Consider the following 56,436-nt stretch of genomic DNA (forward strand, 5'->3'; position numbering starts at 1 on the left):
ACGGCCTCGTGCATCGGCGTTGCGGGCCGGCCGATGAGGGTGCTGAGGTCACCGCTGGTGACAAGCAGATCGCCGCGGGCGATGCCGAGATCGCTGTCGGCCAGGATCTGGGCGTAGGGCTCCGGCAGCCCGGCTCCCACGAGCACCCGCGTGTATTCCTCAGCCGGCAGATCCCGGTAGACCACCGGCTGGCCCGTGGCGGCACTGACCTTCTCGGCCAGCTCGCCGAGGGTGAACGGCTGGTCGCCACCGAGCTCGTACACCTTCCCGGCCTGGCCCTCCTTGACCAGGACGGCTGCTGCGGCCTGGGCGTAGTCGGCACGGGTGGCGGCGCTGACCCGCCCGTCACCGGCGCTGCCGAATACGGCACCGTGCTGGAGGAAGGAGCCAAGCTGGTCGGTGTAGTTCTCCACGTACCAACTGTTGCGCAGCAGGACGAACGGCACACCGGACTCGCGCAGGGCCTCTTCCGTCGCCTGGTGTTCGGCGGCGAGTGCCATGCCGGTGTTGTCTGCGTTGGCGATACTGGTGTAGGCGATAAGCCCGACGTCGGCCTCCCTGGCGGCCTCGATAGCGTTCCGGTGCTGCTGGAGCCGCTGGCCGACCTCGCTGCCGGAGACCAGCAGCACCTTCTCGGCACCGGCAAACGCCTCGCGCAGGGAAGCGGGGTTGTTGTAGTCGATCGCGCGGAGCTGGACGCCGCGGCCGGCGAGGTCGCCGAGCTTGGCCAGATCCCGGCCACCGGCCACGATCTGCCCTGCAGAAACGTTGTTCTCGAGGAGTGCTTCGACGACAAGGCGGCCGAGCTGGCCGGTTGCGCCGGTGATGACGATGGTCATGATGGTTCCTTTCACCAAGGGAATTGCTGTCACCCGTGCCAACCGAACATCTTCCGGATTGCTTCCCAGAAGAGAGTACGCACTTTTAGGTAAGGTACGTACATGAAAGTAAGTACCCCGCCCAGCCAGCCGCTCGTCCCCATACTGGACGGGGTGTTTCCGGCCGGTTGTCCCAGCCGGACCGTGCTTGACCACGTCTCCAGCAAGTGGGGTGTGCTGATCCTGGTCGCCCTGGCAGAGGGCACGCAGCGCTGGAGCCAACTGCGCCGCCGGGCGGATGGCATCAGCGAGAAGATGCTGGCCCAAACCCTCAAAACGCTCGAAGGGGACGGGTTCATCCACCGCGATGCCCAGCCCGTCATTCCGCCCAGGGTCGACTACAGACTCACCAGCCGCGGCTGCGACCTTGTGGCACTACTGAAGCCAATGGTGGACTGGATAGCCGAGCACGCGGCCGAAATCCTCAATGACCAGCCTGCCGTGGATTCCCGGCCGGACACGCAAGGGGCTCCTGCCTAAGCCTTGATCCACCGATCCGCGGTTGGTCCTGTTGGATTTCGGGGTCGACCGCGGATTCTGGTTTTGGGCATGGCAGATCGCCGGCCTCGGTGCCGGTGGTGTTCCGCTGGATGTTCCTGGTCGGGCCGTTTCCGGCGGGCGGGCGGGGTTCTATGCCCCTTCCGGTGGGGCGTGGACGGTTGTGAAGAGCTCTTCCCAGGCGGTTTTCCAGGGCCACGCTTCCGGCAAGTGAAGGCGGATGCGTCGGGCGCTGGTGGCGATGCGGGCCGGGATCGTGCCGGTGCGGGCCTTGCCGAAGGGGCCCGCGGCGAGGATTCCGGCGGCCCGGGTGAGGTTATAGGCCATGACCGCGGCAGCGAGCCATGCCGAGTTCGCGGAAAAAACACCTGAGGGCATATGAGCCAGCGCACTGTCCTTCAGATCGGCATTCACCTGCTCAATCTGAGCGTGTTTGCGGTGGGTCTTGTCCGCGGCGACCGTGTCCAGGACGGCGGCGTCCACGGTGGTGAAAGCAGAACGAATAAGAGACCGCCGCCTGGCATTCGTGGCGCTTGGTGCAGGCGACTTGTGGTCAAAATGGCGGCTGATGCAGACGACTTCGGAAACTGACAATTTTTGGCTGCCGAAAAAGTGGTTGACGGGTGTTGCGGTGGGGGACCCTCAAAATAGACGATCGTCATCTGCAAACGAAGTTGATTCGCACCCGGGCGGCCTGCAGGGGGATCATCGGACAATTCGTCCGTTTGGCAAGTCTGGTCAGTGCGTTCACCACGGGAGGCCCCGATCTCGGGGCCAAGGTCGTGCGCCTAATTGGTTGAACTCCGCCCGGCCGAAAACCGTAAGTGCCATGCATTCGTTCGATTCCCCGCCGACCGGCAGGTGGCTAAGGAGTCACTCCGCATAGTGCAGACCAGCAGCCGTTCCATCTGCTCTTTGAGGTAGCGCTGACCTGCCAGGCTCGGGTGGTCCCCGTCGGGGCCGAGAAGCTGTTCGGTGTGCCCGGCAATCCAGTGTTCGGCGATGGGGTCGATGAAGGTGGCGCCCACTTTAAGGGCTGCGGCTTTTTCCACGTCCCTGACCTGGAGCAGGTCAGGTTCCGGGTCGTTGGTATAGGCGGGCGGCCCGATGACGATCAGGGACGCGTTCGGGGCTTTGTCGTGTGCCAGTGCGTAGGCGGCTGCCGCGGCCCGGTGAAGTTCGACCGGGTCGGATCCGACGTCGTTTTCGGATCCGAAGAAAACCACGGCTTGAGTGCCTTCCGCGACTCCGGCTGTCACCTGGGATGCGAAGACGCTGCCGTCTCCGCCCGGGCTGAGGTAGCCGGAGCCGTCGCGGGCAGCGTTGACCAAGTGGAGTGGCCGACTGTCAGTGGCGGAGGACTCATTGATCAGGTTCGGCCACGCGTCTGCGGGCGAGGTACCGTGACCTGTGCTGAGGGAATCGCCGACGACAAGAACCTGGGCCGGGGAATTCTGCACGGCGGGGCGCGGGGGCGCGGTCACCGACCAGGATACGCTCGCGGCCAGAGCGGTGACGGCAATGGCAGTCGCTGACAGAACATGCATGGTCCGCTGCGTGCGCCCCGTTCTTATCAGGGCCCTTTGGTGAGCGGCGGGGGAATCCTTCATGATCTTCTTTCGATATTCGCCGGGCTCCATGGTCACGTTCGGCCGGCACGGTTGATTGTGTCAACCTGACCGGAGCCCACCATGATGGCTCGAACGGCACCCACCTGCGTTGGGAAAACGGAAACTACGGGCGGCGGAAGGCAGACTCCCGCGGTCGCATATGACCTCACAGCCCGTTTCACTTCCGCCTTATCGGCCCCCATGTCATTTTCGGAGCCAAAAAACAGGACAACCTTCGTTCCAGCGGTGACGGACTCCCTGGCCTGGGATCCAAAGGTCTGCCCGTCGTCCCCTACGCTGACATACCCGCTCCCGTTTTTCGAAGCAGTTACGGTCTCCGGCGGACGATCGTCTGATTGAACGTCAATCCTGATGAGATTTGGCCATGCCTCCTCGGACGTGGTTCCATAGCCGGTGCTGAGAGAATCCCCGATAATGACTACACGTCCCATGGCAGCGGGGACTGCCTGTCCCGTGCGGGTTGCCGGCGGGAAGGACATCCCAAGGGAGCGAATTAGCCCCAAAAAGACAGCGGCCACGGAAAATACGCGCAGCGGCAATCTCGGTCTGCCCGTTCCTATCATTATTTCGCGAGTATCCTTCACTGCGAATCCGTTCCTTTGTGCCTGTACTAGGGCGTGTCTCCTAATCGTGTGCTCCAGATGACGACGGCGTGCAGAACGGCCGCTGAGCGGTAGGTGAGGGCCAATTTGTCGTAGCGAGTGGCCAGGGAGCGCCATTGCTTGAGGGTGTTGAAACTGCGTTCGACGACATTGCGCCGCTTGTACGCGTCCTTGTCGTAGGTGACGGGCCGTCCTCCGGAGGAGCCCCTGCGTTTCCGGTTGGCTTTCTGGTCGTCCTTTTCGGGGATGACGCATTCAATGCCACGCCCGCGCAGGTAGCTCCTGATCGCTTTGGATGAGTAGGCTTTGTCAGCCATGGCCCGGTCCGGGCGGCTGCGGGGCCGGCCGGGACCTTCCCGTTCGACCTTCAGGGCATCCATGAGGTTTTCAAACATGGGCGAGTCCCCGCCCTGCCCGGGCCCCAGGAGCAGGACCAAGGGGCGCATGTTGCCGTCAACCAGGGCATGGATCTTCGTGGTCAGGCCGCCGCGGGAGCGTCCGACGGCATGATCATCCGGCTCATCAAGCAGATTCCTGTAATTCGAGAGGTCCCCCTGTGTGGCGGGGAAGGTTCGTGCCGTGCTGGTGGGCACGGTTGACCGTGGAGTCCACCGACACCTCCCAGTTGATCAGCCCTTGTGCGTCGGCACGGGTCAACAGCGCAGCCAGCACCCTGTCCCAGGTCCCGCTGGCGCTGTTGCGGCGGTGGTGCTTCCACACGGTCTTCCACGACCCGAAATGGGAAGGGAGATCCCGCCACGGGATACCTGCCCGGTAGCGGTAGATGATGCCCTCTGTCATCAACCGGTGGTCATTGAACGGCCGCCCCGGTTTCCCCGACGAATCAGGCATCAACGGGGCAATGAACTCCCACTGGGCATCGGACAACAAGGCATAACGCGAACTCACCACTCAATTTTGCCAAAAAGCCACCCCCAGCATTAGGAGACACGCCCTAGCTGGGGGCGGGAGGGATTGCTTCGCGTCGACGAAGCTACACGCTGTTGACGTCCAGACGATCTCTTCCGGAATACGTCCATGAACGGTTCGATGTGGCTATTCGTGCACGCCGAGCCGCGGACCAAGATGCAGACCGGAGCGACTGGCAGTGGCGGGCCGCGTGGTGCAGATAATCTGCCACCCGCACAGCGCCCGGGAGCGGTCGGGCAACCCTACGACCTCGTCCGCCCGCCACCCCCGGGGAGGCGCAGCGGCAAGGAAGCGGGCAAGAGCTGTCATCCATGACCCACCCGGTCGGGCGAACGTTTGTAAAGTGTTCACGGCAAGGCCGAGCCAGTCAGGCATCGTTGCGACTTAAGTCATAGCGTGTCGTCTACCCTCCCTAACGCGTAGCTGCCCCAGAAGCAGAATCCACTCAGCAGGAAAACCCAGACCGCATTAATCTGAGGAGCGCCGCTCACCTCAATGTCGGTTCCCGCACTGAAGGTAACCACCGCCAGCAATGCATAGACCAAGCGTCCCGTTCTGATCGGCAGAGGGTTTTCTTCCTGCTCGTAATCCCTCACGAAACCCTCGATTCTTGTGCGCGAGTCCAGTTGATGTACGCAAAGGTACTCCCGGGAGCGTGCGTCTTACAACGCCATAAAACCTTATGGAAGATATAACTCGATCAGCGCCGTTCCGCCAGTACTCGGGCATTCTGGGCCAGATCGGGAACTGCCAGATCGGGGTGTCCGTGCACGCGGCCGCCGACGCGGCGTCCTGCCCGCTGAACTGGCGGCTCTTCGTCCCCGAGGCCCTGGGACGATACCTGCGCGGAGACGAACGGGACCGCCGCCTCCATCGAAGCCCGGCGGGAGCGGGCGGGGATCCGGACACGGTCCGGCACCGCACGAAATGGTCCCAGGCGTTGGAAATGATTGATGAGGCCGCCGTCTGGGGGCTGACCCCGCCGGTGGTCGTGGCCGATGCCGGGTATGGGGAAATCACCGCGTTCCGCCAGGGCCTGACCGGGCGCGGTTTCAGGTACGTGCTCGCGGTCAAGGCCTCCACCAGCGCCCACCGGCCCATGCGGTGCCCGGACCCGCACCCTACAGCGGACGGGGACCCCGCGGCGCGGACCGGTACCGGGACACCCCCTGACCGCAAATACCTGCACATCGTCCACGAAACGATCTACCAGGCCCTCTACATCCGGGGCCGGGGCGGGCTGTCCCGGGAGCTCGTCAAATGTCTGCGCACCGGCCGGGACCGGCGCAAACCCAACAGATCAATTGCCCGCAGATCCTCCAGATTCGCCGGTGAGGTGTTGATGATCAGTGACCGGCCGGAGGCGGCGGGCGACCGTTCCGTTCCCGGGGCCTGGGAAGGTGACCTGGTCGTGGGCACCCAGAACCGGACCGCGATCGCCACGTTGGTCGAGAGGAGCACCCGATACCTGCTCCTGGTGCACATGCCCGGGAACAACCGTGCCGAGGACCTGCGCGACGGACTCGTCAAGGCGCTGGCTCCGTTGCCGGCAGCCTTACGGACATCGCTGACCTGGGACCCAGGGCTCTGGACATGGGCGTGTAATCGTTGTGGTGGATCGTTGATTTTCCGGGGTTTTTGTTCAGTCACAATCCTGTTTTCATGCCCCCGATGTGAGATAATAAGGGTGTGATTATTTCGGGTGTTTGTGGGGTGGGAAGATGGGCATGATGACCGCTCAGCCCCCTCTGCCCCTGGTGCCCGAACCCGATGCCGTGGTCATTGGCGCCGCGGCCGTTTTGCTGGAAAACGAGACCGACGGCGGCAGGGTCTTCCTTAACGGCCAGCTTGTGTGGGGCTGGGACGCCGGCCAGGACGATCTGCGTCGCCTGGCGGCCGTGCAGTTGGTGCGGATAGAAGCGGCCCGGGTCAATGAGGTTGCTGCCGGGTTCGGTGTCACGGCGGAATCGTTGCGGCGGTGGCGCAAGGCGGTTGCCGGTGAAGGCGCGAGCGCGTTGGCCCCGGTGAAGAAGGGCCCAAAAGGTCCCAGCGTGCTGACCGGCGAGAAGATCATCGAAATCCGCCGCCGCCATGAGGGCGGCGCGAGTCTGCGGGCAACGGCGCAGGCCGCCGGGGTCTCCACCGACACGGTCAGGCGCGCCCTGGCCTCCCGGCCACCGACGCCGGCCCGGACCATGGCCCCTGGCGAAGGGCAACCATCCGGTGAGTCCATCACCGTGGCACAGCCGGGGCTGCCGGTCCTGCCGGCGGCGACCGATCGGTCCGTGGAACGGGCCGCGGCACGTGCCGGGCTCCTTGAGTGCGCGGCCCCGGTATTCACCCCGGCCGCCCGGGTTCCGCTGGCCGGGTTGTTTCTGGCGTTACCTGCCCTTGAAGCGACGGGGTTGCTGGCGTGTGCGAAGGCAACCTTCGGTGCGCTGCCGGACGGATTCTACGGTTTGGAGACCGTCCTTCTTGATGCTGTTTTCCGTGCCCTGGCCGGTGAACCCCGGGCCGAGGGCGCAACCCGGTTCGACCCTGCCGCGTTGGGGCGGGTGCTGGGGCTGGACCGGGCACCGGAAGTGAAAACGATCCGCCGCAAACTCGGCCTGCTGGCCGGCACGGGCAAAGCCGACGAGCTCCTGAGGGCCATGGCCATCAAACACCTCGGCACCAGTACCGGCAGTGGTGGTGAACCGGGTGAAGACCTGGCCGCCATCTTCTACGTTGACGGGCACGTGCGTGCCTACCAGGGCACGAAGAAGATCGGCAAGGTCCACTCAACCCGGTTGAAGTTCCCGGTCCCGGCCACGGAAGAGACCTGGGTCTCCGATACCACCGGCGCCCCCGTTCTGGTGGTCATGGCAGAACCCGGGGCCGCGTTGACCGGGGAACTCCGCCGGCTCCTGCCCTCCCTGCGCACCATCATTGGCGATGACCGGCGCGTGCTGGTCGGCTTTGACCGGGGCGGCTGGTCACCGGCCCTGTTCGCGCACATGACCGCCGCAGGCTTTGACGTGTTGACCTGGCGCAAAGGATCCACCGAAGACATCGCAGAGGACCACTTCACCAAGGTCACCCACACGGACGACCGCGGGGAACCACGGTCCTGGATCGCGGCCGACAGCCACGTTGACCTGCCCCTGGGTGCGACCGGGGAGGTGTTGCGGATGCGGCAGATCAGCCGGATCGTGCCCACCCGTGGCGGCCGGTCACGGCAGATCCACATCCTCACCACCACCTGGGAGATGCCGGCCGGGGAGGTCATTTACCGGATGGTGTTATGCGTCGCAGGGTTTGGCGGTGGGGGCGTCTTTGCCGGTGACGATGCAGGTTTTCCCCGGGGTGTCTTGATTTAGTGCCGTTGGCGGCGTCAGGCTGACGATGACCGGATAGGACGAACGGCCCGGCGTGAGGTTTCGAAGGTCCACGCCGGGCCGTTCTGACGCGTAAAGGGCGCGCTGATGCTCACGGTAAATCATGATGCTTTCTCTGTCGAGTCGGATCTTCTGACCGGACGTCTGGCCTGCCCGGGATGCCGGGGTGTGCTGCGCCCGTGGGGGTGGGCGCGGGAGCGCCGGATCCGCCATGGCACCGGCATGGGTCAGGACCTGCAAAACCACCGTCCGCGCCGCGGACGCTGCGCCGGGTGCTCGGGCACCCATGTGCTCCTGGGCGTGGAACTGGCGGCCCGAAGGGCCGATGAGGCGGCGGTGATCGCCGCCGCCGTCGAGGCCAAAACCGCCGCGGGCCACGGGCACCGGAGGATCGCGGCCCGGCTGGGCCGGCCCGCGTCCACGGTGCGCGGCTGGCTGCGCTCTTTCGCGGCCTCCGCCGGCCCGATCCTGCGCGCCTTCACCGCACTGGCCCACCGCGACGGGGCCGATCCTGCCGGGCTCTGGCCCGCCCCGGCCCGGACCCCGGCAGGGGCGGCGCTGGCCGCGGTCACCGCATACGCGTCGGTGCTCGCGGACCGGTTCGCCGTCGCCGCGCTGCCGTGGCAGAGCACCGGGCTCGCCGCGTCCGGCCCGTTCTTCTTCAGCACCGGACGGTGGCAACACGAATTGGCCCTTACCCCGGCCGCCGGGGACGGCAAGGGTGAAGGAAGCTCCGGCTGACCTGGCCGGGGCCATCGCATTCTGAGCCTTTTGAAAGGACAGCGTCCCCATGACAGACGCCAAACCGAAGCGCGGGCCCCTGGCCCGGAAGGACCGGGCGGAGAAGACCGCCCTGTTCCGCTACCAGCTGATCCGCGGCGCCGCGGACAAAACCCTGACCTGCCGCCAGCGCGGGCCCATGGTCCGGGCCCTGGCCGCCGCCGAGCATACCGGCCCGGACGGGCAGCCCGTGCGCTACTCGCGCGAAACCCTGGACCGGTGGATCGGTGCCTGGCAGCGTGAGGGGTTCGACGGGCTCAAGCCGCGGGAAAGGGCCGCCGGCCCGGTGACCCCGGCGACCGTGCTGTCCCTGGCCGCGACGCTGAAGCTTGAGCGTCCGCACCGCACCGCGGCCCAGGTCCGCCGGATCATGGCAGAGACCCTCGGGGACGCCCCGTCGGAGTCGACGCTGCTGCGCCATTTCCGCACCCTGGATATCCCCACCGGCACGCAGGCGCAGGCCACGGGCCGGTTCGAAGCGACGGCCCCGAATGAAATCTGGGTGGGTGACGGGCTGCACGGGCCCCGGATCTGCGGCCGGAAAACCTACCTCTTCGCGTTCCTGGATGATCATTCCCGGTTGGTCACCGCGGCCCGCTGGGCGTTCGCCGAAGACGCCGTGAGGCTCTCGGCGGCGCTGCGGCCGGCCCTGCAGACCCACGGAATCCCCGACGCGGTCTACGTGGACAATGGCAGTGCTTTTGTCGACGCGTCCCTGGCCAGGATCTGCGCGAGGCTGGGCATGAAACTGATCCATTCCAGGCCCTACCGGCCCCAGGGCAGGGGCAAGATCGAACGCCTGTTCAATACGGTGACCTCCCAGTTCCTCTCCGAGATCACCGTGATCGACGCCCGGTCCAGACGCCCGTTCCGGGCACCGGGGAAGATCCTGCCGGCAGCGCGGTCACCTCGCTGGAGGAGCTGAACGCCTTGTTCACCTCCTGGGTGCAGATGGTCTACCACCGCGCCGTGCACTCCACCACCGGTCAGACGCCGTTGGCCCGGTGGGACGCCGGCTGGGAAAACCGGCGCCCGGACCGCCGGGACCCGGACGTGATCGCCGAAGCGTTCCGCTGGTCCGCGACCCGCAAGGTCACCAAAACCGCGACGGTGTCCCTGCAGGGCAACACCTACCAGGTCGACCCGTCCCTGGCCGGTGCCCGCATCGAGCTGGTCTATGACCCGTTCGATCTCACCGGCCCGGTCGCCGTGACCGCCGCCGGCGGCGTCCCGGCAGGGGAAGCGGTCCTGCTCGAGATCCGCCGCCATGTCCACCCCAAGGCCGTCAACGCCACCAAAGACGCCGACACCGGCGCGAAGAACGCGGCCTCGGGCATCGATTACCTGCGCCTGGTCGAAACCCGCCACAAAACCGCGATGACAGGCGCCCCGATCAGCTTCGAGAAAATGGCTGCCACCGGCGCCCCGGCCATGGCCGCGGGAGGGACCCTGTGATCGAGAACCTGCAAACGCACTATGGTTTCACGGCCATGCCCTTCGGCCGCTCCATACCGGTGCAGGCGCTGCACCCGCACCCCGGGCACCGCGAGGCGGTCGCCCGGATCCAGTGGTGCGTGGACCAGCGCCAGACGGGGGTGATCACCGGGGAAGTCGGCGCCGGCAAGACCGTGGCCGTGCGCGCGGCCCTGGCCCAGCTTGAGGCGTCCCGGCACCAGGTGATCTACGTTGCGGACCCCACGGTCGGGATGCGCGGGATCCAGTCCCAGATCGTCACCGCCCTGGGCGGACAGCCCGCCTTTTATTCCGGGGTGCTGGCGCATCAGACCGCGTCCCTGCTCGCCGGGGAACTGGACGAACGCGCCCGCCTGCCCGTGGTCGTGATCGACGAGGCCCACCTGCTGGCGAACACCGACCTGGAAGCGCTGCGAATGCTCACGAACAGCGGACTAGATACCGGCTCCCACTTCGCGCTGCTGCTCATCGGCCAGCCCACGCTGCGCCGGCGGCTCAAACTCGCGGTCCTGGCCGCCCTGGACCAGCGGGTTTCCACCCGGTTCGCGATCACCGGAATGGATCTGACCGAGACCGCAGCCTACATCCGCCACCACCTCAAATACGCGGGCAGATCCGACACCCTGTTCTCCGATGACGCGGTCGCCGCGATCCACCAGGGCTCGCGCGGCTACCCCCGGGCAGTGAACAACCTCGCAGTGTCCGCCCTGATCGCGACCTACGCGGCGGGCAAGGCCATCGTGGACCTCTCCGCGGCCCAGTCCGCGATCACGGAGAACAGCGAGTAAAACACGCCGTCACCAATGACCACCGCCGCGTCAGCACGGCGATCAACGCCCCGCCGGTCACCATCCGGCGGGGCGCTTTCATGCCCGTCCGCCGCCACGGACCGTGACGGCCCCATCGTCAAATAACGCGACCGGTAACACCTATGGAGTCGGCCGTGTCCAGCAGGTTTTTTCGTTCGGGGCCTGAGTAATCCCCGGCGCCGATGGCGTGGCGCATGCGGCCCAGGTGGTCCTGGATCTCCGTCCGGTACTGGCCCTTCCGGTCGCACCATGCAAGTTCGTGAAGGAGCCCCAGGAGGCGGCGCGCGACGGCCGCGTCCGCGGCGCCGTATTGCCGGGGCTGGTTCATCGCCATGTCGAGCAGGTCCCGGAGCGTGGGAAGTGACAGCACCACCCTGACGCGCCCGTCCTCGTCGGTCACGTGCTCCGGGCCGGGGTTCCTTCCCGCCAGCCGGCACAGCAGGGCCGAGAGGTGCCCGATGACGTGCACTGCCGTGGTGGGGTCGTTGATGCCCGGCGAGAGTGCCCGCGCGGCGACATCAACCAGTTGCCGGAACCCGAACCCGACGTCCTGGACGTTGGTGCGTTCATACCCTGTTGCCGCAGCGGCATTGACATCTTTGGCCAGCTTCTCGCGGGCCTCGTGTCCTATTGTTCTTCCCGGTTCGGCCGGCCAGGCGGTAGCGAAGGGAACGCCCTCCACCAGGGAGCTGCCCGGTTCCCGGTCTATCCGTACCACGGCACCGGAATCTTCCGCGGCCTGCAGGAGTGCCCCTTTATCCAGCGAAGTCAGGAAGCCTGAGGAGCTGGATTCGACGAGGAAGGCGCCGGACGCCGGGACGGGCTCGGGCCCGCGTGCGGGCCGGTCCTCGGGAAAGACCCGGTCAATGGATTCCCGGGTTTCCCTGTTGACGTTGCGCATCATGGTTTCCACACGGATCTCCCGGGTGAGATGCGCCAGGAAAAGCACCAGCCCGACGACGCTGGCTATGGCAAGGGCGAACGCGAGGGTGACCGAAATTTCCGGTACGAAGGCGGTGTTTCCGTTGCTTTCGTCGCGGACGCTGCGCAGGACCGTCAGCGCGAAGGCGAAGGATGCCAGAAAGAGGGCCAGCGTTCCGTGCACGAACCGGTCGGAAGTGAAGGTCCGCAGCAGCCGCGGCGAGAATTGGCTGCTGGCCAGCTGCAGCGTGACCACGGTGAGCGAGAAGGTCAGGGACGTCACCGTAATCAGGGACCCCGAGATGGCTTGCAGGACCGACCTGGCCGCTTCAGGGCCTCCGCTGAAGAGAAATACACCGACATTCTCGGGCAACTGGCCGTCGACAACGGAATCCAGAGCAGGCAACGCCACACCCAGCACCACGGCGAGGGCAACCGCCAACGCCGGGAGAGGCCATAACTGGGTCCGCAGCGCGTCCAGCCAGTGCGCGGCCCGCTCGTTCTTCAGCAGCGGTCCGCCTGTAGTGAAGGCACTTCAGTCATAAGCTCCTGCTCTTCCTGCCCGAAGGCCAGCTTTCGACGGGCGATTCAGCTTCCCTGCCTACTGTCCTTTGGTTTGCAGCTAACCGAACCGGAAATACCCAGCGTACTGTCAGTGACGTTCCCCTGTCCCTGATATCGGCCGACTACCGTATCGAAGGAGCATGAAGCGTATGTGGTTCGATTCCTGGGCGGATATTCTCCGTGTCCTGATCATCGGTTCAGTTTCGTATGCTGCCCTGGTGGTGGTCCTGCGGGTTTCGGGCAAGAGGACGTTGGGGCAGCTCAACGCGTTCGATTTCATTGTGACGGTCGCCTTGGGATCCACGCTCGCGACGATCCTGCTCAGTTCTGACGTTGCCTTTTTTGAGGGTCTGACGGCGTTGGCGCTGCTCGCAGGCCTGCAGTTCGTCGTCGCGTGGGTGTCCTCGCATGTGCCCGGGGCCAGATCTGCAGTGACGTCCAAGCCCGTGGCACTCGTTGTTTTTGGAGAACTTCAGCATGCCCAACTGCGCAGAAACCGTCTCAGCGAATCTGAGGTGCTGCAAGCGGTGCGTGGCACCGGATCCGGCGACCTCGCCGACATTGCAGCGGTGGTGCTTGAAACCAACGGGACCATCAGCGTCATTCCCAAGAGCAAACTCGGCGATGGGCCTGCTCTCGATAGTGTCCACCATGCTCCGTGGTCCGGACGTTCATGACAGAACAAGGGCCCAGTGCCGAGGCCCCGGGCGCATCTGCGGGAAGCGGCCGGCTTCGCCGAGCTGACGCACTGAAAAGGGCTTGGATCTGGCGCGAACACCCCAAGGGGGCCTGAGGCGACGTAGCATCAAAGTACGTGTTAGCCGGGAGTGTGGCGAAATGTTTGAGCGATTTACCGACCGTGCCCGTCGGGTGGTTGTGCTTGCCCAGGAAGAGGCACGCATGCTGAACCACGGTTACATTGGTACCGAACACATCCTGCTGGGTCTTATCCGCGAGGGTGAGGGTGTTGCCGCCAAGGCCCTTGAATCCCTGGGCATCTCACTCGAGGGCGTCCGCGAGCAGGTGCAGGAGACCGTCGGCCCGGGCCAGCAGGCCCCGTCCGGCCACATCCCCTTTACTCCGCGCGCCAAGAAGGTGCTGGAACTGGCACTGCGCGAGGCCCTGCAGCTGGGACACAACTACATCGGCACGGAGCACATTCTGCTGGGACTGATCAGTGAGGGTGAAGGTGTTGCCACGCAGGTGCTGGTGAAGCTGGGTGCGGACCTGGACCAGGTCCGGCAGCAGGTCATCCAGCTGCTCGCGGGCAGCCAAGGCAAGGAGCCTTTGGCCGGCGGGGGCAGGCAGCTAGAGCGAATCCCGGCCGGCTCCGTGGTGCTGGACCAGTTCGGCCGGAACCTGACCCAGGCCGCGCGGGAGAACAAGCTGGACCCGGTGATCGGGCGCGAATCGGAAATGGAACGCGTGATGCAGGTCCTGTCCCGCCGTACCAAGAACAACCCGGTGCTGATCGGTGAGCCGGGCGTGGGCAAGAGCGCCGTCGTTGAGGGCCTGGCCCAGGCGATCGTCCGCGGTGACGTACCGGAGAACCTCAAAGACAAGCAGCTGTACACCCTGGACCTGGGCTCCGTGGTGGCAGGTTCCCGGTACCGTGGGGACTTCGAGGAGCGGCTGAAGAAGGTCCTGAAGGAGATCCGCACCCGCGGTGACATCATCCTGTTCATCGATGAGATCCACACCCTCGTCGGTGCCGGCGCCGCCGAGGGGGCGATCGATGCGGCGTCGATCCTGAAGCCGTTGCTGGCCCGCGGCGAGCTCCAGACCATCGGTGCGACCACGCTGGATGACTACCGCAAGCATGTTGAGAAGGACGCCGCGCTGGAGCGCCGCTTCCAGCCGATCCAGGTCAAGGAACCCTCCGTGGCGCAGACCATTGAGATCCTCAAGGGTCTGCGTGACCGCTACGAGGCGCACCACCGCGTCAGGATCACCGACGGCGCTTTGGTCGCCGCGGCGAACCTGTCGGAGCGTTATGTTTCGGACCGTTTCCTGCCGGACAAGGCGATCGACCTCATTGACGAGGCCGGTGCACGGCTGCGCATCCGCCGGATGACCGCCCCGCCCGAGCTGAAAGCCCTTGATGAGCGCATCGCCGCGATGAAGACGGCGAAGGACCTGGCGTTGGATGCGGAGGACTATGAGGGGGCCGCTTCGCTGCGCGACGAGGAGCAGAAGCTCATTGCCGAGCGTGCCGGGAAGGAGCGCCGTTGGAAGGCGGGCGGCATGGACGACATCTCCGAGGTCGATGAGGATTTGATCGCCGAGGTGCTGGCGAACTCCACCGGCATCCCGGTCTTCAAGCTCACCGAGGAAGAATCCAGCCGTCTGCTGAGGATGGAAGAGGAGCTGCACCAGCGTGTTGTGGGCCAGGAGGAGGCGATAAAGTCGGTCTCGCGGGCGATCCGGCGCACCCGTGCGGGCCTGAAGGACCCGAAGCGTCCGGGCGGGTCGTTCATCTTCGCCGGCCCCACCGGTGTGGGTAAGACGGAGCTGGCCAAGGCCCTCGCGGAGTTCCTGTTCGGCGAAGAAGACACCCTGATCACCCTGGACATGTCCGAGTACTCGGAGAAGCACACGGTGTCGCGGCTCTTCGGTGCCCCTCCGGGCTACGTGGGCTACGACGAGGGCGGGCAGCTGACCGAGAAGGTCCGCCGCCGTCCGTTCTCCGTGATTCTCTTCGACGAAGTCGAGAAGGCCCACGCGGACCTCTTCAACTCGCTGCTGCAGATTATGGAGGACGGCCGCCTGACGGACAGCCATGGCCGGGTGGTGGATTTCAAGAACACGGTGATCATCATGACCACCAACCTCGGAACCAGGGACATCTCCAAGAGCGTTGCCACCGGCTTCCAGTCCGGCACGGACACCCGGACCGGCTACAACCGGATGCGCGCCCGGGTCACGGAGGAGCTCAAGGCCCACTTCCGCCCGGAGTTCCTGAACCGTGTTGACGACGTCATCGTCTTTCCGCAGCTGACCCGGGACGAGATCATCCAGATCGTGGACATGTTCGTGGGACGGCTGGAGAAGCGCCTGGCGGACAAGGACATGGGCATCGAGCTCACGCCCGCGGCCAAGGTGCTCCTGGCCACCCGCGGCTACGATCCCGCGATGGGTGCCCGGCCGCTGCGCCGCACCATCCAGCGCGAGATCGAGGACCAGCTCTCCGAAAAGATCCTCTTCGGCGAGCTGCACGCAGGCGACATCGTGGTGGTGGACGTGGACGGCGAAGGCGACGACGCCAGGTTCACCTTCGCCGGCAACACCAAGCCCCGCATCCCGGACGCACTGCCCGCCGTGAGCTAAACGGCAAACCGCCGCTGGCCACCGCCGAGGCGGGCTGAAATCCGGTGTCTCACCTCATTGTCCTGCAGGCCGCACAGGATCGGCACGGGCAGACTCAGGCCCCTAGTACTACAGTCGCGGTTGGTAAATTTCGTCTCTTTCTCGACCCCATGCCGCCGTTGGAACCGCGGAATTTCCATGGTTTTCCGGGGAAAGACGATGCCCGGTGACACCCGAAAACATGAGGTCCCGCCAACCGCGACTGTAGTACTAGGATCACCTTCCAAGGCTTAGCGTGGTATTTTTTCCGTTTTCTGAAGCGCCCCGTTGGAGCCGTGGCGTCCCGTATCGCTCATGCCCCCGATCCGCCGGGATATTTCGATCGTCATCCCAGCCGGCTCCGATGACGAGATCCTAGGGGACCAGGTCCGGGCCGCACTTAGGGACCGGGCGGATGATCTTGAATCTGTCGAATTGCTGGCGATGACCGCCTACAGGGATCTTCCCGAGAAGGCGCGGACGCGTCTTCAGATAATGGAAGACCAAGCCAACGCGCTGATCAGAATTACGCTGCGGCCACTGGCCAAAACCCTGACTGCCGGGGAAGCAAACCGGATCCGAGACGATATTTACCGTGCATTGCACCAAGGGCCGGTAATGGAACTCGTAGCCCATTGATTCGGTGGGTTGTTGCCGGCCCCGGACCAGCGACAACCCACACGTGCCTCTGTCGATTGGGCCCGCAGAGGCCACCGGTTCGGTAACAGTCCATAATCCGTCGATATCGAGCTGGTCTGGCTTCAATTAGGCGTGAGTCACCGTCACTCAATCGGAAGGCACTCTCCGGAGGATCCAGCCCCGCCCTGAACCCATGAGCCGGCTTCCGAGGCGGCCCGTTATGCTCAACTCATGTCGCCCGATCGCTACCTTGCCGAGCTGGCCAGCAGCCTCGACTCTCTCAGCATGCTTGCACGTCAGTCGGACGAAACACTGACACGTTCTGTTCCGGCCTGTCCGGGATGGACACTCGATGCGCTTTTCGGCCACCTCGGTTCGATCGAACGGTGGGCAGCCGAAGTGGTTCGTGAGGGGAAGTTCGTCGAGGAGCCGACCCCGCCTGCCAAGGGCGCCGCAGCATGGTTCCTCGAGGGCGCAAACGCCTTCCTCGGGACAATGGCGGCGCTTGATCCCGAGGCGCAGTGCTGGAACTTTGGGCCTCCCCCGCGCACGGCGGGGTTCTGGCTTCGGCGCCAGGCACACGAACACGCCATCCACCTCGTCGACGCCTGCCAAGCATCCGATCTGGAGGGCCCGGCGTTCGGAGAGGACTTCATGCTCGACGGTATCGACGAGGCCCTGGCAATGTTCGCCCCACGTCAGCTTCGGCTGGAGCGAATGGCGGCCCCAGAAGAGGCCGTGACCTTCCGCGTACCCGATGGCACCACCTGGACACTGGGCAAAGGGCCCGTCGCGGCATCGATTTCCGCCCCATTGCACGGAATGTATCTCGGTCTCTGGGGCCGCTCCAGCCTTGCAGAGACCGCAATCATCGAAGGTGATGCTGACCTTGCACTCCGCGTCATCCAAGGCCCACTCACGCCCTGAACCGGCCCTCAGAGGTGGTTGTGAAAGAGCACTTTCATGACCAACCTCCGAGAGCCTCTCCGCTGTCCCGCATGCGGAACCTCCAGCGCCCGATTGACTCCCAGCGCGCGCAAAGGGGTCGATTTCGGCATAACCGACTGCCGCGCTTGAGGATGGGTGTGGGCGACAAGACCCACAACGCTGCCGAGAAACTCCACGGCAAGGGCAAGGAAGCCGCCGGCAATGCCACTGGACACGACCGGCTGAAGGCCGCAGGCAAGGGCCACGAAGTCAAAGCCGACCTGAAGCAGGCCGGCGAAAAGGTCTAGGACGCCTTCAAAAAACACTGAACCGGAAGACCGGGGCGCGGCCGTCACCGCACCGCGCCCCGGTGACGGCCTGCCTATCCCCCGGCAGCACGTAGGCGTTGGTCTCCGGGATGACGAATACTGCCGCGCCGCAACCGGCTTGACACTAGAAACGCCTGGCGAGATCCAGCGCGGCGGAGCCCGGCCCGTCCCTCCGGGGTGCTTCACCCAAATCCCATCGTGCCCAGCAGTCCCTGATTGCATGTCGCTGCGTTCGGTGAGGTGCCTGTAGATCGTGGGTCTGGTGACTCCGAATTCGTCGGCGATGTGCTGGACGGTGCGGGCGCGACTGCCGTCCGGGGTTTTCTCCTCGTACATCTCCCGGGCAAGTTTCACCTGGCGGGGTCCGAGCTTGAGTTTCTGGCCTCCGGTCCGGCCCCGGGCACGCGCGGCCGCGAGGCCGTCCCTGGTGCGCTCGGACATCAGGGCGTGTTCGAATTCGGCGATGGAACCCAGGATCTGAAAGAACATCCGTCCCAGCGCCGTTGAGGTATCGGTGCTCTGGTCCAGGACAATCAAATCCACCCCGCGGGACTGGAGGGTGTTGGAAAGGTCGATCAGGTGTTCCAGGGACCGCCCGAGACGGTCAAGTTTCGTGACCACCAGCTGGTCCCCCGCCCTGTTCGCGGACAGAAGCGCCTTGTCGAGCTCGGGCCGGCGGGCCAGCTTCCCCGATGCCGTGTCGAGGTAGATCTGCTCACAGCCGGCAGCCCGCAGTGCGTCGTGCTGGGCCTCCGGGTGCTGGTCCCGGGTCGAGACCCGGCCGTATCCGATTCTCATGCCAAAATGTAACAGAAACCTGGTGGTCCGTTACGTAGGCGCGTACACGGTAAGCTTTACAAGGACAGCCCCGGAACCGCGCGGACAATTCCACTCCCCGATTGTGTATCGCTAACGATCGTTACCGGACGCCGTGCAGGCGTTGCGTCGGGCAGTCGAGGAATTCACGAGCCCCCGTCACGGGTGGTTCTTGATGTGGGCGGGATCGACGGCTGCAGAGAGGGCTTCAGGTGAGCGTCGGAGGGAGCAGGGTGGCTTGACCGCCATCTTGCTCCCTCCCGCATGGGCGCTGTTCCCGCGCCCGGCTTTCGGGCTGCCTGTTGCGATGGAGTGCGGGATGGGCGCCCGCGCGTGCCGGCAAAGGGCCGGCAGACAGTGTTGATGGTCCGCTCGGGGACCGGTTTTTGAACCCGGAAACGTTGGGACGACGATCCTGGCGCGTCGTCAGGAGCCGGCTGTTCCTTGGGCGTGGCCGGATGCAACCAGCCAAGGTGGCCAACGGGCACATGAGTGGCGGGATCAACGGAGTGCATCCTGCGAGGCCGGCGTGTCTTGGTTCCAAAAGAAATGAAAGTCTCCGAAGGCGTTAGCACGGTTCTGTGACGGGACAGGCCGCGTTGAGATCAAATGGGTTGGGGGCCTTTATGGTTCGGAGCGGTTTTTTCGTGGATCGTTCCGCAGGGGACGGAAGGGTGTACCTCGAGGGTGTATTTGGCGGTGTCGTGTCGGGTGACGAGTATTCCATTCCTGTGCTCCAGGGCCGCGGGTATCAGTTGGTTGACGGCGTCGGCGAGCTGGTCATCTCTGTTTTGGCTCTCGCTGACGACGATGTCGAGGCGGAACGGGGCGGTTTCGTCCATGATGGTGTCCTTCTACTATCGGCGTTGAGGTGGCGTGAATGCCTTGGCCATCGCTTTCGAATGTCCGACGGGGGTGGGCGATGGACGTCTCCGCCGTTCATCTGACGGGGCCGGAGAGAGGTTCGATCGGCCTGCGTGGGGTACCACGCAGGCCGATCGGGGGTGTCACTGGTTGGTGGCGTTGTGACGCCCATACCTTTTATGTGGGATTAGATGAGGTCACCCGTCGGCGCCGGCAGGGGTGGTGGTGGGGGTGATGCCCAACAGTTTGTTGGCAACGTCTGCGTACTTGTTGGTGAACGTGTCGGAGATCTTGACCTTGGAAGTGTCGACGCCGATGGTCTTCTCCATGTCGAAGATCGTCTTGGGGCCGCCGGCGGGCATGATCCCGTCGGGCAGGAACTGACCCTTGTCCTTGTCCAGCGCGGAAACGTACTGGTCCTTGCTGATGGTGCTGTTCTGGACGTAAGAGGTGGGCAGCTTGTCGGCGATGTCTGCTGCCGAGTGGCTGCTGATCCAATGCATGGTCTCCACCAGTGCGTTGACGACCTTCTGCGCCGCGTCCTCGTGGGTCTTGACCCAGTCGGATTGCGCCAGGAGGCCGGCGGCCGGCGCCTCCCCGCCGAGGGCGGCCTTGGCTCCCTCAGCGGTGGCGAGGTCGATCGTCGAAACGGCGAGGTTCTTGGTCTCGAGGGCACCCACGGTCGGCTGTGTGGTCATGACGCAGTCGGCGGTGCCGCGCTGGATGGCCGCGATCGCGGTTGCTCCGGAGCCGACGGCGAGCGTGTGGTAGTCCTTCGTCGAGAGACCCGCCTTCGAGGCGAGGAACTGGGTCAGCTCATCTGTTCCGGACCCGAGGTCGGTGACCCCGATGGTCTTGCCTTTGAAGTCGGCTGCGGATTTGACGTTGGCATTGGGGCTGCACATCACCCGTTCCCCTGGGGCGCCTGAGAGCTGAACGAGGTTGATCACGTTTTTGCCCTTGGCTTGGAAGTCGATCGTGTGGATGTACCAGGCACCGGTCATGTCGACCTGGCCCGAGGCCATCGCGTCCTCGGCTCCGACGCCGCCGTGCTGCTCGGTCGAGAGTTCGACGTTGACTCCGTATTTCTTGTAGTAGCCCAACTGTTCGGCGAGCTGGTAGGGCAGGTAGATCTGCTTGTCGATGCCGCCAACCATGAGCTTCACGGTGGGCATCGAGCTGGTGTCGGCGGCAGCGCTGCCGCTTCCAGTGCTGCTGCCGCAGGCCGCGAGGCTCAGTGCGATCACTCCGGCAGCGCCGACGGCGTAGATCTTGTTCTTCATCATGGATGTACGTTTCCTTTTTTTATGTTGAGGATTCGGGTGATGGGTAAGTGGAATGGATGGCGGCGAACGTCAGATCGCCTGTGCTTCGGAGCGGCTCGGCGGCCGCCATTTGAGCAGCGAGTCCTCCAGCAGGGAGATAAGGTATTCCGCGCCGAGGGTGACCACGGCGATGATCACCATGCAGGCGAAGACCGTGTCGGGATCGAAGGTCCCCTGCGCCTGACTGATGATCAGCCCGATTCCGTGCTGGGCGCCGAGCACTTCGGCGACGAGCGCGCCGATGATCGCGAAGCCGAACGCGCTGTGCAGGCTCGCGATGATCCACGTCATCGCCGACGGGATGGTCACGTGCGCTGCGACCTGAAGCGGCGATGCACCCAGCACGCGCACGTTCCCGACCAGGTTCTGGTCCACCTCACGGACGCCCTGGAAGGCGTTGAAGAAGACGATGAAGAAGACCAGCACCGCCGCGAGCAGCACCTTCGGGAAGGTTCCGAGGCCGAACGCCACGATGAAGATCGATCCGAGCACGATCCTGGGGATTGAATTCACGATCCGGATGTACGGGCCGACGACGGCTGAGAGGTACTTGTTCGAGCCCAGGAGGATTCCGAGCACGACCCCGACGAACGTGCCGAGCAGGAAGCCCATGAAGGCCTCCTGCACCGTAATCCAGAGGTTCTCCCAGATGGTGCCAAATGCCGTGCCCTCAGTGAAGAGCAGGACCAGGCTGTTCCAGATTCCGGACGGCTGGCCGAAGAAGAACTTGTCGACCCACCCGACGGCCGTGAACCACTGCCAGCCCCCGATCACGATCACCGCCAGGACGATCCGCCCGATCCAGATCCACATCGTGCGCCGTTTCATGGCGCGCCGGGCGGAGTCCTGTTGCTCTGTCGGCTGCTCGCGTGTGAGTGCGCCGCGGTGGGTTGTCGTTGTCATGCTGCTGCACCTGCCGTTTGCTTGTAGGCCCGGGTGACCTCATCTTTCAGGGATTCCCAGATCCGGCCCTGCAGTTCCAGGAAGCGCCCCTCGTGGCGGATCTGCTGCACATCACCGCGCGGTCTGGGAAGATCGATGTCAAAGACATCCTTGATCGTGCCGGGGCTGCTGGTCATGATGACCACCTTGTCGGCCAGGGCCACCGCCTCGTCGAGGTCGTGGGTGATGAACAGGACCGAGGGGCGCAGTTCTTCCCAGAGCTGCAGCAGTTCGTTCTGCATGATCGCCTTGGTCTGCACGTCAAGGGCGCCGAAGGGCTCATCCATCAACAGGATCCGAGGGTTGTTGATCAGCGCCGCGGCCATGGCGACGCGCTTGCGCATGCCGCCGGACAACTGGTGCGGATAGCGGTCCTCGAAGCCGGCCAGGCCAACCCGGCGCAGCCAGTCCATGGCCAGCACGGTGGCTTCGCGCTTGGGCGTGCCGAGCAGGACCGGGCCGATCAGCACGTTGCCCAGGACGGTCTTCCAAGGGAAGAGCGCGTCCGCCTGGAACATGTAGCTGACGCCCTTCGTGATGCCGTCCACGATCTGATCGTGGACGCTCACCGAGCCCGCGCTTGGCTGCTCCAGGCCGGAGACCTGCGCCAGTGTCGTGGACTTGCCGCAGCCTGTCGGTCCGACGATCGCGCAGAACTGGCCAGGTTCGACTTTAAGGTTCACGTCATGGATGGCAGTGAATATTTCGCCCTTGGGCGTGAGGTAACGCTTCGTCAACCCGACGATGTCGATACCTGCCGCGTCCTCGGCTCTCTCGGGGGCCGCGGGCGGGCGGTGGTGATGGTTAGCATCCATGTGCTAAGACCTCTCTGTCTTTCGGTTCATGTGAGCACTCGCTAACAGACGCGCCGCGCAGGTGCGTCAGGGAATCGAGACGGTCCGGTGTTTCTTACGGTTCAACGGCATCGTGAAACTACGGTTTTGGTGGTGAATACGGTTTTGGTGGTGAAGTTGCCGCACGTTGCCAACGGAAGGCCCGCTCCATGCCGGCCCTCCGGAGTCGGGGGCGACTTGCAGCAGCCCGGGGCCGGACCGCCGGCCTGCGGGCTGCTTTTTTCTCGTTCTGACACCGTCGTCACTCGGATCCCTTCCTTGGGAGTCGCTTCCCTGCGTGATGTGGATCACGGAAACTATGTAAAGCTTAGAAAGTGATTTTTCGTGCCGGAAGACTTCAGTAAGATGTGCGCCTTAACAGCAAAAGTGCACGTTTTGTGCGTTTTCTGCAGAAGGGTAAACGCCCGGGCGGGGCGCGGATCCCGGTGAGCCGCGCGTCAGTGGCACCGCGCCTGCGGGCCGGCGGCCGTTCCTTGACCCTGACCACCCAGATCCTCCTCGGCTCGCTCTCGCTGCTGCTGCTCACCGTCGTCCTGGGCGGGTTTCTGTTCACGCTGATCAGCAACCAGACACTGGAGCGGCAGTACCAGCTGCGTGCCCTGGGCATCGCGACCACCACCGCGCAGATGCCGGAAATCCGCTCCGCCCTGGCGGCAGAGGATCCCAAGCACATCATCGACGGGCTCGCCCGGGAGATCACGGGCGCCGCGCAGTCCGCCTACGTCGTGATTACCGACCGCAACGGCATCCGGTTCTCCCACCCGGACCCGGCACTGATCGGGCACAAGCTGGAGGAACCCGTCGCCGCACTGGACGGCCAAACCCATGTGGGCTTCAACCAGGGCAGCCTGGGCAGGTCAGCCAACGCCAAGGCCCCGGTCTTCGGGGCGGACGGCTCGGTGACAGGCCAGGTGTCGGTGGGCATCGAGGAGACCCAGGTGTTCGAGAACGAGGTCCAGAACATCTGGCTGATAACCGGGTTCTCGGCGCTGGTCCTGGCCCTGGGCGTCGGCGTTTCGCTATTGCTCTCCCGCCGGATCAAGCGTGTCACCTTCAACCTGGAGCCGGCCGAGATCTCATCCCTGTTGCAAGAGCGTGAGGCGCTGCTGCACGGGATCCGGGAGGCCGTCGTCGGCCTTGACGACGACGGGAGGGTCACGGTGATCAACGGGGAGGCCCGGCGGCTGCTCCAGATCGAGGGGGCGGCGCTGGGAAAACCGGTTGCCGAGCTGATTCCGGAGGGGCGGCTTCGGGACCTGCTCACCGGCAAGATCCCCGGCACCGACCAGGTGGCGCTGACACAGGACGCCCTGCTGGTGGTCAACCGCATGCCCGTCTCGAGCGCCGGGCGGAGCATCGGTTCCGTCATCACCCTGCGGGACCGCACAGAGATCGAGAGCCTGGTCCGGGACCTGCACTCCGTCCGGGGCCTGATTGAGGCAATGCGCGCCCTGGAGCACGAATACGCCAACCGGATGCACATCGTCGACGGGCTGCTGGAGATGGGGGACGTGGACCAGGCCAAAAGCTACGTCTCGCAAGTATCCGCCATGTCCAGGTCGCTCGGCGAAGGGCTGCGTGCAAGGATCGCGCCGCCGGAGCTGGCGGCCCTGCTGCTGGCCAAGATCACCGTTGCCACCGAACAGGACGTACAAATCGAGGTGAGCCCTGAGTCCCGGCTGGAACACCCGCAGGTTGACCAGACGGAACTGCTGACCATCGTGGGCAACCTCCTGGACAACGCCGTGGACGCGCTGGCCAACACGCCCCGGCCGCGCACGGTCACGGTACAGTTTGACGACGCCGACGGCGTTTTCGTCGCCGTGCGCGACAACGGCCCCGGCGTCCCGGCAGACAAGATCGACCAGGTGGTGGTGGACGGCTACTCCACCAAGGATCCGCGGCCGGGAATGCGGCGCGGAATCGGGCTGGCCCTGGTGGCGAGGATCGTGCACCGGGCCGGGGGAACCCTGGACGTGTTCCCGGGGCCCGGCGGTAATTTTGAGGTGTGGCTGCCGGCGAACCCGCACCACCGGACAAGGACAGGAGAGGCAGGCATTGATCAAAACATTGGTGGTTGACGATGATTTCAGGGTCGCCGGAATCCACGCGGCCCGCGTGGCCAAGGTTGACGGCTTCGAATGCGTGGGCCAGGTGTACAGCGCCGCAGCCGCGCGCGAAGCAATCGCCCGTCTACACCCGGACCTGCTCCTGCTGGACGTGCACCTTCCCGACGAGGACGGGCTCTCCCTGCTGCGGTCCCTGCAGGCGGCCGGAACCCAGGTCGATTGCATCATCATCACCGCCGCCCAGGACCTGGCCACCGTCAAGTCAGCCATGAGCAGCGGCGCCGTCTATTACCTCGTCAAGCCCTTCAGCTCTGACCGGCTCCGCACACAACTGGAGGCCTACCAAAGATGGCGGCACGAGCTGGAATCCGCATCAACCGCCAACCAGGCAACCGTCGACAGCCTCTACAACGCCCGCTCGGCCGGGATCAGGCCCGCCGCCCCGGCCCCGCGCCTGCAGCCCACCATGCAAAAAGCGCTCGACGCCGTCCGAGCCGCCGGCGGTCCCGTCAGCGCCGCGGAGATCTCCGAACGGCTCGGGATCAGCCGCCCGACCGCCCAGCGTTACCTCAGCGCACTCGAACGCAAGGGCCTCCTCATCCTGGACCTCACCTACGGCGGCACCGGCCGGCCGCTGAACACCTACACTGTGTCCAGGGCTCCTGACATGGTCACATATTCGGTGTGATGTCAGTGGCGGTTTTTGATGCCGAACTGCAGCACCAGGCTGGTGCCGGGATAGACGGTTTCGGTGGCGGTGAGATGGTCGCAGAGTTCGGCGGCGGCCTTCGTGGCGCGGGCGGTTGGCAGCGGGTCCAGGGTGATCTCGAGGTGGCCGCCGGCGGGCCGGATATCGCCGGGCCGGACAAGCATCTGCCGGATGAGGGCGTGGGCCTCGTCGGACGCACGGGCGTAGCCGGTGTTCATCCGGACGTCGCGGGCGAGGGCGGTGACGGTGTTGAACGCGGCGATCTTCACCGCGTGGGTGAGCAGCTTGGTTTCGGTGTCCAGGATCTTCTGTGCGGGGGCGATGTCCCCGAGCCGAAGCCGGGCCGGCACGGCCCGGTGGGCGGCCTGCGCGTTGTCCAGGTCCTGTTCCGCCTGACGCAGTGGTGCGGTGAGCAGGTTGTAGGCCTCGTTCGTGATGAGCACGGACCCGTGGCCGTTAGCGGGGGTGCGGGCGGTGAGCAGGGCCGCGTCGGTGGCGGCCTTCGCCGCGGCATGGCGGGCCGTCGCGGACACCACTGTGGCGTGGGCAATCTTCTTCGCCGGGTTCGGCACCATGCGTTCGGCGTCATCGTCGCTGACGGCGTAGGCGTCCTGGGAGTCCAGGTCGAAGTGCATGCGCGCGTAGCGGAAGTGGTTTTCCTGCCGCCAGCGCGAGCCCATCCGGAACAGCAGTTCCCCGGGTGTGAGGTCGGTGCGGGTGGTGAGCAGGTGGATCTGGCGCACGGCACCCTTGCCGTTGTCGATCAGCCGGGTGATCTGGCGCATGCCGAAGACTTCAGCGTCCTTCTTCTCCCCGACGGGCAGGTCCACCAGGGCGTCGGCGGCCTCCCATGCGTGGGCCAGCCCGGTCTCCGGATCGGTGAAAGTCACAGTGCCGAAAAGCTCTGCGCCGAGGTCCTCGGCGGTTCCCTTGCGCCAGGTCAGGGTGTCGAAGCCTTTGGCGGCCATGTGTTTGAAGAGGGCCGGGGACCAGCCGCCGCGGTCGAACCCGACGAGGACCCGCCTGTCATTGCCGACGATGTCCCGCAGGGTGGGCAGCAGCCGGCGCAGCTCCATCGCCAGGGAGGCCCCGGGTTCGGCCAGGACGACCATGACCGGGTCCCCGGCGGCGTCACTGACCCAGGTCTCCAGGGTGGCCGGGGCCGGGAACTTCAACCGGGTGGAATGCTGCTTCGCGATCTTCCGGGTGCCATGGTAGGCGCGCACGTGCCCGTCCACGTACAGCAAAGCCGCCAGGTCCTCCCCGTCCGGGCCGCTGCCGGAGAGGTGGCGGGAGGCCATCGCCGTGATCAGCTCAGCGGCTTTCCCCGTTTCGGCGAGGGCAGCGAATTTGCGGCGGATGGTTTTGACCTCCGGGGCGCGGTCCATCCCCAGGATCCGGCCCAGGGCGTGCGGGTCGAACCGGGTCGCGCCCTCGGCGCGGGGTTCGCCGGCCAGGGCGCGGAACACCGCATCCAGCAGCACCGTCTCCAGCCCGTAGAACCCCGGGGCCAACTGCCTGTAAACCTCGTTCGCGCAGGCGAGCAGCCCAGTCGACGCCAGGGCCGGCAGGGCCAGGAACAGTCCGGCCAGCGGGACCCGGGCGGCCGGGGCGAAAACCGGCTCCGCATGGGACATAAGTCCGGTCCGGGCTGCGGCGCGCTCACCCGTGCGGTCCGCCGGTGCCGGGAGCACCGGTAGATCCAGTGCCTCCTGCCCCGGAAGCTGCCCACCGTGCGCGGCGTCTTGCGGCTGTTCTGCCTCCGGTACGGCCTGCCCGGCGGCGGTTTCCGCGGGTTCGAGGGCGCGCATCACGGTGGTCGTGGACAGCCCGGTCGCGGCGCCGATCGCGCGCAGGGACTGCCCGTCCGCCCGGCGCCGGAGGATCTCGGCGACCACGGTGTCCGTGAGCCGGGAGGGGCCCCTCGGGCCGGGTTTCTCCGGGACCAGGGCCGCGGTCCCGCCGGACTGGTAGTCCTTCCGCCACCGCCACGCGGTGCCCGGGGCCGTGCCAAACGCCGCGGCGACCTGCGCCACCGGGGCGGCCTTGAGCTTGAGCAGCTGTACCGCGGCCAGCCGCCGGCCCGTCTCGTCCCCGGCGTCCCACTGGAAGGACAGTACCCCGAAGAGGTAGACCCGGCCGCCGGTTTCGTCTTCCAGGACGGCGGCGGCCCCGAGCTCCACCGCCTCGGGCGGACACAGGGGAAGGGGCGGCTGCTCGGTCATCCAGCCCATCTTCCCACCTCCCGGAACCCAATAAAATCTCCCCCTAATTATATGACACTGCGGGCAGGATTAAAAGACCCCGGACCCGCAAAATCCCCGCCAATCCGGGAAACCCGGCCAGCCCCCGAATCCCCATGTCAGGAGCCCTGGTGTCGCAGCCCTGAACGGCGGGAACCCAGGGTGAAGATCTCACAGCTCCCAACCCAAGCAAGTGAATCTGCGGACCGGAAGCGCCGCCGTGGCTAAGAAAACACCCCGCTACCCGGAGCCGGGTTCTGCCCGTCAATGATGGGGGCAGGTCCGTGGGAGCCTGGTTCAGGCCGCTAGGTGTCCGATACCGGCAGCGGCCGTTATTCTAGTGGTCTGTATTCGTGTGGCGTTCGAGTCCCGGGGACCGCAAGACCCCGGAACTTCTGCGGTTTCCCGCGCCCCTGCGGTTCGGCGTCAGACCGCGAGGGACCGGTGGGCTGATCGTGCTTGCAGGTAGCTCCCTTGCTTGCAGTAACAGGACAGGTAGTCACACATAGCGAACGCTTCCCCCAGCAAATTAAACGAGTAGTTTCCACTCGTGCCCCGATCCGCCCGGGTAGGTACGCTCTTTGCGTTCAACCCTTCATCTACGTCACGCCGTTCGCCGGGGCGGTTGGGGGCAGACCACGTCATAGTTGGGCCAAGATTTCAATGACAGGGAAAACGTGATAACCGGGCACTCGAGGACAATTACCCTGGTTTTATCCGCACTTTCAACCATTGCGCTTACGCTTGCTCCAATCCCGGCGCAACCGGCCGACGCAGCGAATCCCGTCGCGGGCGACCTCCGGCTCGAGCGCGGGCTCCGCCGCCGCCGTCGCAGCGGGCATAATGCCCCTCGCGCACGGGAACGACCTCGGCGGCGCCGTCCGCTACGGTGCGGGGTGTTCGGCATCAAGCCCAGCCGCGGCTTCGTGCCGACGGGCTGCGTGCTCTTCGAGCGCGGAGCCAGAGTCGGCGCTGGGGAATACCTGGCCGGGGCGGAGGAGCTCCAGCGCTTCTCGCAGCGCACCGCCGGATTCTTCGCGGACATCAACGTATGGCTCACGCCGACCGTCGGCGGCCCGCCTGACCCGCTCGGGACACTCGCCGGCACCGAAGAAGAGCCCCTGCGGGGGCGAGAAGGCGGCGGGCCGCTTCCTCATCTTCGATGCCGAGTACGCCAACATCACGGGCGCCCCGCCATGAGCGTCCCCGCCAGCCTGCCGCTCGCGGTCGCGTTCCTCGGCCGTCCGGGCGACCACGCCCGGCTCATGGCCCTGGCGGCCCAGCTCGAGGTCGCCAGGCCTTTGGCGCGGGCATCACCGTGCTCGACGCGTGCCCGAGCCGCGAGGGTCTTCGAGCCGTTCAGCGCGAGCCGCGGGTTCGCCGAGGCCGTCGCGGCCGGCCCTCCGCGTTCGAGGCCGAGTCGCTCGATGACCTCGTGAGCTGGACTTTCCCGGAACGCACAGGCCCGTAGCGGACCCTTGACCGTTGTCGCACCCGCACCCAGCACCCCCACCCTTATAGGAGAAACCAATGATCGCCAGACGCCTGCGCCGAGCCGCACTGCTCACAATGCTGCCGGCCGCGCTCCTGCTCAACATGTCCGGAGCCTCCGCCGCGACGCTCAGCCCCCTGGCCGTTGCAAGCGGGGCCAGCCCGTTCTCGGCCTGCACGTTGGGCTCCGCCCCCGGCGCCGTGAACTACCCGAACGCCGAGGTCGAGCCGTGGGTCGCCGTCAATCCGGCCAACTCCAACAACATCATCGGCGCGTGGCAGCAGGACCGCTGGTCCGACGGCGGCGCGCGCGGCCTCGTGGCCGGTTACTCGACGAACGGGGGCACGACCTGGAACAGGGTAGCCCAGCCGTTCTCGACCTGCGCCGCGGGCGGACCTTCCCGCTACGACCGAGCCTCGGACCCGTGGGTCTCGATAGGACCGGACGGCACGGCATACTCGGTATCCATCTCGTTCCAAGGCGTCGGCTACGACAATGCCGTTCTCGCCTCGACCTCCCACGACGGCGGAGCAACATGGACTGCGCCGAAGACCCTGATCGAAGACCTCGGGTCTCCACAGTTCTTCAACGACAAGGAGTCCGTCACTGCGGACCCCTTGATCCCGGGCACGGCCTACGCAGTGTGGGACCGGCTCGTTTCACCGACCGATAACCCGCGGGCGACGGCCCATGCGTCCGCCTTCACGGGACCAACGCTCTTCTCCAAGACGACGGACTCGGGTGCCACGTGGAGCCCGCCGACGGTCATCGTGCACACCGGCAACAAGCAGCAGACCATCGGCAACCAGATCGTTGTCGGCCCGGACCGCACGCTGTACAACTTCTTCGACCTCATCCTGGGCACGGGCAAGAACGGTATCGACAAGCTGCACGGGCTCAACGTGGCCTACACCAAGTCCACGGACGGGGGCGCCAGTTGGACGGCCCCGCAGGTCATCGCGAAGCTCAACACCGTGGGCGTCACCGACCCCAACACGGGTGCGACCGTTCGGACCGGGGACATCATCCCAGAGCCGGCTGTCGACCCGGCCACCGGGCAGCTCTACGTCGTGTGGCAGGACTCACGGTTCAACGGCGGGCACTACGATGAGGTCGCGATCTCGACGTCGACTGACGGCGGCGCGACCTGGAGCGCGCCGGCGCAGGCCAACACGCCGAAGGGCGTCCCGGCTTTCACCCCGAGCGTCCGCGTCGCCGGCGGCAAGGTCGGCGTCGCATACTACGACTTCCGGAACCTCACCGTGGGGAACACGAGCACGCTTCCCACGGACTACTGGTTCACCTCCTCCCCAGTGGGCACTCCTGCGCTCGGGGACGAGACGCACGTGCACGGCCCATTCGACATGATGACGGCGCCCGTGGCCCGCGGGTTCTTCGTGGGCGACTACGCCGGTCTGGCCCCCGTCGGCTCGTCGTTCGCGTCGCTGTCCATACGGGCCAACGACGCGAACACGTCCAACCGGACCGACGCCGTGTTCACGGTCATCACGCCGTAGGCGAGCCGCCCGCACAAGGCAGGCACCGGCCAAGGCTAAGGACTCGAGCCGCACGGTCGTCATCCTGGATGTCTACCTCGAGCTCTCAGCCCAGCAACTTCGGACCTTGATTGTAAGCGGCAAGAAACTGCCGCTACTCGTAAACGGCGTGCCCGGTGTCGAACTCAAGGTGGTCACGAATCGTCCGCCAGCCCCAAAAAATGCCTCAGCTCCAAAAGCCCCCGCCGTCATTACCACGACGCGAGTTCTGGCCGAAGTCGCCGCCCCCGACTATGGGGTGACGAGCTTTGACCGTCTGCTGGCTGCCGAACTCAGCCCGGAAGTATAGGGGTTCGCACGGGGTTTTGGGGATCTACTGTAGTTGGAAGGCGAGTGGCCGAGCCTCACCCACGACCCGCAGGTACTCTCCGGTTTGCGCCGGCACTCCTCCATGTCCCAATCTGAGTCGTTGAATCGCTCGGCGTTCCGACAGGATCCAAGCCCAGTGCTGATGCCGCTGGTCATGACTAGGAAACGAGTGTCAATGGCCAGTAGCTTGTACCCACTGGTGGCCAGCAGAAATGCCCGGGGGGCGGGTCGTCCGTGACCCAGAGGGCGACGTTGTGGCCGACCAGCCCGCGGAGCTCTTCGGTGTGGGCCGTTGGTGGCAGATCATTGCGTGGCGGACCGTAGGCGCTTTTCCTGTATCCGGCCTCGTCGTTCCATCCGGTGGTGTAGCTGACGTGGTCGCTGAAGCCGTGCCCGAACTCCAGGGTGGAAACGCTCTCGATCGTGACGTTGATCCGCCGGACATTCGGTTCGTAGAGGGGGACGGCGGGGCCGGCCGCCTCGGCGGCGCACTCCAGGACCATCTGCACGATGCCCTTGGCATGGTCGCGCTGGACATCGATGAGCTGGCGCTTCAACACCAGGTCGGTGACGGCTTCAAGGTTGGTCGAGACGTTCGCAGTGGTTTCCATGGCCGTCATGTGTGCGGAGGACGGAGCGTCGCTTCCCGGCCGGCTTGCGGGAGGTATTGTTCTGACCTATGGAGACAAACGTGGGGGAACCAGTGGACGGCCGGCTGAAGGCCCTGATCGCCACGGCGGAGCGGGACGAGACGTGCCCGGGGGTGTGCGTGATTGTCGGGAGCTGGGTCATCCAGGGCAGGCCGGTGAGCACGGCGGAATTCATGCGGGCCACGTACCGCGACTATGTGCGCCAGGTCGCTACTCCGGTAGGCAGCAAGATCAGCGGAAACAAGGAGGAACGCTCAAGACTGATGGGGGAGCACTTGCGCCCGTTCATGGCCGCCTTCGGCTACAAGTCGGACGCTGATGCCCTGGCGCTCAGTCTTGCCGACGCCTCCGTTTCCGGATCCACCGGACCGGTCCTCAAGGTGCCGGCGCTGCGGATCCCGGTCAGCGCGGTGCAGACCTGGTGGTCTGCCGGCTTCGAGGTCGACCCGGGCAAGGGATTCGCCGGCGGAGGCATCTCGGTCGGATTCAACATCTGACGACTCCCCTTCAGTCGCAGCGGCGTGGCTGTCAGCCCCGCTAGCACTGAACCTTGTGTTCCACTTCGCCTTTATGGCCGGAAGCACGTTATCGTTCCACCGGCGCTTGATGTCTGGACTCTTGACGGCAACAAGGGTTACCGCAGCGCCTAACGCAAAGCTTATGGCCGCGACTACCCTACGTGATGCTCCTATAGTTGTCAACTCATTTCTCAGGTGGGTTTTGCTCGGTGAGCCAGCTCCTGTATTCATTGGCGAGGTTGTCGTCTCGGCTGAGTCCTCGTTCGATGCGAGAAAGGGTGCCTGGCCAGGTGCTGAAGTGCCCGGCCGCATCCCGGAGGGTTATCCCGAGTTGCTGTCTTGTCGGGCGCAGGTCTGTGATGACGGGCGCTGGCTTAGGGTTCGTTATTTGGGAGTAGATTTCGCGGGAGACGTAACGTTTGAGACAGCGCATGATCTCTTTCTTGGTCTTGCCTTCTTCGGTTCGCCGGACAACATAGTCCTTCGTGCGCTGGTCGGTGGCCATGCGGGAAACGACCACGTGGTGGATGGCCGTGTTGGCGGCCCTGTCGCCGCCGTGGCTGAGCCGGTGCCGGGTAGTCTTCCCCGAGGACGCGGGGATGGGGGCGGTGCCTGTCAGGGCTGCAAACTGGGCTTCGTTGCCGATGCGTTCGGTGTTGTCTCCCATCGTGACGAGGAGCTGGCTGGCTACCTCGGTTCCGACCCCGGGGAGGTCGCAGAGCATGGGTGCGTGCACAGCCAGTACCTGGGCCAACTGATCATCTGCCTCGCTGATTTCGCGGTCCAGATTCCGGTAGCGTGTAGCCAGGATTTTCAAGACGGCAGCGGTGGCATATTCCGGGTCCGTGAGGGTGCCTGCTGGGCGTGAGTGTTCGAGTGCGGGGATGAGTTGCGCGGAACTCATCCCCCGGAATTTGCTGCGGACCAGTTCGGGGGCGGAGACCAGGATGCCCTTGATTTGGTTGATTGCAATGGTGCGTGCCTTCATCGCTGAGACCCGGGCGGTCCGCAGTACCCTGAGGCATTCGACTGGTCCATCCTTGGCTTTCGGGGTAGAGGTACCCCGATCGGCCAGTACTGATTCCGCGGCTTGGTAGGCGTCAAGGGGATCTGATTTGCCCCGCAGTCGGCGGGTCTGGCGGTTGGGCCGGTTCACCTCCTGCACCTTCAATCCCTCGTTGGTCAGGACCCTGCTCAGCTCTGCGCCGTAGCTGCCAGTTCCCTCGACCCCGATGCCGATGACGGTCCCGAATTGCGTGATGAAGGCAATGATTTTTCGGTAGCCTGATCCGACGGCCAGGAATTCCTTGTCGGCAACATGCCGGCCGTATTCGGTGATGATCGCGACGTGGTGGGTATCGGCGTGGGTATCGACGCCGGCGATGACTTTCAACAGATCGTTTGTCATGATGAAACTGCCCTTCCTTTGCATCACATGCATAATTGACGGGCACGTTGGCCAGGTGGGCAGACAAGACGGCAATGGGACTGTTAGCTTCAGGCTCCTATAAAGTCATGTCCGCCTGGTCAGCGCCACTTCCTGCAGTCGTGAAACGGTGGACAGATCACGTAAAGGACAGCCCTTTGGGGGGCGTCAGTCAGGCTGAGGGTCACACCGCTTCAAGACCATTATCATCATTGCCGTCAGGGTTGGGTGAGGCCAGCAGCTCGTAGCAACTTCGTCTAGTTCGTAGGGCGAGAATCAGGAACTTCACCAATGTCTATCTCCACGATGAATCGTCTGGATTCCCTGATGGCGTCCAGGTCCAGGTAGTCGCGGACTTCGGCCCTGCTGTAGACAGCTACGACTTTGCTTCCTACGGCGTCCTCGAGACTCAGGACCGGGCCGATGGACAGTGTGACTGGTTCCGCTGCGCGCCAGTCGACACCAAGGTCCACTTCGACGGTTTGGCCGGTAGGTGACGTGGCAGAAAAGTTTGCGAACTGTGGGGCACTGCGGCGCTCGACAACCTCGAGTCCACGTTCTCTCATCGCGGCCGCGAGTCTTGTTGTGGAAGCAGCGAAGGCTTCGGTGCTGGTTACGGATGTGAACAGGTCAATGTCCTGTGTGGGGCGGTCGATGATTCCGTGTTCGCGGATGGCACCGGAGCCGGCCAAAGCGAACCCTCCACTAGCCAAGGCATCCAACGCTAGGCGGGTGACATCACGCTGGTACTCGACGTCCGACATTACGAGCGCTGCGCCAGCTGCGGGAACTTGTTCTCCCACAGGGTCCGGCAACGGACAGGTAGCATCAACTCGTTCCAGACTCTGACCAAAAGGCCGGCGTTGAGCAGTTCGTTCTGATCCGCTCGTGTACCTTCGCGCAGGAGCGCCTGATAGGCCTTGATCACGCCCTCCGGCTCCCCTAGGTCGCAGTCCGCTTTAGGGCCCCAGTAGACGTGTTGCGGCAGCGTTAGAGCGCCTTCCGCTGGGCCCTGGAGGTCCGTGAGGCGTTCGGGCACCTCATACGGGATCACGTCCTGTATGAGGACCCGAGGTTCGTTGGGGTGGTGGCCCGCGTTCCTGGGCTTGAGGGTGGGCACTGATGTCTCCTGGTAGTGCGGCCGGTTGTTGCCGCTGGGCTCAGGTTAGCAAGCGTGCACGAAACTCAATACAGGGCCGCGTTGTTCATTTTCCGGTTTCGTGCACCGTTGCGTGCAAAGGGCGCTGCCCGAGTTCCGCGAATTAGCTGTCATTTTTCGAAGTCGTCTGCACGGAATGTCCGAAGTCGTCTGCACAACTCGCCCACCTGTCACATACAGTCGATCAGCAACCCTTTGCATGACTTAGAATAAATAACGGGTTAAGTGACACATCCTGGTTTCATCCCGATTTGGATTCATGCTGTCACTTAAACGAACGTTAAAATGACAGAGGAGAACTCCTGTGCTCGTCGGATACATGCGCGTCTCGAAGGCGGACGGCTCCCAGACCACGGACCTGCAGCGCGACGCACTCCTGGCCGCAGGCATCGGCGCGGACTCCCTCTATGAAGACATGGCCTCCGGCAAGAAGGACGACCGGCCCGACTTGGCCGCCTGCCTGAAAGCCCTGCGCCACGGTGACACCCTGGTGGTGTGGAAGCTTGACCGGCTGGGCCGGGACCTGCGTCACCTGGTCAACATCGTCCACGACCTGACCGAACGCGGCATCGGCCTGAAAGTCCTCACCGGCCAAGGTGCGGCGATCGACACCACCACCGCCTCCGGGAAGCTCGTCTTTGGGATCTTCGCCGCCCTGGCGGAATTCGAACGCGAATTGATCTCTGAACGCACCCTCGCCGGGCTTGCCTCCGCCCGTGCCCGCGGCCGGAACGGCGGCCGGCCCTACAAGATGACACCTGCGAAACTCCGCCTCGCCATGGCTTCCATGGGTAAGCCCGGCACCAAAGTCGGTGATCTCTGTGACGAGCTCGGCATCACGCGACAGACCCTGTACCGGCACGTCTCACCCATCGGGGAACTGCGTCTCGACGGGGAAAAGCTGCTGTCGCGGTAGCTGTTCAGGTATGCAATGGAGGTTGTATCGCCATAGGTGTGCCAACGAGACGATTCCTTGCCCGCCGTCGAGTTCAGACGGCGGGTGTGAATATACAGGCGCCAGGTGGCCTGGATTTGGCAGCGCTATTTGGCCCGTGATTTCCGGGTTGCAGCCCCTGTCGCAGGTCTCCTTACAGGTTCTTCAGGAGGCGCTCGACGCGTGGTTTGACCTCGGTGGCCAGCAGAGTGATGGATTCCAGGAAGTGTTCCTGGGGCAGGCCGCCGATGTCCATTTGCAGGAAGTGCCGCATATGCCCCAAGTGACCGTAGAGGTCCACGATGCGTTCGGCGATTTCGTCTGGGCCGCCGACGTAGTAGGCCCGGGGCGCTTCTGCCAGCGCATCGAAGTGGCTTTTCTCCGGGGCGGGCCAGCCGCGCAGTTTGCCCATCTCGATGTTGAGGTTGTGCCAGCCGGGGTAGGAGCGTTCCATCGCTTCCTTCTTGGTCGGTGCGATCACGCCGAAGGCGCCCACGGAAACTTTGATGTCCTCTCCGCTGTGCCCGGCCTGGACCGCGGATGACCGGTACAGCTTCGCCAATGAAGCGAACCTGGACGGGGTGCCGCCGATGATGCCATAGGAGACGGGCAGGCCCAGTTTGCCGGCGCGGGCCGACGACGGTGCGCTGCCTCCGGTACCCAGCCAGATGGGCAGCCGGCCGCTGACGGGCCGGGGAACCACCGCAAGGTTCTGCAGGCCTGGCCGTACCGTGCCCTCCCAGCTGACGCGGGCGCCGTCGTCGGTGTTGTTGATGCTCGTCAGCAGGTCCAGCTTTTCGGCGTAGAGCGTGTCGTAGTCGTGCCGCTCGTAGCCGAACAGGGGGTAGGACTCGGCGGAGGAGCCGCGGCCGGCGGTGATTTCCACCCGGCCGCCGCCGGAGACCGCGTCGGCTATGGCGAACTGCTGGTATACCCGGACCGGGTCGTCGGTGCTGAGCACGCTCACGGAGCTTCCGAGGATGATCTGCTTGGTCGATCCCGCGGCAGCGGCAACCATGGCGCCCGGGGAGGAGGCTGGCATGTCCGCAGTGTGGTGTTCGCCAACCCCGAAGTAGTCCAGACCGGCCCGGTCGGCCAGGACAATGGCCTCGTGGAGGTTGCGGATCGCCTCCGCCGTGGGGCGGAGGCTCCCTTCAGGGTTTCGCTGGGTGTCGCCGAAGCTGTAGACGCCGAGTTCCATGGAGCGGCCTTAGGCCTGTGATTCGACGGCGGCGGTTGCCGGCAGAATGAGGCAGGTAGCGTTCTTGCGGGCGGCGTCGAAGCGTCGGGTGACGTCGGCCCAGTTGACGATGTTCCAGAAGGCCTTGACATAGTCGGCCTTGACGTTGACGTAATCCAGGTAGAAGGCGTGCTCCCACATGTCCAGCATCAGCACTGGGGTGGTGCCCAGTGCGACGTTGCCCTGCTGGTCGTAGAGCTGCTCGATCACGAGGTTGCCGCCGATCGGCTCGTAGGCCAGGAAGGCCCAGCCCGAACCCTGCAGGCCCAGGGCGGCTGCACTGAAGTGGGCGCGGAACGCATCGAAGGAACCGAACGCGTCATCGATCGCGGCCGCCAGTTCGCCTTCGGGCTTGTCGCCGCCGTCCGGGGAGAGGTTCTTCCAGAACACGGAGTGGTTGATGTGGCCGCCGGTGTGGAACGCCAGGTCCTTGGAGAGGCGGTTGATGTTAGCGAAGTCGCCCTTCTCCCGCGCCTCGGCCAGCTGGGCCAGGGCGTTGTTGGCGCCGGCCACGTAGGTGGCGTGGTGCTTGCTGTGGTGCAGCTCCATGATCCTCGCGGAGACGTGGGGCTCCAGCGCTGCATAGTCATAGTCGAGGTCGGGCAGTACGTAGGTGTTCATATTTCTTCCTTAGAAGCCGGGAAACGATGCGGGGTGTGAATGCGTGGACTATTTGCCGGCCAGGAGCCGTTCGACACGGGGGTTGACCTCGGTGGCCAGCAGGGTGAGGGATTCGAGGAAGTGTTCCTGCGGCAGGCCGCCGATGTCCATCTGCAGGAAGTGCCGCATATGCCCCAAGTGACCGTAGAGGTCCACGATGCGTGCGGCGACTTCGTCGGGGTCTCCGACGTAGTACGCACCGGGGAAGTCGGCCTGTGCCAGGAACTGCCGCTTGTCCGGTGCGGGCCAGCCTCGGAGTTTGCCCATTTCGATGTTGAGGTTGTGCCAGCCGGGATAGAAGCGTTCCAGCGCTTCCTTTTTGGTCGGGGCGATCAGGCCGAGCGTGGCCACGGAAACCTTGATGTCCTCGCCGTTGTGTCCGGCCTGGACCGCGGATGACCGGTACAGCTTCGCCAACGAAGCGAACCTGGACGGGGTGCCGCCGATGATGCCATAGGAGACGGGCAGGCCGAGCTTGCCGGCGCGGGCCGAGGACGGTGCGCTGCCGCCGGTTGCGAGCCATAGGGGCAGGCGGCCGTTGACCGGCCGGGGCACGACCGCCAGGTCGTGGAGTGCGGGCCGGACGGTCCCTGACCAGGTGACGTTTTCGGTTTTACTATTGTTGATGGTCATCAGCAGGTCGAGCTTTTCGGCGTAGAGCCGGTCGTAGTCGTTCAGGTCATAGCCGAACAGCGGGAAGGTCTCCACGGAGGATCCGCGGCCGGCGGTGATTTCCACCCGGCCGCCGCCGGAGACGGCGTCGGCGGTGGCGAACTGCTGGAACACCCGTACCGGGTCGTCGGTGCTGATGATGCTCGCGCCGCTGCCGAGCTTGATCTGCTTTGTGGCGGCAGCCGCCGCGGCGATCACCGTGCCGGGCGAGGAGGCGGGCATGTCCAGGGTGTGGTGTTCGCCCACGCCGAAGTAGTCCAGCCCTGCCTGGTCGGCCAGGACAATCGCCTCGAAGAGGTTACTGATGGCCTCGGCGGTGGGCCGGAGGCTTCCGTCGGGGTTGCGTTGGGTGTCGCCGAAGCTGTAGGCGCCGAGTTCCATGATGTTCTCCTGATTGCAGTGCTGCAAGGTGGGTGAAGGCAGATTCAGGCGCGGGCAGGTTCACGGTCCGCAGCCAGGATGGAGCGCAGCTGCTCCGCGGTGTGGCTGCCATTGAAAATCCCGGTGCCCGGCTGGAAAGCCCGTCCGGCTCTGAGCGGACCCGCATCAACGTGGTCGTAACCGAGTTGATCGATGAAGCCGGCCACAAGGGCCTTCGCGTTGTCGTTGTCGCCGGCCAGGGCCAGGGCACGCCGTCCCTCGGAACCCGCTTCACTGCCGTCCTCTTCGAGGTCGTGGTAGCCGATGTGATTGAGACTCTTCACGATGTCCGAACCGGACAGGTAGGACTGGACGATTTCGCTGCTCGTCCTGACATCGTTCTCGAAGTCGTCAATCTCCCCGTCGACGGGTGCCCAGTAGTTCATCGCGTCGATGACCGTCCGGCCGGCCAGAAGATCCGGGTCGAGGGTTCGGTACTTGTGCAGCGGTACAGCCACCACGACGATGTCCGCCCCCGCCGCTTCGGTGGCCGTGACGGCCACCGCGCCGGGGGTGATGATCTCCACCAGCAGGGCGATTTCGTCCGCCGGCTTTGCGGTGGCGATCCTGACGTCGTAGCCGGCCTTAAGAGCCTGCCGGGCGACGGCGGTTCCGACCCTGCCCGCGCCGAGGATTCCAATGGTCCGGGCTTCTCCCGGCTGGTTCTGCGGAATGCTCATACCGCTGTTCCTTCCTGAATCAGAATGTGTTGCTAGACAGACTATATTCCTAACAGAACATCTGCACAACTTCACGTTTGACGGTATGATGGGTTCATGACCGAAAGCACACAGACCCGCCCCGGGGACACGATGGCAGCCGTTCCGGGCGACCTAGGATGGCATCTGGGCATGGTGCTGCGCGGCTACCAGACCCGCTTCGAGGCCGCTGTTGACCAGATGCCCGCCGGCATCCGAGGCTTCCAGGTGCTCTCCGCCGTCGTGCACAAGGACCCGCCGAACCAGCAGGCCCTCGGGGCTCACCTGGCCATCGACCGGACCGTCCTGACCTACCTGCTGGACACCCTGGTGGATGCCGGCGTCGTCGAACGCATCCCCGATCCGGCCGACCGCCGGGCCAGGAAAATCATCGCCACCGACCGTGGACGGCACATGCTGGCTGTCCACGAGGAGCGCGTCTCAGCCGCCGAAGCAGACCTCCTCGCCGGACTGGAAGCGGACGACGCACAGACCCTCGGTGTCCTGCTCAGCCGGCTGGCAAGAAATATCCACCGCACCCAGCCCGGGACCAGCCCCTGCGAAGCGATGGACAACCTCTAAAACTTTCAAGCGCGACCTCACAGCCTCCCAACGCGTCCCACGTCATGGCACCTCGCCCCTGTCCCTACTCCTGCACACCAGGGCACGGTTGCCGTCTAGATCATCGAGACAGCGCCGGTGGAGTAGTCACGGCTGGGTCCGGGTGCAGACGACTTCGGACATTCCGTGCAGACGTCTTCTGAAAGTGACAATGCGGCTTGGAACTCCGCGGCTCCGAGTGTCTTGCCACCGTGTATCGCAGCCTCCTGCTAGTTTTACTGACATGAGTATTGGTTGCAAGACACTGGCGGGGCTTACATGGGAAAACTGATCGGCTACGTCCGGGTCTCGACCAGGGCACAGGACTTCGACCGGCAGGTTCGGGACCTGCTCGCAACCGGTGTGCGACGTGATGACCTCTACACCGACCACGGGGTCAGCGGCGCCCGGGCATCAAGGCCGGAATTCAATAGTGCGCTGGAAGCACTGCACGAGGGGGACACACTGGTGATCACCACGTTGGACCGGCTGGGAAGGTCCACCGTGAATATGCTCGGCCTTGCCGAAGAACTGCGGGCCAGGGGCATCAACCTTCGGGTGCTGAACCTGGGCGGCGGGAATGTAGACACCGGAACCCCGATGGGATCCATGGTCTTCACCGTCATGGCGGCCCTGGCCCAGATGGAACTCGAGATTAAGCGCGAACGCATCAACGACTCTGTCTCCAAACGCCGGGCCGCGGGGAAGGATCTGGGCGGACGGCGGCAGCAGTTCAGCGACAGCCAGATCAGCAACGCCCGCCGCCTCATCGACGCCGGGGAGGCAGCTACCCACATCGCCCGTGACCTGGGTATGTCGCGGGCGACCCTGTACCGGCGGATCGGAGAGCTGGATGCCCGGCAATGGATCACCTCTCAGACGCCCTGAGGCAGACCTGCAGCAGTAACCCCGCATCGGCCGGTTCACCCTTCGGCACTCTCAGGCCCCAGCTGATGCCAAACCGCCCCGGCGACTTCCGCTTTTGAAGCCAACTGTTGCCCCTGCAAACGATCGCCCATAGGCTCATCCATGTGAGTGGCGGGGACGGTATTCCGAGAAGCGGAACCGCCCAGCGACCCGTGAAGGAAATCAAGCATGGCAACAGGTACTGTCAAGTGGTTTAACTCCGAAAAGGGCTTTGGTTTCATTGCCCCTGACGACGGAAGCGCTGACGTGTTCGCACACTATTCGGCAATCGCATCCAGCGGTTACAAGTCCCTGGACGAGAACCAAAAGGTTCAGTTCGACATCACCCAGGGCCCCAAGGGCCCCCAGGCTGAGAACATTCAGCCGCTCTAGCAGTCCCCGAGAGACTGGTCAGCCGTTGCGGCCGGCCAGTCTCTTGCTATGTCCGGGGTGAGAGTAAACATGTGGCACGATGACGTTAATCCGGGCGGTAGCCGCCGCACAGCCTTTGGACCCGTTGCGACAGATCAGGCGACACTAGGCTGATTCCGGTGAATCGTCATTCAGTGCCTCATCCTCGAGCTGCTGGAAGGTCCGGCCCGTCACGGTCTTCCAGGTAATCCTTCGTTGATGCTGCCGCCTAAAACCACCGCGCCAGTGGTGCTAGAAAATTCCATCTAGAGACGGTACTGCTCACCCTCGAGGAGCTCGGCTATCCCGTGACAGCAACTGACTTTTCGACCAACGTGAACACCAAGTACACCGCCGCGTTCGGAAAATAGTCCCTGAAGCCACAAGGAAGCCCGGCTGCCCTTCACTGGGCGGTCGGGCTTCCTCATGCCGCGTCTAGCCCGGTCAGGCCTCTCCTGCGAGGACCACGACGTCGCCGCCGGCGTTTTTCTTGACAGATTCGACCCCGTTCAACGCTGGCCTTGGTCTTGTAGCTTTCCGATGAGGCGATCGTTCGCCCTTGCCGGCCTTGAGCCGGAACCGGTAGCCGCCGGTCTTGTCTTTGTAGACCTCAAACTTGCCTGCCATGAGCACCCCCTTTGTATCGGGTGACAGGCCCGTGCCTGTGCCACTTAGTTACTCGGGATGTTCTCTGGCTGACCGGTCAGCTGATTTCGCGCAGGTGGCGGTACTGGCCTTTGTAATAGAGCAGGGGTTGCTTGGCGTGCCAGGCGGCGTCGCTCATCTCGTTGACCTTGCCGATGACGATGTAGTGGTCGCCGGCCTCATATTCTGCCCAGATGTCGCAGTCGAGCCACATCAGGGTGTCGGTGATCACCGGGTTGCCGTTTGCGGTGGCGGCCCAGTCGATGCCGGCCCACTTGTCGGTGCCCTTGCGTGCGAACTGGTTCGAGATCTCGTGCTGGTCGTGTGAGAGCACGTTCACCGAGAACTTGCCGGTCTCCCGGATTCGAGGGTATGTGGTCGACGTGAGCATGACGCTAAACGACACCAGGGGAGGCTCGGTCGAGACGCTGTAGAACGACTGGCAGGTGAAACCAACCGGCGCGCCCTCTTCGAGGCCACCGATGATCGTGATGCCCGAGGCGTAGTGCCCGAGAGTGTCGCGGAACGAGCGCGGCTCGATGGCAGTTCCGGCTGCGGTGGCCTGCGTCTGGTTGGGTTGGGTGATGGTCATTGTGTCAGCTCCTGGCCCGCCAGCCACGCTCGGACCGAGGGAACCATTCGCTCCCGCCCGAAATCGTGGGCGCGATCGAAGGCCTCGCGCTCCGCCGTCCGGCACCGACCATCGCGTTCATCCACCGACGGATCAGTGCCGTCGTACTGGACCGGGGTATGCCCGCCCCCGGCTACCGGCAGCTACAGGCCACTACGACGATCCGCAAAACCTTAGCGTCGGATATTTCACTTTTTCACAAGCCACCCCAACCTGTTCTTGAAATCCTTCGTTTCCAAGCAAGCAGCGATGCAGACTGTTCTAGTTCCCAAGTTCCGGGCCCGGACTACCCATTCGCGAATTGCACTCGCGTACGGGCTCCCGCTCGCCAGATTCCCCAAGCTCGTTCGATCTGGGACCTCATGGTCGAGACAGTAGCGTGGCCTTCTTCCTCCGTGAGATATGTGCAGGATCCCAGACGGAGCGCGTCTGCTTGGGTCTTGGCATTGATTTCGGTGTAGATGGCGCGGTAGACGGCATCCTTGAGTGATGTTCCGACGGCCACTGAACCGTGGCCACGCATCAGCAGGACGGGTGATTGTGCCAGGGACGTCGCCAGGGCCTGGCCGGATTCGGCCGTTCGAATGAGCAGATCTGATGCGTCGCCGATTACGTCCCGGATTTCGAATACCGGTGTTGGCTTGGCGAGGAAGCCGGCCATGTGCATAACTGCCCGCAGCGGGGTGTCTACGACGCTAAATGGAACCACGGCCGGGGAGTGGCTGTGGACGATGGCCAGCACGTCAGGACGGGCCTTGTAGATTTCGCCGTGGATGAAGCGTTCCAGGTATACCGGTCGCGGATCCAGGGTTTCGCCGTCGAGATTGAACTCGAGGATGTCGTCTTCACTGACGAGCGCCGGGGCGAGGTTTCGGGACAGAAGAAACCTGTCGGGCCTGTCCGCGGCGCGTGTGCTGACATGACCGAACGCGTCCAGTACGCCCTGGTCGAACAATATGTGATTGGCGTCAACGAGGTCGGCCAGCTGCACGGCCCGGCTCGTGTTTTCCTGCTTCATTGCAGTTCCGCTGTTCATCTTCCAGTTTCTCCTCAGTGAGTTGGCTTCTACCGTCGGCCGCTGTCTGTCAGGCTGCACTTTGCTTCGATCAAGAATGCGCCGCCCGCTTCTTCTATTCGAGAGGATTCTTCTATGAGGAACAGATCAGGTCGGAGCCTTCCTGTGAGTCAGACTTCCGCGGCTCAAGTCTCCCGATACCCGGAAAGGCCGGTGGTGGCCCGTTGGGCGACGGCCAACAAATCGGCGCCCAACTTCTCGATCGTTCCGCTGTTCATGCGGCTCGTGGGCCCCGCGATGGAGAGGGCACCCACCGCGTCCCCGATCTCGTTGTGCAGGGCCACACTCACAGCTCGCACCCCAGGTTCCGTGTCCGGGAGGCTGACGGCATATCCCTTCATCCGTATCAGTGCCAGTGAGTGGGCCAGCGCGTTCCACTCACCCTGCGAAAGTCGGGCCTCATCGTCCGGTGCCGCGCCGGCCTCTTCGCCGACGTAGTAGAGGTCGCGCAGCTGCTGGTCGGTTAGTTCTGCCAGCATGGCCCTGCCTCCCGAGGCGGCACGTGCAGGCAACGCAGTTCCCCGGCGGTCACCGACCCGAAGATATTGCGTGCATTCGACAGTCGCGATGAACCGTGTCCACCGTCCGCTGCGGATGGACAACTGGACAGACTCATCGTTGCGATCACGCAATGCGTCCATGTGGGGCAACATGATTCTGGTCAGTTCCGACGTGGGCCTGTGCTCAACAGCCGATACGAAGAGTGACGGGCCGGGTCGGTACTTGTGCGACTCATCGCGAATGGCGAAGTCGCGGTAGACGAGCATGGAAAGCAGCCGGTGAGCGGTCGACCGCACCACGCCCAGAGTCTCAGCGGCCTCTGTGACACCCAGCTGACCCTGGTCGCGCAGCAGGTGCAGAAGCACCAGCGCGTTATCCACCGAGGACAGAGGATACGGCGGTTTGTTCTTCATAGAAGAATCATAGAGCCCTTGTGGTTGCGGTCACACTAGCTTTGAAACACAAGTTGACGAAGCAATGGCGAGGGAAATCCGGCCACAAATTTCAGCGGTTGTAGCGCAAACTGTCGCTGAAAACACCCCCTTGCACGTTCTGCCGACGAAGGCCACCGTGGAGGGAAATAATTTGGAAAGGCTCCATCAATGATGATGACCACACACACAGACGAATTGATACCGTCCAAGGTTGAGGCCGTGCTCAACCGCCAATTCCGGCTTCTGGTCGGCGGCCGGCTGGTTCCAGCCCTGTCCGGCGCCTCCTATGAGGTTCTGAGCCCGGTGACCGAAACTGTAATCGCGCAGGTTCCGGACGCCGGAACTGATGACGTGGAAGCGGCTGTCACTGCCGCAGAAGCGGCGAGAAAGGCCTGGCGCAGGACAATACCGGCCGATCGCGCGGCCATGGTGCAGCGCCTTGCCGACGCCATCGAGGCACATGCGGAAGAACTTGCTCTCCTGGACGCGATAGATGCGGGTTCTCCCATCAACAATGCCCGCAACGACGTTGCCATGGCGGTAGCTAACCTGCGGATGTTCGCATCGTTTGCCCTGGAGATGAAGGGGACGACCATTCCTGCCAGCAACAACATCCATATGACCCTCCGGGAGCCCATCGGGATCGTGGCACGCATCGTGCCCTTCAATCACCCGCTGATGTTTGCCTGCAAGATTGCTGCACCGCTCGTCGCGGGAAACTGTGTGATCCTCAAAGCCCCCGATGTAGCACCACTGTCTTCCCTGCGCCTGGGAGAACTCGCTGCTGACGTATTTCCCGAGGGCGTCCTGTCCATTCTGGTCGGCAAGGGCCCCGAGGTCCCGCGTGCGATCGTACGGCATCCGAAGGTGCGCCGGATCGGTTTTATCGGCAGCGAGTCCACGGGCCGGGCGATCCAGCGCGACGCCGCAGAGGCGGGCGTCAAGGAGGTCACACTCGAACTCGGCGGAAAGAACGCCATGCTGGTCTTCCCCGACGCCGATCTGGACAAGGCCGCTGCCGGCGCCGTCGCCGGAATGAACTTCACCTGGTCAGGGCAATCCTGCGGGTCAAATTCCCGGCTCCTCCTGCACGAGAGCGTGGCCGATGAGGTGACCGCCAAGGTGGTCAGGATCGTCAACGCGCTCACGATCGGCAACCCGCTGGACGAAACATGCGACCAAGGCACGATGATTTCCCGCGCCCAGTACCAAAAAGCACTCGACTACATCGACATCGCAAAGTCCGAGGGCGCGACCGTACTGACGGGCGGGGGCCGGCCAGACGGGTTCGAACGGGGCTTCTATGTCTCCCCCACCGTTCTCGCTGACGTGGGCCCGGAAACCCGGATAGCCCGCGAAGAAGTCTTCGGCCCGGTGCTGTCCATCATGACTTTCCGCACCGAGGAAGAAGCCATTGCAATCGCCAACAGCGTTGAATATGGCCTGACGGCCAGCGTCTGGACCGAAAATATCACCCGCGCGCACCGCGTCATAGGTGAACTGGAAGCGGGATTCACTTGGATCAACGGATCCTCCCGCCACTTCCCGAATGTCCCCTACGGCGGGTACAAGGCTTCTGGAATCGGCCGCGAAGAAAGCATCGAAGAACTACTGAGCTACACCGAGCTCAAGACCGTAAACATCATGCTGTAACCCTGCACCAGCCCCATACCAACCGGCGGACCCCGCCTGCAGGCAGGCGTCAGCGGCGCCAGCACCAGTACAGCTACACCTGATCACCCTTCGCCGTGACTGAGTTCACGGCATTCATCTATCGTTTCGGGAGAACTCACATGACATATGTCATCGGCATCGACACCGGCGGAACCTTCACCGACGCTTTTGTCGCCGACCACCAGGACAGGATCGCGGCAGCCAAGACGCCTTCAACACCACCGGATTTCGCTCAGGGGTTCCTCAACTCCATCGACGATCTTGCGGTGGAACTGGATTTGACGACGTCCCAGCTCCTTGGCGACACCGACTACATCGTGCACGGGACGACCTCGACGCTGAACGCGCTCGTGACCGGAGACGTCGCCAAGGTCGGATTCCTGACCACCCAAGGTCACGGCGACTCGATTTCGATCATGAACCTGGAGGGACGGTACGCGGGACTCGGTACCGACGAGGTCCAGGACATGGCGCGAACGGCCAAGCCGGCACCACTTGTTCCCTCCGAGCAGATCCATGAGATCAACGAACGGATTGACTACAAAGGCGAGGTGCTCGTTCCCCTGGACGAGGCCGGAGTCCGCACAGCTGTCCGTCAGATGCTCTCCGACGGTGTCGAAGCCATTGCCGTCTCCCTGCTCTGGTCCTTCCGCAACCCCGCGCACGAACTGCGGATCCGCGAAATCGTCCACGAGGAACAGCCCGACATGTACGTTGCGCTCTCCAGCGAGGTCAGCCCCCGGATCCGCGAGTACGCCCGCAGCGCGACCACCATCATGAACACCCAAGTCGGTCCAAGGCTGGGCGCCTACCTGCGCCCCCTCGAACAAGAACTGAAAAACCGCGGGTTCGCAGGCTCCCTGCTCGTCATGCAGGGATCCGGCGGCTGCGTGTCCTCGCACGAGGCACCCAAACACGCCGTATCCACGATCGGCTCGGTCCTCACCGGCGGCATCGTCGGCTGTACCCGTATGGCTACAGCCCTGGGACACCGGAACGTCATCTCCACCGACATGGGCGGCACCACGTTCCTGGTCGGGCTCGTTACGGACGGCAAGCCCGTCTCGACAACCAGCACCGTCCTGAACCAGTACACCATCAGCACCCCCATGGTGGACGTGCACACGATCGGTGCAGGCGGCGGGGCGATTGCCTGGGTCGACGCCGGCGGCAACCTCCGCGTCGGGCCCCGCAGCGCCGGCGCACGGCCCGGACCGGCCTGCTACGGCGAAGGCGGATTCGAACCGACCGTCACGGATGCGGACGTGGTGCTCGGCATCGTCAACCCGAACAACTTCCTCGGCGGCCGTAAGAAGCTGGACAGGGAGCTCTCGGCCGAGGCCATCCGGAAGCACATCGCGGAGCCGCTGGGCCTGTCGGTGACCGACGCGGCCCAGGCCATCTATGCCATTCAAAATGCCCAGACCGCAGACCTCGTCCGCAAGGTCGTGGTCAACTCCGGTCAGGATCCCCGAGACTTCGTCCTGTACTCCTTTGGTGGAGCGGGACCGGTCCATGCCGCCAGCTACTCGGCAGACCTTGGCGTCAAGGAAGTCGTGGTTCCCCTGGGCTCGACCGCGGCGGTGTTCTCCGCCTACGGCCTCGCCGCGTCGGACATCGTTCTGACCATTGAACGCTCGCAGCCGCACAATTTCCCGCCGGATGTCGACCTCGTCAACGAAACGTTCGCCGGGCTCGAGGAGGAGCTCCGCTTACGCCTGATCGACCAGGGGCTGGAATTCTCCGAAATCCACTACGAACGAGAGGCCGACATCCGATACACGATGCAGATGGCCGAGGTCTCAACGCCCGTCCCCTCCGGGACCCTTGACGCAGGCCAGATCGGAGCGGTCGGGGAACGGTTCGAACAGCTCTACGAAAACATCTACGGAAAGGGCTCCGGCTTCCGCGACGCCGGACTGCAGGTCATCACCTACCGGGTCCGGGCCGTCGGCTCACTGCACATCCGGCCGGAACTTCCCGAACATCCGGTCCTGAACACTCCGCCGGCGCCAACAGGGACACGGGACGTTTTCCTGGACATCGTCAACGGCCTCGAACCGGCCGCCATCTACGACTACCGCGATCTGGGCGCGAGCCACGAAATCTCCGGACCGGCCGTCGTGGAAGCACCGACCACCACGGTTGCCCTGCCCCGAGGCACGACCGCAACCGTCGACCGTCTGGGCAATCTCGTCATCCGCTACACCACCGCTTCAACAACTGACAAGGAGAACTGATCATGCCTATCGTTCCCATTTCCGGGTCTGAAAAGTTCGCACTTCAGCCCGCCCCGCTCCGCGCCGATCAGCGCAGCATCGGCTCACTTCCCCTCCACATCGTCGACGACGCGACCGTGGACGGCCTGGATCCCCTCACCTACGAAGTCGTACGCCACCGCCTGGCAGCCATCACCGAGGAGATGGGCGATGCGATCAAGCGAATGAGCGGATCGGTCGTCGTGACCGACTGCAACGACTTCGGTGCCGCCATCATGGACGAGGCCGGAGACACCGTCCAGGTCGGCCTGTACAATATGCAGCTGGCAGCCTCACTGGACATGGCAGCGAAGTGGACGCTGGAGAACCGCAGCGCCAACCCGGGCATCAACCCCGGCGACATGTTCCTGTGCAACGATCCCTGGGTCGGCGGCGGTCTGCACCAGAACGACGTCACGGTCCTCGCACCCCTCTTCCACGACGGCGAACTCTTCGGCTGGACCGGCGCAGTGGCGCACCAGGTCGACCTCGGCGGCGTCTCTCCCGGCAGCTGGTCGGTCGACGGCATGGATGTGTTCTGGGAGTCGCTGCCCACACCGCCGGTCAAGATCGTCGAAAACGGAGCCGTCCGCGCCGATGTCGAAGACGTCTACCTGCGCCGCTCCCGCGTCCCCAAACTCGTGGCATTGGATCTGCGCGCCAAGATCGGGGCCAACAACGTCGCACACGACCGGCTGACCGCGCTCATCAACAAATACGGGCCCGACACCGTCAAAGCCGTCATGAAACGCATGATGAATGATGCCGAGTCAAGACTCCGCGCCAAACTCCTGGATCTCCCGGACGGCACCTGGGGCGCCGTGGCCCACCAGGACGGCGGGCGAGCCGGAGACCGGAACGTCTACAAGATCGTCCTGAACATGACCAAGACGGGTGACCGGCTGATTTTCGACTTCACCGGCACCGATCCGCAGGTAGAGGGCATCATCAACTGCACGCTGGCCGGCCTGCGCGGAGGGATCATGCCGGTCATGCTGACCATGCTCTGCCCGGACATCCCTTGGGCACCCGGCGGGATCTATCGCACCATCGAGATCATCAGCGAACCCGGCACCATCAACAACTGCACCTTCCCCGCGGGAATCGGAAAGGGTTCGGTCGCCTCCGCCTGGTCGACTCAAAACGCAGTCTCCGAAACCATCGCCGGCATGCTCTCCACGCACCCGCAGCATTCCGAACACCTGATGAGCGTGTGCTGCGGATCCTGGGACCTGACCGTTCTCGCCGGCGTCGACCAACGCGGCGGCGGCTTCGTCACCATGCTCTGCGACGCGATGGCCGGAGGTCTGGGCGCCAAGGTCGACGGCGACGGCGTCGACACCGGCGGCGTGAACTGCATCCCCATGGGCAGAGTCGCGGACGTCGAAATCAACGAGTTCAGCTTCCCGATTCTGTACCTCTGGCGCCGCGAAGAAGAAGACTCCGGCGGACCAGGCAAATACCGCGGCGGTGTAGGTGGCTCAAGCTGCTTCATCCCCCATGACTCACCAGTCGGAGCGGTCCATATGGTTGTATCAGCCCCCGGCAAGGCGGTGCCCCAGGCGCCGGGCCTGGCCGGCGGATACCCCGCGGCCACCCAGTACGACGTTCTCGTGCGTGGATCCCATGTCCTGGAACAACTCAAAGCCGGAGAAATGCCCTCATCCCTGGAAGACCTTGGAGGTGAAGCCCACACGGTGCCGCCGCACCTGGAGACCGATCTGGGCGTCCGGGACGTGTACTACACACACTGGCAGGGCGGCGGCGGCCTCGGCGACCCGCTACTGCGCGAACCGGAGAATGTGGCAGCCGACGTGCTCAAGGGCAAGGTCTCACAACGGGCCGCCATCGGAGTCTACGGCGTGGCCGTCGACGAAACCGGCACCGTTGACTTTGACGCCACCACCCGCCAACGGCAAACACTTCGGCTCGAACGCGCCGGCTTGTCCCACCACGAAGCAAAGACTGGAGCACCGGCATGAACATCGATACGAACCTGGAAGTGACCGACGCAGGCACCGTCGGATGCCGCCACTGCGGGGCCACGGTCGGCGACTCGGTCCAAGCACCCATGACCCGCGCAATCCGGAATGAACGCCCCTCCAGCGCCGCCGGCCCTGGCGTGAAGGCGGACCCGGCACTCTTCACCGACCGACCGATCGTCATCAGGCAGAGCTTCTGCCCCGGCTGCCTCGTGTGCCTCTCCACCGAGATTGCCCCCGCAGACGAAAAAACATACAGGGAATGGATGCTTTCATGAGCTACACAGATTTGGCCAGCAAGGTCATCGTCGTAACCGGCGCGGCACAAGGCATCGGCCTGGCCTACGCGCGCCGGCTAGTGGACGAAGGCGCAACGGTCGTCCTCGCCGACCGTGCGACGGACAGCGTAGAAAAGGCAGCAGCGGCCCTCAACGAGAACGGCAACCAAGGAAAAGCCATCGCCCACGCAATCGACGTCGCCTCAGCCAACAGCTGCGCTGAACTTGCCGAGTCGCTGACCAAGGAATTCGGCCGCGTCGACGGCCTCGTCAACAACGCCGCCATCTTCTCGACCATCACCATGAAGCCGTTCTGGGAAATATCCACAGACGAATGGGACCGGCTCATGGAGGTCAACCTCAAGGGGCCCTGGCTGCTGACCACTGCACTCCTGCCGCTGCTGCGTGCCTCAGCCGGGGCGAGCATCATCAACATCGGATCCGATGCCGTCGCGATGGGACGACAGGGCTATCTGCACTACGTCGCAAGCAAAGGCGGGGTAGCAGGCATGACCTTCTCCATGTCCCATGAGCTGGGCGAATTCGGCATCAGGGTCAATACCCTGTCACCGGGGCCGGTCTACACAGAAGTATCACGGGACACCGTCTCCGCGCCCCAGAAAGAGGCAATGATGGCTCGCCAGGCTCTGCACCGCACAGCCGGTCCCGACGACATGACCAGCCTTGCCGCTTTCCTCCTCTCTGATGAGAGCAGCTACATCACGGGCCAGACCATCTCCGTCAACGGAGGACTGGTCCACCGCTAGGCCGTGGCAACCTGCGAATGCAGGTCAATCCCGCTACAGCGTCATCCCGCCATCAGCCGCGCCCTGATTCAGAACGGGCATCGCCCCCATCACAAGTCTGAAGTCCAGTGATGAAGGGCCCTCCAGAAGGAAGCAATACCGTGTTATTTCAAGCCCCAAGCCGAGAAACTCAAAGATCCCGGTCCAGCACGGCTGTCATCGCCGCCTGCGCCCTTGTCGTCATCCTCGAAGGCTACGATCAGTCGGTGTACGGTTCAGTGCTGCCCGTTCTTCTGCGCGATCCGGGATGGGATCTGTCGCCCCAGAATGCCGGCTACGTAGGCGGTGCTGCCTTCGTAGGAATGTTGCTGGGTGCCTTGGGCGCCAGCGGTCTAACCATGAAGTACTCACGCCGTGCAGTTGTCGTCGGGTGCTTGCTCCTGTTCGGCGTCTTCGGCTCCCTCTGCGCCTTTGTGGACAATGCAGCAATGCTGGCGCTACTGCGGATTTTCATGGGTATTGGTCTCGGCGGCGTCCTCCCGGTCTGCACGACCCTGACTTTGAGCGTTGCCCCCGTTAAGCGGCGGACGCTCACCTACGCGGCCATGTTCACAGCTGTTCCCCTTGGCGGCATGCTCGCTGCCCTGCTCTCAAAATCGCTCATCCCGATCATCGGTGCCGAGATGATGTTCCTGGTACCGGCGCCGTTGGTTGTCCTGGCCATCATTGTGTCCTGGCTGGTCCTACCCGACACGAAGGCGGCGACGGTACCCCAGGAACAACTAGCCGCGAGGTCTTCAGGCTTGTATGGACGCCGCCGGCGCATGACCGTCCTGTTCATCACCGCGACGCTTCTGGGCCTGCTGCTGTGGTATGGGCTGGGTACGTGGCTACCGGAAATCATGCGCAGCAGCGGGTTTGACCTTGGATCGTCTCTGACATTCCAGGTGACGATGTTCGCCGGCGCGGCCATCGGGTCGCTTCTTTTCGCCCTGATAGCCGACCGGATGGACGGACGTAAAGCCGTCTTGGGGATTTACGCGGTGGGAGCCGTTGTCCTAGCCGTAATGCTGACCTCTCCCTCGCAGCCCGTCCTACTCGCGCTTACGTTCCTGGCCGGTGGCGTTGCCCAGGGCGGACTCATCGCCATCAACACAACGGTGGACCAGACCTACCCGCTCTGGCTCCGCGCGAGGGCGCTGGGCGCCACGCTGGGATGGGGAAGAATCGGGGCAATCGTTGGCCCCGTAATCATCGGCTACATCGTCGGAGGAAGCGCGGTCTGGAGCTTCCTGCTGTTTGCTGCCTGTTCATTGTTCGCCGGAATCTTCACCTACACCGCCAAGACAACCGAACAGGATGATTCCCGGAATTACGCGGAACCGGCGCTGGCCTCCTCGACGCACTAAGGCGTCGTTGGTTGCGGCCTAATACCGTTGTGATGCTGGCCTGATATCAAATTGATAGTACTGACTCCTTGCACTCCCTAACGGCACAGCCCCCGCGGTATAGCCCTGCATAGCTTTTGGCTATGCAGGGCTTCCGTGTGCCGGGAGATGATTCAGCGCCCGTACTCGGCTTGTTGGCGGCGCTGTTCGGGTGTCCGCTGCTGGGCGGCTGTAGCCGTGGCAGCTGAGGCGACCGGCTTTTGCGGGAAGGATGCATTCATCAGCCGTTGCATCTTTTCCATTCGGGGGTCGGTCTGGGCTGCGGGTTCGGCCTGTGGCTGTTCCTCTGGTTTTGCCGCGTCGGCCATGAGCTGGTCGATGCGCGCTGAGTCCGTCTGGGCAGTTTTGAGTGCGTCGGCGTGTTTGAAGGGTTCCGCGAGGGCTTTGTCTGCCTGGTCGAACCTACGACAAGGAAGCCTACAAACGACGCAACGTTGTCGAATGCAACTTCAACACCTTGAAGCAATGGAGGTCCCTGGCCACCCGCTACGACTGTGAGGATGGTTTAACACCGTTCCGGGAGGCGGTCTGACTCGCGCTACGACTGGCTTCGTGCCTTGAGTTTGATCAGTCGACCGGCACCCGGAACGGCCGTTCGTGCTGTCACTGGCTGTGAGGATGTGTCCCAATAGGGGCTTTCGCACCAGGCACCATCACAGTCTTGACCATCTCTCAACCAGCGACGGCCATCGTTTCCAAGAGATAGGGCGACCATGTCTTCCAGCATCGTTCAACCCGTGGCTTTGCACCCAACTTCACACGCGGCCGAGGACATCCTTATGGGTGTCGACACCCATAAGGACGTTCACGTCGCCGCAGTGATCACCATGATCGGAGGTCTCATCGACACCCGCAGTTTCCCTGCGGCGACGGATGGCTACGTGCTGATGCTGGCCTGGGCACGATCATTCGGGACCCTGCGGAGGGCTGGGGTCGAATGCACAGGATCCTACGGGGCCGGTCTCTCCCGCCATCTCCAGTCTCACGGCGTCGAGGTCATTGAGGTCAACCAACCGGACAAGGCCGCGCGTCGACGCCACGGCAAAAGCGACATGGTCGACGCGGAAGCTGCAGCCCGGGCCGTGTTGTCGGGGCGGGCGACCTCGGCGGCCAAAACGGGAGACGGGGCTGTGGAGATGCTGCGGTTATTCAAGATGGCGAAGAACTCAGCGATCAAGTCCCGCTCTCAAGCGATCAATCAGCTCAAAGCCGTCATTGTTACCGCGGACGGAGCCTTGCGCGAGTCGCTTGCCGGGTTGAGTAACACCCAGCTGATCCGACGCTGCGCGCGCCTGACTGAGACCAAGCATCCGGGACCAGCCGGCGCTGCCCGCCACACACTTCGCCTACTCGCCCGTCGAATCCAGAATCTCAGCACGGAGATTGACGATCTGAACAAACATATCGCGGCCGCAGTCGAGGAATGTGCACCAGGGATCCTCGACGTTCAGGGAGTCGGCCCGGACAGCGCCGCCGCGCTCCTCATCGCCGGCGGCGACAACCCCGAGCGCCTCGCCAACGAAGCCTCCTACGCCGCACTGTGTGGGACCAGCCCCGTCGAGGCGTCCTCCGGCCAAACCCAGCGACGGCGCCTGAACAGAGGAGGCGACCGACAAGCGAACGCGGCCCTATACCGGATCGTCCTAAGCCGGCTGAGGTGGGACCCGCGGACAAAGGAATACCTGCAGACACGTCTCAGCCTGAGGAAAACACGGCGCGAGGTCATCCGGTGTCTCAAACGCTACGTCGCCCGCGAGCTCTTCGACTTCATCCGGGTCACCAGGCCGGTAGCCACCCGCGGGGAGCAGCAAGTCACCCCTTGACATCCATAGGGGCATCAAGCTCGCCCTGACCTACCGCGCAGCCGTGGTGCTGCAGGCCGTTGTCATCTGGAGCGCGGCAATTGCGGCATTAGGAGACGCGCCCTAGGCGCCGTCCGTATGTCGCGGCATCAAACCCGGTACGGTTCACACCGCCATCGAGCCGGTGGTTAGGCTGGGTGGATGGCGACAGTTATTCTCGTGCGGCACGGCCGCACCACAGCCAATGCCACTGGACTGCTGGCCGGTCGGGCCGCCGGCGTCAGCCTGGACCAGATCGGGCGCGACCAGGCGGCTCTGACCGGAGACCGGCTCGCAGCCGTGCCCGTAGTCGGGGTGGTGTCGAGCCCTCTTGAGCGTTGTCAGCAGACCGCCCAGCTCATCCTCGATCGCCAGGCTGGCACCCCGTACGCGCGGGTCGATCTCGATCTCACCGAGTGCGATTACGGCCAGTGGCAGGGCCGCACGCTCAGTGATCTCGCGACCGAGGATTTGTGGTCGGTTGTGCAGTCGCAACCGTCCGCCGTCATCTTTCCCGGCGGTGAATCCATGGCCGCGATGCAGGCTCGGTCGGTGGCAGCGATTCGACGCCACGATGCAGCCTTCGAAGCCGAGTACGGGCCAGGGGCCGTGTGGGTGGCGGTGAGTCACGGTGACATCATCAAGTCAATCCTCGCCGACGCGCTCGGCATGCACCTTGACCTGTTCCAGCGTATTAACGTGGGCCCCGCCTCCGTATCGATCGTGCGCTACGGCGCTAGTCGGCCGGGCGTCTATGCGACCAACACCGACGCGGGGGATCTGTCGTGGCTGTCGAACGGCATCCACTCCGGCGATGCGCCGGTGGGCGGCGGTGCAGGGCAAAAGGCGTCATGAACCTCATGTGCCTAAAATACTGACATGCCTACACGTGTTCACGAGTTTGCCTGGCCTGATCGGGTCGTCGTTGGCACCATTGGCCTTCCGGGGGCGCGCACGTTCTACCTGCAGGTGCGCGCAGGGACGCAGATCGTGAGTATTGCCCTGGAGAAGCAGCAGTCGGCTCTGCTCGCCGAGAAGATCGACGAAATTCTCGACCAGCTCATCACCGTCGAGGGCAACCCCTTCAGCGTTCCCACGAGTACTCCCATTGAACTTGTCGACAATGACCAGCTCGAGGCCGTTCAGGAGCAGTTTCGGACCGGCGCCATGAGCTTAGGTTGGGACCCAACCACGGCGCAGGTCGTAATAGAGGCCTACCCCATCACCGATGTCGATGCTGATGACAACGACGAATCCCTTGATGAGGACGGCGCTAACGAGCCCGAAATGCTGCTGGTGCGAATGCCGGTCGGCACCGCCCGCGCATTCGCCAAGCGCACCCGTGAGATCGTGGGTGCCGGGCGTCCGATGTGCCCGCTCTGCGGTTACCCCATAGACGCCGACGGGCACATCTGCACCCTTCCCGAGGTCTGATGCCAGCGCCGGACCTAGTGACCGCCGAGCTGACGCTCACCGGCCGCATCACGACGGCTTCAAACGCTACATTCCTGGGCAGCATCGGCGACGTGGTGGTCGTCTATAAGCCGATAGCCGGCGAAAGTCCGCTGTGGGATTTTCCCCACGGCACCCTGGCTCACCGGGAGGTGGCCGCCTACCTGGTCTCGCAGGTCTTCGGCTGGGACGTCGTGCCGCACACCTGGCTGCGCGATGGTCCGATGGGCGAAGGAATGGTGCAGCTCTGGCAGGAGCAAGACCCCGCCCAAAGCGCCGTGAACCTGGTCGCGAC

General features: G+C 64.3%; 54 protein-coding genes and 3 pseudogenes (2 of these 57 cut by a window edge). 33 read left to right on the forward strand and 24 right to left on the reverse strand.

Features of this window, described 5'->3' with window-relative positions; genetic code table 11:
- A protein-coding gene (locus ACQCSY_RS05815) for an SDR family oxidoreductase (RefSeq protein ID WP_427133963.1) crosses the window boundary here: on the reverse strand, positions 1-839 show its 5' portion. The gene continues 40 nt to the left of window position 1, outside the view; the window shows 839 of its 879 coding nt (coding positions 1-839); the start codon lies at positions 837-839; the stop codon falls past the left edge of the window.
- Between the two features lie 102 nt (positions 840-941).
- Between ACQCSY_RS05815 and ACQCSY_RS05820 the strand changes: the two genes are divergently transcribed.
- Entirely contained in the window at positions 942-1,358 is a 417-nt protein-coding gene (locus ACQCSY_RS05820; RefSeq protein ID WP_427133965.1) for a winged helix-turn-helix transcriptional regulator, read from the forward strand.
- Positions 1,359-1,508: 150 nt separating this feature from the next.
- Here ACQCSY_RS05820 and ACQCSY_RS05825 read toward each other — a convergent pair.
- From ACQCSY_RS05825 to ACQCSY_RS05840, 4 genes and pseudogenes are all read right to left on the reverse strand, one after another.
- Positions 1,509-1,868 (reverse strand): annotated as a pseudogene (locus tag ACQCSY_RS05825) (IS1380 family transposase); the annotation flags it as partial.
- Positions 1,869-2,164: 296 nt separating this feature from the next.
- The gene (locus ACQCSY_RS05830; protein ID WP_427133967.1) at positions 2,165-2,923 is read right to left on the reverse strand and encodes an SGNH/GDSL hydrolase family protein; all 759 of its coding nucleotides are present in this window, start codon (positions 2,921-2,923) and stop codon (positions 2,165-2,167) included.
- A 694-nt stretch (positions 2,924-3,617) separates the two neighbouring features.
- Positions 3,618-4,461 (reverse strand): IS5 family transposase gene (locus ACQCSY_RS05835; protein WP_427135584.1). Its coding sequence is split into 2 segments (ribosomal slippage): positions 3,618-4,154 and positions 4,156-4,461, totalling 843 coding nucleotides; the frame shifts between segments, so codons are not numbered across the junction.
- Positions 4,462-4,928: 467 nt separating this feature from the next.
- Positions 4,929-5,135: a hypothetical protein gene (locus tag ACQCSY_RS05840; RefSeq protein ID WP_427133969.1), complete on the reverse strand. Its 207-nt coding sequence runs from the start codon at positions 5,133-5,135 to the stop codon at positions 4,929-4,931.
- A gap of 86 nt (positions 5,136-5,221) precedes the next feature.
- Here ACQCSY_RS05840 and ACQCSY_RS05845 point away from each other — a divergent pair, with 86 nt between their 5' ends.
- From ACQCSY_RS05845 to ACQCSY_RS05870, 6 genes are all read left to right on the forward strand, one after another.
- Complete coding sequence (locus tag ACQCSY_RS05845) at positions 5,222-6,232, forward strand: IS30 family transposase (RefSeq protein WP_427133971.1); 1,011 nt, start codon at positions 5,222-5,224, stop codon at positions 6,230-6,232.
- A gap of 37 nt (positions 6,233-6,269) precedes the next feature.
- Positions 6,270-7,898, forward strand: a complete 1,629-nt coding sequence (locus ACQCSY_RS05850) for a putative transposase (protein WP_427133973.1) — start codon at positions 6,270-6,272, stop codon at positions 7,896-7,898.
- Between the two features lie 186 nt (positions 7,899-8,084).
- Positions 8,085-8,657, forward strand: a complete 573-nt coding sequence (locus tag ACQCSY_RS05855; RefSeq protein ID WP_427131098.1) for a hypothetical protein — start codon at positions 8,085-8,087, stop codon at positions 8,655-8,657.
- Positions 8,658-8,706: 49 nt separating this feature from the next.
- Positions 8,707-9,621 (forward strand): DDE-type integrase/transposase/recombinase, encoded by a 915-nt coding sequence (locus ACQCSY_RS05860; RefSeq protein WP_427133974.1) that lies wholly within the window; start codon positions 8,707-8,709, stop codon positions 9,619-9,621.
- A gap of 5 nt (positions 9,622-9,626) precedes the next feature.
- Entirely contained in the window at positions 9,627-10,151 is a 525-nt protein-coding gene (locus ACQCSY_RS05865) for a Mu transposase C-terminal domain-containing protein (protein ID WP_427133976.1), read from the forward strand.
- Positions 10,148-10,957, forward strand: a complete 810-nt coding sequence (locus tag ACQCSY_RS05870) for an ExeA family protein (RefSeq protein ID WP_427131094.1) — start codon at positions 10,148-10,150, stop codon at positions 10,955-10,957. The genes ACQCSY_RS05865 and ACQCSY_RS05870 overlap by 4 nt, the downstream gene beginning before the upstream one ends.
- 118 nt (positions 10,958-11,075) lie before the next feature.
- Here the strand turns inward: ACQCSY_RS05870 and ACQCSY_RS05875 are convergent, their stop codons facing one another.
- Positions 11,076-12,410 carry a DUF2254 domain-containing protein gene (locus tag ACQCSY_RS05875; RefSeq protein ID WP_427135701.1) on the reverse strand — a complete coding sequence of 445 codons (1,335 nt, stop codon included), beginning with the start codon at positions 12,408-12,410 and terminating at the stop codon, positions 11,076-11,078.
- A 193-nt stretch (positions 12,411-12,603) separates the two neighbouring features.
- Between ACQCSY_RS05875 and ACQCSY_RS05880 the strand changes: the two genes are divergently transcribed.
- The 5 genes from ACQCSY_RS05880 (at position 12,604) to ACQCSY_RS05900 (ending at position 17,682) form a co-directional block, all read left to right on the forward strand.
- Positions 12,604-13,140: a DUF421 domain-containing protein gene (locus ACQCSY_RS05880; protein ID WP_427133978.1), complete on the forward strand. Its 537-nt coding sequence runs from the start codon at positions 12,604-12,606 to the stop codon at positions 13,138-13,140.
- Positions 13,141-13,300: 160 nt separating this feature from the next.
- Positions 13,301-15,790, forward strand: a complete 2,490-nt coding sequence (locus tag ACQCSY_RS05885; RefSeq protein ID WP_427133980.1) for an ATP-dependent Clp protease ATP-binding subunit — start codon at positions 13,301-13,303, stop codon at positions 15,788-15,790.
- 333 nt (positions 15,791-16,123) lie between these two features.
- Positions 16,124-16,447, forward strand: a complete 324-nt coding sequence (locus ACQCSY_RS05890) for a hypothetical protein (protein ID WP_427133981.1) — start codon at positions 16,124-16,126, stop codon at positions 16,445-16,447.
- 231 nt (positions 16,448-16,678) lie between these two features.
- Positions 16,679-17,374 carry a maleylpyruvate isomerase family mycothiol-dependent enzyme gene (locus ACQCSY_RS05895; protein WP_427133982.1) on the forward strand — a complete coding sequence of 232 codons (696 nt, stop codon included), beginning with the start codon at positions 16,679-16,681 and terminating at the stop codon, positions 17,372-17,374.
- A gap of 152 nt (positions 17,375-17,526) precedes the next feature.
- Positions 17,527-17,682 carry a CsbD family protein gene (locus ACQCSY_RS05900; protein WP_427135703.1) on the forward strand — a complete coding sequence of 52 codons (156 nt, stop codon included), beginning with the start codon at positions 17,527-17,529 and terminating at the stop codon, positions 17,680-17,682.
- 423 nt (positions 17,683-18,105) lie between these two features.
- Here ACQCSY_RS05900 and ACQCSY_RS05905 read toward each other — a convergent pair.
- The 5 genes and pseudogenes from ACQCSY_RS05905 to ACQCSY_RS05925 all read right to left on the reverse strand — a co-directional run.
- A pseudogene (locus ACQCSY_RS05905) lies at positions 18,106-18,501 on the reverse strand (recombinase family protein); the annotation flags it as partial.
- A gap of 623 nt (positions 18,502-19,124) precedes the next feature.
- The gene (locus ACQCSY_RS05910; protein WP_160670461.1) at positions 19,125-19,361 is read right to left on the reverse strand and encodes a hypothetical protein; all 237 of its coding nucleotides are present in this window, start codon (positions 19,359-19,361) and stop codon (positions 19,125-19,127) included.
- Positions 19,362-19,580: 219 nt separating this feature from the next.
- On the reverse strand, positions 19,581-20,669 hold the full coding sequence (locus tag ACQCSY_RS05915; protein WP_427133984.1) for an ABC transporter substrate-binding protein: 1,089 nt from the start codon (positions 20,667-20,669) through the stop codon (positions 19,581-19,583).
- A gap of 69 nt (positions 20,670-20,738) precedes the next feature.
- On the reverse strand, positions 20,739-21,611 hold the full coding sequence (locus ACQCSY_RS05920) for an ABC transporter permease (protein ID WP_427133986.1): 873 nt from the start codon (positions 21,609-21,611) through the stop codon (positions 20,739-20,741).
- Positions 21,608-22,465: an ABC transporter ATP-binding protein gene (locus tag ACQCSY_RS05925; RefSeq protein WP_427133987.1), complete on the reverse strand. Its 858-nt coding sequence runs from the start codon at positions 22,463-22,465 to the stop codon at positions 21,608-21,610. The genes ACQCSY_RS05920 and ACQCSY_RS05925 overlap by 4 nt, the downstream gene beginning before the upstream one ends.
- A gap of 464 nt (positions 22,466-22,929) precedes the next feature.
- Between ACQCSY_RS05925 and ACQCSY_RS05930 the strand changes: the two genes are divergently transcribed.
- Together ACQCSY_RS05930 and ACQCSY_RS05935 are read left to right on the forward strand one after the other, a co-directional pair.
- Positions 22,930-24,585, forward strand: coding sequence for an ATP-binding protein (locus ACQCSY_RS05930; RefSeq protein ID WP_427133989.1), 1,656 nt, complete (start codon positions 22,930-22,932; stop codon positions 24,583-24,585).
- Positions 24,563-25,261 carry a response regulator gene (locus tag ACQCSY_RS05935; RefSeq protein WP_427133991.1) on the forward strand — a complete coding sequence of 233 codons (699 nt, stop codon included), beginning with the start codon at positions 24,563-24,565 and terminating at the stop codon, positions 25,259-25,261. Before ACQCSY_RS05930 ends, ACQCSY_RS05935 begins: the two co-directional genes overlap by 23 nt.
- A gap of 2 nt (positions 25,262-25,263) precedes the next feature.
- Here ACQCSY_RS05935 and ACQCSY_RS05940 read toward each other — a convergent pair whose 3' ends face one another.
- On the reverse strand, positions 25,264-27,507 hold the full coding sequence (locus ACQCSY_RS05940) for a putative transposase (RefSeq protein WP_427133993.1): 2,244 nt from the start codon (positions 27,505-27,507) through the stop codon (positions 25,264-25,266).
- A gap of 762 nt (positions 27,508-28,269) precedes the next feature.
- Here ACQCSY_RS05940 and ACQCSY_RS05945 point away from each other — a divergent pair.
- The 4 genes and pseudogenes from ACQCSY_RS05945 to ACQCSY_RS05960 all read left to right on the forward strand — a co-directional run.
- Positions 28,270-28,371, forward strand: a pseudogene (locus ACQCSY_RS05945) (hypothetical protein); the annotation flags it as partial.
- 50 nt (positions 28,372-28,421) lie between these two features.
- Positions 28,422-28,964: a hypothetical protein gene (locus tag ACQCSY_RS05950; RefSeq protein ID WP_427136041.1), complete on the forward strand. Its 543-nt coding sequence runs from the start codon at positions 28,422-28,424 to the stop codon at positions 28,962-28,964.
- A gap of 91 nt (positions 28,965-29,055) precedes the next feature.
- Positions 29,056-30,534 (forward strand): sialidase family protein, encoded by a 1,479-nt coding sequence (locus ACQCSY_RS05955; protein ID WP_427133994.1) that lies wholly within the window; start codon positions 29,056-29,058, stop codon positions 30,532-30,534.
- Positions 30,535-30,640: 106 nt separating this feature from the next.
- Positions 30,641-30,862, forward strand: a complete 222-nt coding sequence (locus tag ACQCSY_RS05960) for a hypothetical protein (RefSeq protein ID WP_427133996.1) — start codon at positions 30,641-30,643, stop codon at positions 30,860-30,862.
- Between the two features lie 178 nt (positions 30,863-31,040).
- Here ACQCSY_RS05960 and ACQCSY_RS05965 read toward each other — a convergent pair whose 3' ends face one another.
- Positions 31,041-31,493, reverse strand: coding sequence for a hypothetical protein (locus tag ACQCSY_RS05965; RefSeq protein WP_427133997.1), 453 nt, complete (start codon positions 31,491-31,493; stop codon positions 31,041-31,043).
- 80 nt (positions 31,494-31,573) lie between these two features.
- Here ACQCSY_RS05965 and ACQCSY_RS05970 point away from each other — a divergent pair, with 80 nt between their 5' ends.
- On the forward strand, positions 31,574-32,029 hold the full coding sequence (locus ACQCSY_RS05970; RefSeq protein WP_427133998.1) for a hypothetical protein: 456 nt from the start codon (positions 31,574-31,576) through the stop codon (positions 32,027-32,029).
- Positions 32,030-32,234: 205 nt separating this feature from the next.
- Here the strand turns inward: ACQCSY_RS05970 and ACQCSY_RS05975 are convergent, their stop codons facing one another.
- From ACQCSY_RS05975 to ACQCSY_RS05985, 3 genes are all read right to left on the reverse strand, one after another.
- Entirely contained in the window at positions 32,235-33,458 is a 1,224-nt protein-coding gene (locus tag ACQCSY_RS05975) for an IS110 family transposase (RefSeq protein WP_427134000.1), read from the reverse strand.
- A 275-nt stretch (positions 33,459-33,733) separates the two neighbouring features.
- The gene (locus ACQCSY_RS05980) at positions 33,734-34,240 is read right to left on the reverse strand and encodes a nucleotidyl transferase AbiEii/AbiGii toxin family protein (RefSeq protein WP_427134002.1); all 507 of its coding nucleotides are present in this window, start codon (positions 34,238-34,240) and stop codon (positions 33,734-33,736) included.
- Entirely contained in the window at positions 34,240-34,596 is a 357-nt protein-coding gene (locus tag ACQCSY_RS05985; protein WP_427134004.1) for a transcriptional regulator, read from the reverse strand. The genes ACQCSY_RS05980 and ACQCSY_RS05985 overlap by 1 nt, the downstream gene beginning before the upstream one ends.
- 343 nt (positions 34,597-34,939) lie before the next feature.
- Between ACQCSY_RS05985 and ACQCSY_RS05990 the strand changes: the two genes are divergently transcribed.
- Positions 34,940-35,551, forward strand: coding sequence for a recombinase family protein (locus tag ACQCSY_RS05990; protein WP_427134006.1), 612 nt, complete (start codon positions 34,940-34,942; stop codon positions 35,549-35,551).
- Between the two features lie 172 nt (positions 35,552-35,723).
- Here ACQCSY_RS05990 and ACQCSY_RS05995 read toward each other — a convergent pair whose 3' ends face one another.
- The 4 genes from ACQCSY_RS05995 to ACQCSY_RS06010 are packed head-to-tail and all read right to left on the reverse strand — an operon-like array spanning position 35,724 to position 39,316.
- A complete protein-coding gene (locus ACQCSY_RS05995; protein ID WP_427134008.1) occupies positions 35,724-36,770 on the reverse strand; it encodes an LLM class flavin-dependent oxidoreductase in 1,047 nt (348 codons plus the stop codon).
- A gap of 9 nt (positions 36,771-36,779) precedes the next feature.
- Positions 36,780-37,430, reverse strand: coding sequence for a superoxide dismutase (locus tag ACQCSY_RS06000; RefSeq protein ID WP_427134010.1), 651 nt, complete (start codon positions 37,428-37,430; stop codon positions 36,780-36,782).
- A 48-nt stretch (positions 37,431-37,478) separates the two neighbouring features.
- Complete coding sequence (locus tag ACQCSY_RS06005) at positions 37,479-38,522, reverse strand: LLM class flavin-dependent oxidoreductase (RefSeq protein WP_427134012.1); 1,044 nt, start codon at positions 38,520-38,522, stop codon at positions 37,479-37,481.
- 44 nt (positions 38,523-38,566) lie between these two features.
- Positions 38,567-39,316, reverse strand: a complete 750-nt coding sequence (locus tag ACQCSY_RS06010; protein WP_427134014.1) for an NADPH-dependent F420 reductase — start codon at positions 39,314-39,316, stop codon at positions 38,567-38,569.
- A 21-nt stretch (positions 39,317-39,337) separates the two neighbouring features.
- Here ACQCSY_RS06010 and ACQCSY_RS06015 point away from each other — a divergent pair, with 21 nt between their 5' ends.
- The 3 genes from ACQCSY_RS06015 (at position 39,338) to ACQCSY_RS06025 (ending at position 41,158) form a co-directional block, all read left to right on the forward strand.
- Positions 39,338-39,841, forward strand: coding sequence for a MarR family winged helix-turn-helix transcriptional regulator (locus tag ACQCSY_RS06015; RefSeq protein WP_427134016.1), 504 nt, complete (start codon positions 39,338-39,340; stop codon positions 39,839-39,841).
- 297 nt (positions 39,842-40,138) lie between these two features.
- Entirely contained in the window at positions 40,139-40,747 is a 609-nt protein-coding gene (locus ACQCSY_RS06020) for a recombinase family protein (protein WP_427134017.1), read from the forward strand.
- A 207-nt stretch (positions 40,748-40,954) separates the two neighbouring features.
- On the forward strand, positions 40,955-41,158 hold the full coding sequence (locus tag ACQCSY_RS06025; protein WP_069951488.1) for a cold-shock protein: 204 nt from the start codon (positions 40,955-40,957) through the stop codon (positions 41,156-41,158).
- A 462-nt stretch (positions 41,159-41,620) separates the two neighbouring features.
- Here ACQCSY_RS06025 and ACQCSY_RS06030 read toward each other — a convergent pair whose 3' ends face one another.
- The 4 genes from ACQCSY_RS06030 to ACQCSY_RS06045 form a co-directional block, all read right to left on the reverse strand.
- The gene (locus ACQCSY_RS06030; RefSeq protein ID WP_427134019.1) at positions 41,621-41,803 is read right to left on the reverse strand and encodes a YegP family protein; all 183 of its coding nucleotides are present in this window, start codon (positions 41,801-41,803) and stop codon (positions 41,621-41,623) included.
- A gap of 76 nt (positions 41,804-41,879) precedes the next feature.
- The gene (locus ACQCSY_RS06035; protein WP_427134021.1) at positions 41,880-42,413 is read right to left on the reverse strand and encodes a flavin reductase family protein; all 534 of its coding nucleotides are present in this window, start codon (positions 42,411-42,413) and stop codon (positions 41,880-41,882) included.
- A 325-nt stretch (positions 42,414-42,738) separates the two neighbouring features.
- Positions 42,739-43,488, reverse strand: coding sequence for a class II aldolase/adducin family protein (locus ACQCSY_RS06040; RefSeq protein ID WP_427134023.1), 750 nt, complete (start codon positions 43,486-43,488; stop codon positions 42,739-42,741).
- A 164-nt stretch (positions 43,489-43,652) separates the two neighbouring features.
- Positions 43,653-44,441 (reverse strand): IclR family transcriptional regulator, encoded by a 789-nt coding sequence (locus tag ACQCSY_RS06045; RefSeq protein ID WP_427134025.1) that lies wholly within the window; start codon positions 44,439-44,441, stop codon positions 43,653-43,655.
- 189 nt (positions 44,442-44,630) lie between these two features.
- On the opposite strand from ACQCSY_RS06045, the gene ACQCSY_RS06050 reads away from it, so the two are divergent.
- From ACQCSY_RS06050 to ACQCSY_RS06095, 10 genes are all read left to right on the forward strand, one after another.
- Positions 44,631-46,115 (forward strand): aldehyde dehydrogenase family protein, encoded by a 1,485-nt coding sequence (locus ACQCSY_RS06050; RefSeq protein ID WP_427134027.1) that lies wholly within the window; start codon positions 44,631-44,633, stop codon positions 46,113-46,115.
- A 140-nt stretch (positions 46,116-46,255) separates the two neighbouring features.
- Complete coding sequence (locus ACQCSY_RS06055) at positions 46,256-48,376, forward strand: hydantoinase/oxoprolinase family protein (protein ID WP_427134029.1); 2,121 nt, start codon at positions 46,256-46,258, stop codon at positions 48,374-48,376.
- Positions 48,377-48,378: 2 nt separating this feature from the next.
- A complete protein-coding gene (locus tag ACQCSY_RS06060; protein WP_427134030.1) occupies positions 48,379-50,376 on the forward strand; it encodes a hydantoinase B/oxoprolinase family protein in 1,998 nt (665 codons plus the stop codon).
- Entirely contained in the window at positions 50,373-50,654 is a 282-nt protein-coding gene (locus ACQCSY_RS06065; RefSeq protein WP_426977915.1) for a hypothetical protein, read from the forward strand. Before ACQCSY_RS06060 ends, ACQCSY_RS06065 begins: the two co-directional genes overlap by 4 nt.
- Positions 50,651-51,421: an SDR family NAD(P)-dependent oxidoreductase gene (locus ACQCSY_RS06070; protein WP_427134032.1), complete on the forward strand. Its 771-nt coding sequence runs from the start codon at positions 50,651-50,653 to the stop codon at positions 51,419-51,421. Before ACQCSY_RS06065 ends, ACQCSY_RS06070 begins: the two co-directional genes overlap by 4 nt.
- Before the next feature lie 110 nt (positions 51,422-51,531).
- Positions 51,532-52,809, forward strand: a complete 1,278-nt coding sequence (locus tag ACQCSY_RS06075; protein WP_427134034.1) for an MFS transporter — start codon at positions 51,532-51,534, stop codon at positions 52,807-52,809.
- A gap of 776 nt (positions 52,810-53,585) precedes the next feature.
- The gene (locus tag ACQCSY_RS06080) at positions 53,586-54,671 is read left to right on the forward strand and encodes an IS110 family transposase (RefSeq protein ID WP_427134036.1); all 1,086 of its coding nucleotides are present in this window, start codon (positions 53,586-53,588) and stop codon (positions 54,669-54,671) included.
- 180 nt (positions 54,672-54,851) lie between these two features.
- Complete coding sequence (locus ACQCSY_RS06085) at positions 54,852-55,544, forward strand: histidine phosphatase family protein (protein ID WP_427134038.1); 693 nt, start codon at positions 54,852-54,854, stop codon at positions 55,542-55,544.
- A 24-nt stretch (positions 55,545-55,568) separates the two neighbouring features.
- A complete protein-coding gene (locus tag ACQCSY_RS06090) occupies positions 55,569-56,123 on the forward strand; it encodes a DUF3090 domain-containing protein (protein ID WP_427134039.1) in 555 nt (184 codons plus the stop codon).
- Positions 56,123-56,436 carry the beginning of an SCO1664 family protein gene (locus ACQCSY_RS06095; protein ID WP_427134040.1) on the forward strand. 454 nt of this gene lie beyond the right edge of the window, so only the first 314 of its 768 coding nucleotides appear in the window; it begins with the start codon at positions 56,123-56,125; the stop codon falls past the right edge of the window. The genes ACQCSY_RS06090 and ACQCSY_RS06095 overlap by 1 nt, the downstream gene beginning before the upstream one ends.

The organism is Pseudarthrobacter sp. S9 (assembly GCF_050156545.1).
In the GTDB taxonomy this organism is placed as follows: Bacteria; Actinomycetota; Actinomycetes; order Actinomycetales; family Micrococcaceae; genus Arthrobacter.

Excerpts from the sequence above, each read along its gene's own strand:
- ACQCSY_RS05820 (WP_427133965.1), top strand. The coding sequence starts at position 942 with ATGAAAGTAAGTACCCCGCCCAGCCAGCCGCTCGTCCCCATACTGGAC.
- ACQCSY_RS05830 (WP_427133967.1), bottom strand. The coding sequence starts at position 2,923 with ATGCATGTTCTGTCAGCGACTGCCATTGCCGTCACCGCTCTGGCCGCG.
- ACQCSY_RS05845 (WP_427133971.1), top strand. The coding sequence starts at position 5,222 with ATGGAAGATATAACTCGATCAGCGCCGTTCCGCCAGTACTCGGGCATT.
- ACQCSY_RS05850 (WP_427133973.1), top strand. The coding sequence starts at position 6,270 with ATGACCGCTCAGCCCCCTCTGCCCCTGGTGCCCGAACCCGATGCCGTG.
- ACQCSY_RS05860 (WP_427133974.1), top strand. The coding sequence starts at position 8,707 with ATGACAGACGCCAAACCGAAGCGCGGGCCCCTGGCCCGGAAGGACCGG.
- ACQCSY_RS05880 (WP_427133978.1), top strand. The coding sequence starts at position 12,604 with ATGAAGCGTATGTGGTTCGATTCCTGGGCGGATATTCTCCGTGTCCTG.
- ACQCSY_RS05885 (WP_427133980.1), top strand. The coding sequence starts at position 13,301 with ATGTTTGAGCGATTTACCGACCGTGCCCGTCGGGTGGTTGTGCTTGCC.
- ACQCSY_RS05890 (WP_427133981.1), top strand. The coding sequence starts at position 16,124 with ATGCCCCCGATCCGCCGGGATATTTCGATCGTCATCCCAGCCGGCTCC.
- ACQCSY_RS05895 (WP_427133982.1), top strand. The coding sequence starts at position 16,679 with ATGTCGCCCGATCGCTACCTTGCCGAGCTGGCCAGCAGCCTCGACTCT.
- ACQCSY_RS05900 (WP_427135703.1), top strand. The coding sequence starts at position 17,527 with ATGGGTGTGGGCGACAAGACCCACAACGCTGCCGAGAAACTCCACGGC.
- ACQCSY_RS05910 (WP_160670461.1), bottom strand. The coding sequence starts at position 19,361 with ATGGACGAAACCGCCCCGTTCCGCCTCGACATCGTCGTCAGCGAGAGC.
- ACQCSY_RS05915 (WP_427133984.1), bottom strand. The coding sequence starts at position 20,669 with ATGATGAAGAACAAGATCTACGCCGTCGGCGCTGCCGGAGTGATCGCA.
- ACQCSY_RS05920 (WP_427133986.1), bottom strand. The coding sequence starts at position 21,611 with ATGACAACGACAACCCACCGCGGCGCACTCACACGCGAGCAGCCGACA.
- ACQCSY_RS05925 (WP_427133987.1), bottom strand. The coding sequence starts at position 22,465 with ATGGATGCTAACCATCACCACCGCCCGCCCGCGGCCCCCGAGAGAGCC.
- ACQCSY_RS05940 (WP_427133993.1), bottom strand. The coding sequence starts at position 27,507 with ATGACCGAGCAGCCGCCCCTTCCCCTGTGTCCGCCCGAGGCGGTGGAG.
- ACQCSY_RS05955 (WP_427133994.1), top strand. The coding sequence starts at position 29,056 with ATGATCGCCAGACGCCTGCGCCGAGCCGCACTGCTCACAATGCTGCCG.
- ACQCSY_RS05965 (WP_427133997.1), bottom strand. The coding sequence starts at position 31,493 with ATGGAAACCACTGCGAACGTCTCGACCAACCTTGAAGCCGTCACCGAC.
- ACQCSY_RS05975 (WP_427134000.1), bottom strand. The coding sequence starts at position 33,458 with ATGACAAACGATCTGTTGAAAGTCATCGCCGGCGTCGATACCCACGCC.
- ACQCSY_RS05980 (WP_427134002.1), bottom strand. The coding sequence starts at position 34,240 with ATGTCGGACGTCGAGTACCAGCGTGATGTCACCCGCCTAGCGTTGGAT.
- ACQCSY_RS05995 (WP_427134008.1), bottom strand. The coding sequence starts at position 36,770 with ATGGAACTCGGCGTCTACAGCTTCGGCGACACCCAGCGAAACCCTGAA.
- ACQCSY_RS06000 (WP_427134010.1), bottom strand. The coding sequence starts at position 37,430 with ATGAACACCTACGTACTGCCCGACCTCGACTATGACTATGCAGCGCTG.
- ACQCSY_RS06005 (WP_427134012.1), bottom strand. The coding sequence starts at position 38,522 with ATGGAACTCGGCGCCTACAGCTTCGGCGACACCCAACGCAACCCCGAC.
- ACQCSY_RS06015 (WP_427134016.1), top strand. The coding sequence starts at position 39,338 with ATGACCGAAAGCACACAGACCCGCCCCGGGGACACGATGGCAGCCGTT.
- ACQCSY_RS06020 (WP_427134017.1), top strand. The coding sequence starts at position 40,139 with ATGGGAAAACTGATCGGCTACGTCCGGGTCTCGACCAGGGCACAGGAC.
- ACQCSY_RS06025 (WP_069951488.1), top strand. The coding sequence starts at position 40,955 with ATGGCAACAGGTACTGTCAAGTGGTTTAACTCCGAAAAGGGCTTTGGT.
- ACQCSY_RS06030 (WP_427134019.1), bottom strand. The coding sequence starts at position 41,803 with ATGGCAGGCAAGTTTGAGGTCTACAAAGACAAGACCGGCGGCTACCGG.
- ACQCSY_RS06035 (WP_427134021.1), bottom strand. The coding sequence starts at position 42,413 with ATGACCATCACCCAACCCAACCAGACGCAGGCCACCGCAGCCGGAACT.
- ACQCSY_RS06040 (WP_427134023.1), bottom strand. The coding sequence starts at position 43,488 with ATGAACAGCGGAACTGCAATGAAGCAGGAAAACACGAGCCGGGCCGTG.
- ACQCSY_RS06045 (WP_427134025.1), bottom strand. The coding sequence starts at position 44,441 with ATGAAGAACAAACCGCCGTATCCTCTGTCCTCGGTGGATAACGCGCTG.
- ACQCSY_RS06050 (WP_427134027.1), top strand. The coding sequence starts at position 44,631 with ATGATGATGACCACACACACAGACGAATTGATACCGTCCAAGGTTGAG.
- ACQCSY_RS06055 (WP_427134029.1), top strand. The coding sequence starts at position 46,256 with ATGACATATGTCATCGGCATCGACACCGGCGGAACCTTCACCGACGCT.
- ACQCSY_RS06060 (WP_427134030.1), top strand. The coding sequence starts at position 48,379 with ATGCCTATCGTTCCCATTTCCGGGTCTGAAAAGTTCGCACTTCAGCCC.
- ACQCSY_RS06065 (WP_426977915.1), top strand. The coding sequence starts at position 50,373 with ATGAACATCGATACGAACCTGGAAGTGACCGACGCAGGCACCGTCGGA.
- ACQCSY_RS06070 (WP_427134032.1), top strand. The coding sequence starts at position 50,651 with ATGAGCTACACAGATTTGGCCAGCAAGGTCATCGTCGTAACCGGCGCG.
- ACQCSY_RS06075 (WP_427134034.1), top strand. The coding sequence starts at position 51,532 with ATGAAGGGCCCTCCAGAAGGAAGCAATACCGTGTTATTTCAAGCCCCA.
- ACQCSY_RS06085 (WP_427134038.1), top strand. The coding sequence starts at position 54,852 with ATGGCGACAGTTATTCTCGTGCGGCACGGCCGCACCACAGCCAATGCC.
- ACQCSY_RS06090 (WP_427134039.1), top strand. The coding sequence starts at position 55,569 with ATGCCTACACGTGTTCACGAGTTTGCCTGGCCTGATCGGGTCGTCGTT.